The sequence below is a fragment of the Rhodococcus sp. NPDC078407 genome, assembly GCF_044542515.1.
Lineage (GTDB): Bacteria > Actinomycetota > Actinomycetes > Mycobacteriales > Mycobacteriaceae > Rhodococcoides.
The window spans coordinates 1-57,671 of record NZ_JBITUQ010000003.1; the positions used below are offsets into that span (position 1 = coordinate 1).

General features: G+C 64.8%; 53 protein-coding genes and 4 tRNA genes (1 of these 57 running past the window's edge). 41 read left to right on the forward strand and 16 right to left on the reverse strand.

Annotated elements, in window-relative coordinates; all coding sequences use genetic code 11:
* Window positions 1-176 precede the first annotated feature (176 nt).
* Both ACIGGF_RS04315 and ACIGGF_RS04320 read left to right on the forward strand, forming a co-directional pair.
* Window positions 177-890, forward strand: a complete 714-nt coding sequence (locus ACIGGF_RS04315) for an ADP-ribosyltransferase (protein WP_397520430.1) — start codon at window positions 177-179, stop codon at window positions 888-890.
* Entirely contained in the window at window positions 883-1,200 is a 318-nt protein-coding gene (locus tag ACIGGF_RS04320) for a hypothetical protein (RefSeq protein ID WP_397520162.1), read from the forward strand. The genes ACIGGF_RS04315 and ACIGGF_RS04320 overlap by 8 nt, the downstream gene beginning before the upstream one ends.
* Before the next feature lie 775 nt (window positions 1,201-1,975).
* Here the strand turns inward: ACIGGF_RS04320 and ACIGGF_RS04325 are convergent.
* From ACIGGF_RS04325 to ACIGGF_RS04360, 8 genes are all read right to left on the reverse strand, one after another.
* Complete coding sequence (locus ACIGGF_RS04325) at window positions 1,976-2,278, reverse strand: hypothetical protein (protein WP_397520163.1); 303 nt, start codon at window positions 2,276-2,278, stop codon at window positions 1,976-1,978.
* Between the two features lie 80 nt (window positions 2,279-2,358).
* Window positions 2,359-2,523: a helix-turn-helix domain-containing protein gene (locus ACIGGF_RS04330; RefSeq protein WP_397520164.1), complete on the reverse strand. Its 165-nt coding sequence runs from the start codon at window positions 2,521-2,523 to the stop codon at window positions 2,359-2,361.
* A gap of 16 nt (window positions 2,524-2,539) precedes the next feature.
* Window positions 2,540-2,713 carry a helix-turn-helix domain-containing protein gene (locus ACIGGF_RS04335; protein ID WP_397520165.1) on the reverse strand — a complete coding sequence of 58 codons (174 nt, stop codon included), beginning with the start codon at window positions 2,711-2,713 and terminating at the stop codon, window positions 2,540-2,542.
* Between the two features lie 114 nt (window positions 2,714-2,827).
* Window positions 2,828-2,956, reverse strand: a complete 129-nt coding sequence (locus ACIGGF_RS04340; RefSeq protein WP_397520166.1) for a hypothetical protein — start codon at window positions 2,954-2,956, stop codon at window positions 2,828-2,830.
* An 837-nt stretch (window positions 2,957-3,793) separates the two neighbouring features.
* Complete coding sequence (locus ACIGGF_RS04345) at window positions 3,794-4,390, reverse strand: helix-turn-helix domain-containing protein (protein WP_397520167.1); 597 nt, start codon at window positions 4,388-4,390, stop codon at window positions 3,794-3,796.
* A 311-nt stretch (window positions 4,391-4,701) separates the two neighbouring features.
* Window positions 4,702-4,776, reverse strand: a tRNA-Val gene (locus tag ACIGGF_RS04350).
* 37 nt (window positions 4,777-4,813) lie between these two features.
* Window positions 4,814-4,884 (reverse strand) — tRNA-Cys (locus tag ACIGGF_RS04355).
* Between the two features lie 17 nt (window positions 4,885-4,901).
* A tRNA-Gly gene (locus tag ACIGGF_RS04360) sits at window positions 4,902-4,973 on the reverse strand.
* 242 nt (window positions 4,974-5,215) lie between these two features.
* Between ACIGGF_RS04360 and ACIGGF_RS04365 the strand changes: the two genes are divergently transcribed.
* The 9 genes from ACIGGF_RS04365 to pdxS all read left to right on the forward strand — a co-directional run bounded on the left by ACIGGF_RS04365 (window position 5,216) and on the right by pdxS (window position 13,386).
* Window positions 5,216-5,287, forward strand: a tRNA-Val gene (locus ACIGGF_RS04365).
* Window positions 5,288-5,403: 116 nt separating this feature from the next.
* Window positions 5,404-5,805 (forward strand): TIGR02611 family protein, encoded by a 402-nt coding sequence (locus ACIGGF_RS04370; protein WP_397520431.1) that lies wholly within the window; start codon window positions 5,404-5,406, stop codon window positions 5,803-5,805.
* 101 nt (window positions 5,806-5,906) lie between these two features.
* A complete protein-coding gene (thrS, locus tag ACIGGF_RS04375; protein WP_397520432.1) occupies window positions 5,907-7,961 on the forward strand; it encodes a threonine--tRNA ligase in 2,055 nt (684 codons plus the stop codon).
* 1 nt (window position 7,962) lies between these two features.
* Window positions 7,963-8,505 carry an HIT family protein gene (locus ACIGGF_RS04380; protein ID WP_397520168.1) on the forward strand — a complete coding sequence of 181 codons (543 nt, stop codon included), beginning with the start codon at window positions 7,963-7,965 and terminating at the stop codon, window positions 8,503-8,505.
* Window positions 8,506-8,530: 25 nt separating this feature from the next.
* Entirely contained in the window at window positions 8,531-9,214 is a 684-nt protein-coding gene (pgsA, locus tag ACIGGF_RS04385) for a phosphatidylinositol phosphate synthase (RefSeq protein WP_397520169.1), read from the forward strand.
* The gene (locus ACIGGF_RS04390; RefSeq protein ID WP_397520170.1) at window positions 9,211-10,116 is read left to right on the forward strand and encodes a phosphatidylinositol mannoside acyltransferase; all 906 of its coding nucleotides are present in this window, start codon (window positions 9,211-9,213) and stop codon (window positions 10,114-10,116) included. Before pgsA ends, ACIGGF_RS04390 begins: the two co-directional genes overlap by 4 nt.
* Entirely contained in the window at window positions 10,113-11,237 is a 1,125-nt protein-coding gene (locus ACIGGF_RS04395) for a glycosyltransferase family 4 protein (RefSeq protein ID WP_397520171.1), read from the forward strand. The genes ACIGGF_RS04390 and ACIGGF_RS04395 overlap by 4 nt, the downstream gene beginning before the upstream one ends.
* On the forward strand, window positions 11,237-12,262 hold the full coding sequence (locus ACIGGF_RS04400) for an NUDIX domain-containing protein (RefSeq protein WP_397520172.1): 1,026 nt from the start codon (window positions 11,237-11,239) through the stop codon (window positions 12,260-12,262). The genes ACIGGF_RS04395 and ACIGGF_RS04400 overlap by 1 nt, the downstream gene beginning before the upstream one ends.
* A gap of 185 nt (window positions 12,263-12,447) precedes the next feature.
* Complete coding sequence (gene pdxS / locus ACIGGF_RS04405; RefSeq protein ID WP_397520173.1) at window positions 12,448-13,386, forward strand: pyridoxal 5'-phosphate synthase lyase subunit PdxS; 939 nt, start codon at window positions 12,448-12,450, stop codon at window positions 13,384-13,386.
* 7 nt (window positions 13,387-13,393) lie between these two features.
* On the opposite strand, the gene ACIGGF_RS04410 is transcribed toward pdxS, so the two are convergent.
* On the reverse strand, window positions 13,394-14,029 hold the full coding sequence (locus ACIGGF_RS04410) for a hypothetical protein (RefSeq protein WP_397520433.1): 636 nt from the start codon (window positions 14,027-14,029) through the stop codon (window positions 13,394-13,396).
* 49 nt (window positions 14,030-14,078) lie between these two features.
* Here ACIGGF_RS04410 and ACIGGF_RS04415 point away from each other — a divergent pair, with 49 nt between their 5' ends.
* The 12 genes from ACIGGF_RS04415 (at window position 14,079) to ACIGGF_RS04470 (ending at window position 27,296) form a co-directional block, all read left to right on the forward strand.
* The gene (locus ACIGGF_RS04415; protein WP_397520174.1) at window positions 14,079-14,930 is read left to right on the forward strand and encodes an acyl-CoA thioesterase; all 852 of its coding nucleotides are present in this window, start codon (window positions 14,079-14,081) and stop codon (window positions 14,928-14,930) included.
* Complete coding sequence (pdxT, locus tag ACIGGF_RS04420; RefSeq protein ID WP_397520175.1) at window positions 14,927-15,529, forward strand: pyridoxal 5'-phosphate synthase glutaminase subunit PdxT; 603 nt, start codon at window positions 14,927-14,929, stop codon at window positions 15,527-15,529. Before ACIGGF_RS04415 ends, pdxT begins: the two co-directional genes overlap by 4 nt.
* Window positions 15,530-15,616: 87 nt before the next feature.
* Window positions 15,617-16,375 (forward strand): YebC/PmpR family DNA-binding transcriptional regulator, encoded by a 759-nt coding sequence (locus ACIGGF_RS04425; RefSeq protein WP_397520176.1) that lies wholly within the window; start codon window positions 15,617-15,619, stop codon window positions 16,373-16,375.
* Between the two features lie 105 nt (window positions 16,376-16,480).
* Window positions 16,481-17,098: a crossover junction endodeoxyribonuclease RuvC gene (gene ruvC / locus ACIGGF_RS04430; RefSeq protein ID WP_397520177.1), complete on the forward strand. Its 618-nt coding sequence runs from the start codon at window positions 16,481-16,483 to the stop codon at window positions 17,096-17,098.
* On the forward strand, window positions 17,095-17,700 hold the full coding sequence (gene ruvA / locus ACIGGF_RS04435) for a Holliday junction branch migration protein RuvA (protein WP_397520178.1): 606 nt from the start codon (window positions 17,095-17,097) through the stop codon (window positions 17,698-17,700). Before ruvC ends, ruvA begins: the two co-directional genes overlap by 4 nt.
* Before the next feature lie 54 nt (window positions 17,701-17,754).
* Window positions 17,755-18,783, forward strand: coding sequence for a Holliday junction branch migration DNA helicase RuvB (gene ruvB, locus ACIGGF_RS04440; RefSeq protein WP_397520434.1), 1,029 nt, complete (start codon window positions 17,755-17,757; stop codon window positions 18,781-18,783).
* A gap of 138 nt (window positions 18,784-18,921) precedes the next feature.
* Window positions 18,922-19,347: a preprotein translocase subunit YajC gene (gene yajC / locus ACIGGF_RS04445; protein ID WP_397520179.1), complete on the forward strand. Its 426-nt coding sequence runs from the start codon at window positions 18,922-18,924 to the stop codon at window positions 19,345-19,347.
* A 164-nt stretch (window positions 19,348-19,511) separates the two neighbouring features.
* Window positions 19,512-21,278 carry a protein translocase subunit SecD gene (gene secD, locus ACIGGF_RS04450; protein ID WP_397520180.1) on the forward strand — a complete coding sequence of 589 codons (1,767 nt, stop codon included), beginning with the start codon at window positions 19,512-19,514 and terminating at the stop codon, window positions 21,276-21,278.
* Between the two features lies 1 nt (window position 21,279).
* A complete protein-coding gene (secF, locus tag ACIGGF_RS04455; protein ID WP_397520181.1) occupies window positions 21,280-22,461 on the forward strand; it encodes a protein translocase subunit SecF in 1,182 nt (393 codons plus the stop codon).
* A gap of 26 nt (window positions 22,462-22,487) precedes the next feature.
* On the forward strand, window positions 22,488-24,191 hold the full coding sequence (locus ACIGGF_RS04460) for an ABC transporter substrate-binding protein (protein WP_397520182.1): 1,704 nt from the start codon (window positions 22,488-22,490) through the stop codon (window positions 24,189-24,191).
* Entirely contained in the window at window positions 24,188-24,727 is a 540-nt protein-coding gene (locus ACIGGF_RS04465) for an adenine phosphoribosyltransferase (protein ID WP_397520183.1), read from the forward strand. The genes ACIGGF_RS04460 and ACIGGF_RS04465 overlap by 4 nt, the downstream gene beginning before the upstream one ends.
* Window positions 24,728-24,992: 265 nt before the next feature.
* Window positions 24,993-27,296: a RelA/SpoT family protein gene (locus ACIGGF_RS04470; RefSeq protein ID WP_397520435.1), complete on the forward strand. Its 2,304-nt coding sequence runs from the start codon at window positions 24,993-24,995 to the stop codon at window positions 27,294-27,296.
* A gap of 66 nt (window positions 27,297-27,362) precedes the next feature.
* Here the strand turns inward: ACIGGF_RS04470 and ACIGGF_RS04475 are convergent, their stop codons facing one another.
* Together ACIGGF_RS04475 and ACIGGF_RS04480 are read right to left on the reverse strand one after the other, a co-directional pair.
* Window positions 27,363-28,163 carry a peptidylprolyl isomerase gene (locus ACIGGF_RS04475; protein WP_397520184.1) on the reverse strand — a complete coding sequence of 267 codons (801 nt, stop codon included), beginning with the start codon at window positions 28,161-28,163 and terminating at the stop codon, window positions 27,363-27,365.
* The gene (locus ACIGGF_RS04480) at window positions 28,160-29,023 is read right to left on the reverse strand and encodes a peptidylprolyl isomerase (protein ID WP_397520185.1); all 864 of its coding nucleotides are present in this window, start codon (window positions 29,021-29,023) and stop codon (window positions 28,160-28,162) included. Before ACIGGF_RS04480 ends, ACIGGF_RS04475 begins: the two co-directional genes overlap by 4 nt.
* Before the next feature lie 190 nt (window positions 29,024-29,213).
* Between ACIGGF_RS04480 and ACIGGF_RS04485 the strand changes: the two genes are divergently transcribed.
* Genes ACIGGF_RS04485 through ACIGGF_RS04495 form a run of 3 tightly spaced genes read left to right on the forward strand, consistent with a single transcriptional unit; the run spans window position 29,214 to window position 31,808 of the window.
* A complete protein-coding gene (locus ACIGGF_RS04485; protein WP_397520186.1) occupies window positions 29,214-29,906 on the forward strand; it encodes an MBL fold metallo-hydrolase in 693 nt (230 codons plus the stop codon).
* Between the two features lie 2 nt (window positions 29,907-29,908).
* The gene (hisS, locus tag ACIGGF_RS04490) at window positions 29,909-31,180 is read left to right on the forward strand and encodes a histidine--tRNA ligase (RefSeq protein ID WP_397520187.1); all 1,272 of its coding nucleotides are present in this window, start codon (window positions 29,909-29,911) and stop codon (window positions 31,178-31,180) included.
* Window positions 31,170-31,808 (forward strand): hypothetical protein, encoded by a 639-nt coding sequence (locus tag ACIGGF_RS04495; protein ID WP_397520436.1) that lies wholly within the window; start codon window positions 31,170-31,172, stop codon window positions 31,806-31,808. Before hisS ends, ACIGGF_RS04495 begins: the two co-directional genes overlap by 11 nt.
* Window positions 31,809-31,815: 7 nt before the next feature.
* Here the strand turns inward: ACIGGF_RS04495 and ACIGGF_RS04500 are convergent, their stop codons facing one another.
* Entirely contained in the window at window positions 31,816-32,286 is a 471-nt protein-coding gene (locus tag ACIGGF_RS04500; protein ID WP_397520188.1) for a DUF3237 domain-containing protein, read from the reverse strand.
* A gap of 123 nt (window positions 32,287-32,409) precedes the next feature.
* Here ACIGGF_RS04500 and ACIGGF_RS04505 point away from each other — a divergent pair, with 123 nt between their 5' ends.
* Window positions 32,410-33,438, forward strand: coding sequence for an Rv2578c family radical SAM protein (locus ACIGGF_RS04505; RefSeq protein WP_397520189.1), 1,029 nt, complete (start codon window positions 32,410-32,412; stop codon window positions 33,436-33,438).
* A 5-nt stretch (window positions 33,439-33,443) separates the two neighbouring features.
* Here the strand turns inward: ACIGGF_RS04505 and ACIGGF_RS04510 are convergent, their stop codons facing one another.
* Window positions 33,444-34,361: a neutral zinc metallopeptidase gene (locus ACIGGF_RS04510; RefSeq protein ID WP_397520190.1), complete on the reverse strand. Its 918-nt coding sequence runs from the start codon at window positions 34,359-34,361 to the stop codon at window positions 33,444-33,446.
* 169 nt (window positions 34,362-34,530) lie between these two features.
* On the opposite strand from ACIGGF_RS04510, the gene aspS reads away from it, so the two are divergent.
* The gene (gene aspS / locus ACIGGF_RS04515) at window positions 34,531-36,315 is read left to right on the forward strand and encodes an aspartate--tRNA ligase (protein ID WP_397520191.1); all 1,785 of its coding nucleotides are present in this window, start codon (window positions 34,531-34,533) and stop codon (window positions 36,313-36,315) included.
* Window positions 36,316-36,381: 66 nt separating this feature from the next.
* On the opposite strand, the gene ACIGGF_RS04520 is transcribed toward aspS, so the two are convergent.
* The gene (locus tag ACIGGF_RS04520) at window positions 36,382-37,446 is read right to left on the reverse strand and encodes a hypothetical protein (protein ID WP_397520192.1); all 1,065 of its coding nucleotides are present in this window, start codon (window positions 37,444-37,446) and stop codon (window positions 36,382-36,384) included.
* Between the two features lie 120 nt (window positions 37,447-37,566).
* Window positions 37,567-38,187: an RDD family protein gene (locus ACIGGF_RS04525; protein ID WP_397520193.1), complete on the reverse strand. Its 621-nt coding sequence runs from the start codon at window positions 38,185-38,187 to the stop codon at window positions 37,567-37,569.
* Between the two features lie 204 nt (window positions 38,188-38,391).
* Here ACIGGF_RS04525 and ACIGGF_RS04530 point away from each other — a divergent pair, with 204 nt between their 5' ends.
* The 13 genes from ACIGGF_RS04530 (at window position 38,392) to aroB (ending at window position 57,433) form a co-directional block, all read left to right on the forward strand.
* Window positions 38,392-41,781: a DUF2126 domain-containing protein gene (locus tag ACIGGF_RS04530; RefSeq protein ID WP_397520194.1), complete on the forward strand. Its 3,390-nt coding sequence runs from the start codon at window positions 38,392-38,394 to the stop codon at window positions 41,779-41,781.
* 125 nt (window positions 41,782-41,906) lie between these two features.
* A complete protein-coding gene (locus ACIGGF_RS04535; RefSeq protein WP_397520195.1) occupies window positions 41,907-44,660 on the forward strand; it encodes a circularly permuted type 2 ATP-grasp protein in 2,754 nt (917 codons plus the stop codon).
* Window positions 44,660-45,559, forward strand: coding sequence for a transglutaminase N-terminal domain-containing protein (locus ACIGGF_RS04540; protein ID WP_397520196.1), 900 nt, complete (start codon window positions 44,660-44,662; stop codon window positions 45,557-45,559). The genes ACIGGF_RS04535 and ACIGGF_RS04540 overlap by 1 nt, the downstream gene beginning before the upstream one ends.
* A gap of 155 nt (window positions 45,560-45,714) precedes the next feature.
* Window positions 45,715-46,884, forward strand: coding sequence for a kinase (locus ACIGGF_RS04545; RefSeq protein WP_397520197.1), 1,170 nt, complete (start codon window positions 45,715-45,717; stop codon window positions 46,882-46,884).
* Between the two features lie 49 nt (window positions 46,885-46,933).
* Window positions 46,934-48,325, forward strand: coding sequence for a replication-associated recombination protein A (locus ACIGGF_RS04550; RefSeq protein WP_397520198.1), 1,392 nt, complete (start codon window positions 46,934-46,936; stop codon window positions 48,323-48,325).
* A gap of 42 nt (window positions 48,326-48,367) precedes the next feature.
* The gene (gene alaS, locus ACIGGF_RS04555; protein ID WP_397520199.1) at window positions 48,368-51,037 is read left to right on the forward strand and encodes an alanine--tRNA ligase; all 2,670 of its coding nucleotides are present in this window, start codon (window positions 48,368-48,370) and stop codon (window positions 51,035-51,037) included.
* A gap of 5 nt (window positions 51,038-51,042) precedes the next feature.
* Window positions 51,043-51,573 carry a Holliday junction resolvase RuvX gene (ruvX, locus tag ACIGGF_RS04560; RefSeq protein WP_397520200.1) on the forward strand — a complete coding sequence of 177 codons (531 nt, stop codon included), beginning with the start codon at window positions 51,043-51,045 and terminating at the stop codon, window positions 51,571-51,573.
* Entirely contained in the window at window positions 51,570-53,033 is a 1,464-nt protein-coding gene (locus ACIGGF_RS04565; RefSeq protein ID WP_397520201.1) for an endolytic transglycosylase MltG, read from the forward strand. Before ruvX ends, ACIGGF_RS04565 begins: the two co-directional genes overlap by 4 nt.
* Window position 53,034: 1 nt before the next feature.
* Complete coding sequence (locus tag ACIGGF_RS04570; RefSeq protein WP_397520202.1) at window positions 53,035-53,847, forward strand: shikimate dehydrogenase; 813 nt, start codon at window positions 53,035-53,037, stop codon at window positions 53,845-53,847.
* Between the two features lie 139 nt (window positions 53,848-53,986).
* The gene (locus ACIGGF_RS04575) at window positions 53,987-54,559 is read left to right on the forward strand and encodes a prepilin peptidase (protein ID WP_397520203.1); all 573 of its coding nucleotides are present in this window, start codon (window positions 53,987-53,989) and stop codon (window positions 54,557-54,559) included.
* Between the two features lie 12 nt (window positions 54,560-54,571).
* Window positions 54,572-55,759, forward strand: coding sequence for a chorismate synthase (aroC, locus tag ACIGGF_RS04580; protein WP_397520204.1), 1,188 nt, complete (start codon window positions 54,572-54,574; stop codon window positions 55,757-55,759).
* Window positions 55,756-56,310, forward strand: coding sequence for a shikimate kinase (locus ACIGGF_RS04585; protein WP_397520205.1), 555 nt, complete (start codon window positions 55,756-55,758; stop codon window positions 56,308-56,310). Before aroC ends, ACIGGF_RS04585 begins: the two co-directional genes overlap by 4 nt.
* A 10-nt stretch (window positions 56,311-56,320) precedes the next feature.
* Entirely contained in the window at window positions 56,321-57,433 is a 1,113-nt protein-coding gene (gene aroB / locus ACIGGF_RS04590) for a 3-dehydroquinate synthase (RefSeq protein WP_397520206.1), read from the forward strand.
* A gap of 136 nt (window positions 57,434-57,569) precedes the next feature.
* Here the strand turns inward: aroB and ACIGGF_RS04595 are convergent, their stop codons facing one another.
* Window positions 57,570-57,671, reverse strand: the 3' portion of a protein-coding gene (locus ACIGGF_RS04595; RefSeq protein WP_397520207.1) for a B-4DMT family transporter. The gene runs 567 nt beyond the window's last position; 102 of the gene's 669 nt are visible here — the last part of the coding sequence; the start codon falls outside the window, past its right edge — the gene reads right to left on this strand; its stop codon occupies window positions 57,570-57,572.

Consider the following 57,671-nt stretch of genomic DNA (forward strand, 5'->3'; position numbering starts at 1 on the left):
CCATCAGCATCGGAGGAGGCCCGCCCTCATTGGCGGAGCCACACGGGTGAGCACTTTCAGGGATCAGATCTGGGTATTTTCACTGAGCGCCGTCACCACGGCTCCTCCCTGAATCCATCCTGGAAATAGCCGAGTCTCGCGAGGACGCAATCCGCTTGCTCGCCAACAACGGCTTCATGGTCGAGCGTGCAGGCGTTCCCCTCAGCGGTCCAGGTTCCCGCACAGGGCTGGTCCCGAAGGTTGGTAGGCCAGTACGTCCGGTCGCTGATTTGCCTGCGGCACCGGTACCGCCTCGCAGCCTCACCGAGGACGACGGGCGAGCACTCGGGTCGAGGGTGTGGCGTGGGTACGCCGAGTACGTGGACCCCGTTGACCGTCAAGCGGTGCGGACCTACACGGGCGACACGTATGAGCCGATCAACGACTATCTGCGTGGCATCACTACCCGTATATCTGACGACCATCGAGATGCGATCACTCGTGTGGATCGAGTCATCGACAACGCCCCGAGGGTGCCCGAGAACATGACGGTTTCCCGCGCTATCGGTGCAGACGTGTTCGGCCTCACGGAAGGCTCAAACCTCTCAGGGCTGGTCGGGCGCAGCTTTCAGGACAACGGGTACGTCTCGACCGCTCTGCAATCGACACTGAAGTCCGTCAACCGCACCGAGGTGGAACTCAGGCTTGATGTGCCTTCGGGTACCCGCGGCTTGTACGTGTCGTCGCACGGGAAGAATGACGATAACTCTCTCGCTGTGTACGGGCAGATCGAGAACGAGCTGCTCCTCGGACGCGGCATCGACTACGAGATCACGGACGCAGCCATCGAGGATGGACGGCGAATACTATCGGCGAAACTTGTGCGGCAGAGGAGCAGCAACGATGAATAGCCTAAGCGATCCCTCGAACTTCGGTGCGAAACCCATCGATACACAACGCTTCTACGGGAGCGAGCCAGTAGGCGAAGGCCGGTGGGCGATGCTGGACGGCTTGGGTTTGCTGTGGACCGACGACCGGGACGCATTGCAGCTCGACGTTGTGGAGGGAGTGGACGGCAAGGCAGCGAATGCCCTTCGCCGTGAGTTGAACCGTTCTGCCGCAGCCGGCATGTCTGCCACTACAGCCTTCAACACCACGGTTGCCGATCACGGCTCTGCACCCGTAGTTGAGGGCCAACTGGTCAAGAGGTCAGCCCCGTAGAGGACAGGGCCACACCCACCCACAAGTATGGGTAGGGCATCAGGCGACTCTGAGCAGCCCCAGCTCCGCCCCTGGTGAGGTGCACAAACCGGGATTCGGATTCAAAACTTCCGGCAACGCCCTGACCAGGGGCTAACACCTGAGCGTCACTCCGGGCCTCTGCCTTGGGGGAGGCCGACTTTCCTATGTACGTATCAGGGGCATATTTGGCATCAAGGGCGCTCGCCCCACACGCGACGCAGTTCGCGGACGAAGTGGTCAAGTTGGTCCTGGTTGGAGGCACCATCGTTGCTTGATGTCGACAGGACAAGATCCGCCCCGTTGAGTGTCAGAGACCAGTTCGGGACGGTAGTCAGGACGCGTGACACGTATCTCGATGGGTCGGTTATCAATGTAAGCCGCTCTAGCGCTGAGATGGGAGCCAGCCATGCAGCTTTTACGACCGGCTGGAAAGGGCCGGGCGCGTTGTGCTCGGACGCGGCTGTCCAGTCTCGCGCCCCGAACCTTCCGTCATCAAGCGTCGGTGAGTGCGCCTGGACGAATGCGATCTGTTTCGGCAGTAGCCAAAATGCGCGCCAGTTCGTTCGGCCGCTTGCTGTCCAGTGTTCTAGGAACGAAGCAACCGGTGATTCTTCGCCTGCGAGGTCTAGCAACGGACCCTGCAAACCAATGGGAGCTGTGTCCCCGGCTGAAGCAAAGTGGTCGTCTACAGCTTGAATTCGTTCTTCCGTATATTTCATAGCTTCTCCCATATTTAGGTGTAGGAATTTTCGTGTTAGCTATAAGCGTTAGCGATATTCCATGATGCCGCACCGATGCCTGCTCCGAGGAGGCCGCCGATGATCGCACCGGGAACCGCACCGATTACGAAGAAGGGGAGTCCTGCTAGCCCGCCGAGGACGACACCCGCAGCCGCGCCGATGCCACTTCGTATTTCGATGGTGTCACCGGGCGGGAGAGCTACCGGGGTTGTTTCGATTTGGCTTGATCCGGGGGTGTTGACGGGTGCTGCGGAGGCTGCGGTTGCTCCGAAGAGGGCGATGAGTGTGGCGGCGATGATGGCTGCGATGGTTCTCAAGGGGAGTCCTTTACTGTTTGGGGTGCAAAGCATAACCGTCAGTCGGGTTCGACCCCGGTTTTGTCGGTCGTTTGAATGATCTAGCTTGGGTCGTCGCCTTTGAGCCATCGTGTGACTTCGGAGCGTTCGATGATCCAGCGGCCTTTGTGCATGCGTTGGTAGCCGATGAGGTCGCGCGACCAGAGGGCCTTGTAAACGTATTCGAGGTCGCAGCCGGCCAAGGCTGCAATCTCATGGGGTGTCATGTACTGGGAGGAAGTGTCAATTTCCAATGCGTATCCACTTGTCCAATTCGGCGGGGTCGATGAGCCATCGCCCGTTCGGTGGCTTGCGTTGGAACCCTTTGAGTTCGCCAGTCCACAAAGCGTTGTAGATGAACTGTCTGGAGCAGCGAGCTTCTGTGGCTGCTTCAGCGGGCGTCATGTAATTGGTCACGATGGAAATGCTAGATGGTTCTTTTCTGGGCCACCTTGAGTGCTCGTGGCTAGACGCAACAATGTTGTTGGCAACTTCAACACGCGCACAGGACGCAAGCTCGATCCGTTTTGGTCATTCGGTTTCCTCGGGAAGTTCCGCAATACCGCCGAACTCTGCCCATCCACCGGAGTTCCGTCGCGGCTGCAACGACGCCAGACCGCGCTCGGCGACGATTGCGTGACAGTCAGCGAGGCTCGGCATGTGAGCTTCATTCTCTCGGGACCACTTGTTGACTCGGCGGCGTACTTTCAGCGGCGTGAGCAGCCTCCACAGTTCGGGCGGCGTCAGGCCGCAGGTCATCCGCTCGATCGATTCATGGGTGCCACACAGGCTGCATATTGGGACTGACCGACACTTTGTGATGTGTGATCCGGCAGGTTTCCATGTCGGATTCAGTGTGTTTGCGAGAGGACGTGTGCAACGTGGGCATTGTCCTTGTTAGATTCGCTCATCGATCATTTCGATGGCGGATTCTCGGAGCCACTCAGCGGTAATCGACGGGCTTTCGAATTGGTCAGCTACTGACAGTAGGTAGTCGGTGGGCATGAATTGCAGAACGCTCACGTCGTAGGGGTGGGTGCCTGAGAAGGTTTGTATTGGTTGGTTGTCTGTCATTTTCTGACCTCTCGTATTTGTTGGGTTGAGCGTATTCATGGCTGCTCAGTTTTCGCAATGGAACCGGTAATAATTGCCTCGTAATGTAGGCAGATCCCAGGTCAAGTTGCTGGGGGCTAGCAACTTCTGAAATGCCGCGGGTATTGACCCTGCGGGACTGTGCTTCACCGGACGGAGCTTCGCCCTGTGTCTTGATGCCCCAGTGGAGCGCCCCAGTGTTGGCCCGCTGACCGTCTCATCCCACGACCTCTAGCCCTCCACGCTTGAGTGCGTGAAGAGCTGTCGGTTGACCTTGCTGTCAATGATCAGTCGACGGCACGGCTCCACAAGCCTGGTCTTGGGGATTGTCAGCACACGCAACAGGAGGCCGCTGGTTAAGCGTCGGGCAGGCCCAGAAAACGACGTGAAGCGAACTACAGAGGATTACGGTGTGTTCGTTTCGACGTGCGCAGGGAATGCCTCAGCGGCAGCAATAGCGGCAGACAGTTCGTCTCGCAGCAGGCGGGCGCTACTCAGATCCACGGTCACGTTCTCGAAGGCGCGCGCAATGTGGAAAGACGTTTCTGCGATGCCATCGGTGTATTCGATGGTGCTCGCATCGAGGGTCAGCGTGTGTGCTCCGGACGGGATTGCTGCGGTGTGGTGTGTGGTTTCGGCTGCAATGTCGGCATCGAGTTCCACTGGAACGTCCTCAACGGGAGCGTGCCGGCAGTCGGCGCAGGTGACGGGTACGGGCGGCGGGGGAGCGTTCACAGTCACCGCTTCTGAACCGCACTTGTGACAATGGAGGCGGATCGACCCTGTCAGGTCCGCTGTAGCCAAGTCGCTCAGTGCTTCGGAGATGTTGCGGAGGGTGTCACCACTGGCCGCGACTGATTGAGTCTCGATTGCACGGAGGTCGTTGGGGTTGATGCCTGCGACGTTGGCGACCTGTTCGATGGTCAGGTTGTGGGCAGTGCGCACAAGGTTGAGTGTCTGGCCGACAATATCGAGCTTCTCCAGCTCGTTGAGGATGCTCATGCGTGCCACCCGAGGGCTACAACGGCCTGGCAAATGCCGACGAACGCGGGGTAGAGGCTGAGGCCGGCAAGAATGGTGAGGACGTACGCGCGACTCACGGCGTTTCTGTCGGTGGGGTGAGATACGTTCTGCAAACGGTTCACGGCGGAAAATCCCGTCGTCGGGCCGAAGGCCTCGGAATCGGGAGGGAAGCCCGATCCGGGGCCGTTTTATTCGGCTACCGTCTCGCCGCAGAGACCATGAGTTGCATGCTTATTGCATGGAACGCAAATGAGGCCCCCTCGAAAGGGGGCCTCACCTGGTCTTTCTTGTGGTGCGCGATACTGGGATTGAACCAGTGACCTCTTCCGTGTCAGGGAAGCGCTCTCCCGCTGAGCTAATCGCGCATGTCCTCGCACCGGCCTTGCGACCGATGCACTAGCGAGGTGGAGACGGGAATCGAACCCGTGTGCACGGCTTTGCAGGCCGTTGCCTCACCACTCGGCCACTCCACCATGGGTCGAGACCCTCGAGCGGATGACGGGATTCGAACCCGCGACCCTCACCTTGGCAAGGTGATGCGCTACCACTGCGCCACATCCGCGTACCCCGGAGGCGCTCACTGCAGGGCAGTTGTTGTCTCCGTGGTGCGGGGAAAACATTAACCCAACGGGAGTGAAACTCACAAATCTCGTGGTCAGCTGCAGAATTGGCGCGATCCGAGGGTGTGAACGATGTGAAAGCAGAGGCGCGACGGGCGCTGCGCCGGCACGTCGGTGATGTCTGCGGCGACGGGCAGGCGATTCGGTTCGCCGCAGCACCTCGTGTTAATGTTTTGCCTCGTTCGGTCCCGTGGCTCAGTGGGAGAGCGTCCGCTTCACACGCGGAAGGTCGCTGGTTCGATCCCAGCCGGGACCACAAGAAAGAAGGCCCACACCGCTCGTCGGTGTGGGCCTTCTTGCGTTCGATGCCGGTAACCTGAGCCGGTGAGCACCGAACAGTCGAAGCCCCAGGCCGTCGCCGACCAGGGTCCGATCGAGTCAGCGAAAGTGAAGCATCGACGGTTCCGGGCTCGTATCGCCGAGAACAAGTCGCTGGATCTCGGGTACCGCATCACCGTCGGTGTCATCGGGACAGTCGTGTTGGCGCTGGGTGTTCTCGCCATTCCGTACCCGGGGCCCGGCTGGTTGATCGTGTTCGCGGGGCTGGGCATCCTGGCTTCGGAATTCGCGTGGGCCAAGAGTGCGCTGCGGTTCGTTCGGAAGAGATACGACGCATTCATGGACTGGTTCTCCACGCAGTCGATGTTCGTCAAGGGTCTCGGCGTTCTGTTCACCACGATCGTGGTGCTGGCAACGCTGTGGTTGCTGGGCACGTTCGCGTTGGTCGGCGGCTGGTTCGGACTCGACTGGACGTGGCTGAAGAGTCCGATCTGATCGACGCGCCGCGCTGAGGGCCGACGAGGGGCTCGTTGCCGATAGGCTGTCGGAGGCCTTCCTGGCCAGTAGAACCGATCGAGGAGTACACCGCTGTGAGCATGCCCGTTGTCGCCACCGTTCCACCCGCCCGCGTCATGGTGCAGGCAGGAACAACGGCAGGTACGGCGCTCCGCGACACCGGCCTGCCGAACAAGGGACCCGACGCCATCGTCGTCGTACGTGATCCCGACGGCAAGCTGCGCGATCTGTCCTGGTCACCCGAGATCGACATCGAGGTCGAGCCGGTTCCGGCGAACACCGAAGACGGACGCAGCGTCATCCGGCATTCGGCCGCACATGTGCTGGCACAGGCGGTTCAGGAACTCTTTCCCGACGCCAAACTGGGCATCGGACCGTTCATCAAGGACGGCTTCTACTACGACTTCGACGTCGAGCAGCCGTTCACTCCCGAGGATCTGACAGCCCTCGAGAAGAAAATGAAGCAGATCGTCAAGGCCGGGCAGAGGTTTTCACGCCGGGTGTACGAGTCGGTGGAGCAGGCCCGCGAGGAGCTGGCGAACGAGCCGTACAAGCTCGAGCTCATCGATGACAAGTCCGGGATCGACGATCCCGAGGTGATGGAGGTCGGCGCAGGTGAGCTGACCGCCTACGACAACCTCAATCCCCGTACCGGCGAGCGCATCTGGGGCGATCTCTGCCGAGGTCCGCACATCCCCACCACCAAGTACGTGCCGGCCTTCAAGCTCACTCGGAGTTCGGCCGCGTATTGGCGTGGCAACCAGGACAACGCGGACCTGCAGCGGATCTACGGAACCGCCTGGGAGTCCACCGAGGCACTCGATGCGCATCTCGAACTGCGGGCCGAGGCCGAGCGTCGCGATCACCGCAAGCTCGGCTCCGAGCTGGATCTGTTCAGCTTTCCCGACGAGCTCGGCTCAGGTCTACCGGTGTTCCATCCGAAGGGCGGCGTGATCCGCAACGAGCTGGAGAACTACTCCCGGCAGCGGCACATCGAAGAGGGTTACGAGTTCGTCAACACCCCGCACATCACCAAGGGGCATCTCTACGAGGTCTCCGGTCACCTCGACTGGTACCGCGACGGGATGTTCCCGGCGATGCATCTCGATGCCGAACTCGACGAGAACGGTGAGGTGCGCAAGCCCGGCCAGGACTACTACCTCAAGCCGATGAACTGCCCGATGCACAACCTGATCTTCCGTTCTCGTGGCCGTTCGTACCGTGAGTTGCCGTTGCGTTTGTTCGAGTTCGGTTCGGTCTACCGCTACGAGAAGTCCGGCGTCATCCACGGACTGACGCGGGTGCGCGGCATGACGCAGGACGACGCACACATCTTCTGCACCCGCGAGCAGATGCGCGGAGAGCTCACCAGCACACTGGAATTCGTTCTCGGCCTGTTGAAGGATTACGGCCTCGACGATTTCTACCTCGAGCTGTCGACCCGCAACCCCGATAAGTCCGTGGGCAGCGACGAAGTCTGGGAAGAAGCGACCAACACCCTCGCCGAGGTCGCGGCAGCGTCGGGCCTCGATCTGGTGCCCGATCCGGGCGGTGCCGCGTTCTACGGACCGAAGATCTCGGTGCAGGCCAAGGATGCGCTCGGTCGCACCTGGCAGATGTCGACCATCCAGCTCGATTTCAACCTGCCCGAGCGCTTCGAGCTCGAGTACACCGCCTCGGACGGCGTGAAGGAACGACCGGTGATGATTCACCGCGCACTCTTCGGGTCCATCGAGCGGTTCTTCGGCGTCCTCACCGAGCACTACGCGGGCGCATTTCCGGCCTGGCTCGCGCCTGTGCAGGTCGTGGGCATTCCAGTGGCCGAGGTGCACCAGGACCACCTCTTCGCGGTGGTGAAGGAGTTGAAGAAGCACGGCGTCAGGGCCGAGGTGGACGCCAGTGACGATCGGATGCAGAAGAAGATCTTCAACCAGACCGCGCAGAAGGTCCCGTTCATGCTGCTCGCCGGCGAACGCGACGTCGAGGCCGGTGCCGTCAGCTTTCGATTCCGTGACGGAACTCAGGTCAACGGTGTACCGGTCGCGCAGGCAGTGGCGACGATCACCGAGTGGATCTCCCAGCGCAACAACGCATCACCGACCGCCGACCTCGTGCAGACCAGTGGAGTGAGTTGACATGCCCGACCAGGACGAGTCGATTGTCGCAACCGGTGCCGGTGAGCCCGACCGGCTCCAACGATTGTGGACTCCGCACCGGATGTCCTACATCGCCGAAGCCCCGCAGGCGTCGGCGAAGTTCAGCGAGCCGTTCTCCGACATCCCCAAGATGAGCGACGAGGACGGTCTCGTCGTCGCGCGCGGCGAATCGGTGTACGCGGTACTCAACCTGTACCCGTACAACCCAGGGCACGCGATGATCGTCCCGTACCGCCGCGTCGCGGCACTGGAGGATCTCACTCCCGCCGAGAGTGCCGAATTGATGGCATTCACCCAGCAGATGATCCGCGTGATCAAGCGAGTGTCGAGCCCACACGGCTTCAACGTGGGACTCAACCTCGGCGCGGCAGCCGGTGGTTCCTTGGCCGAGCACCTGCACCAGCACATCGTGCCGCGGTGGGGAGGCGATGCGAACTTCATCACGGTGATCGGCGGTGCCAAGGTGATGCCGCAGTTGCTCCGCGATACCAGAACCCTGCTCGCGTCGGCCTGGAACGAATGAACCACAGGCGAGAGGAGCACGCGCCGTGCTGAGCATTTTCGGCCGTGCGCCGGTGTCCAAAGTGACCGCCCCGCTCGGGCGCGCTCTCAACAGCACCGGATTGACCCCCGATTCGGTGACCGTCATCGGCACCGTCGTCACTGTCACCGCTGCGGTCACGATGTTCCCCGCCGGCTACCTGTGGTGGGGTTCGATCGTCATCACGTTGTTCGTCCTCTTCGACATGCTCGACGGAGCCATGGCACGGGCCAGGGGCGGCGGCACCAAGTACGGAGCCGTCCTGGATGCAACGTGTGATCGCGTGGCCGACGGCGCGATCTTCGGTGGGTTGGCCTGGTGGGCAGTGTATTCCGAGCAGGACAAGCCTCTACTCGTCGCCACACTGATCTGCCTGGTCACGTCCCAGGTGATCTCGTACGCCAAGGCGCGCGCGGAAGCCAGCGGACTCTCGGCCGACGGTGGGTGGATCGAGCGTCCGGATCGACTCGTCATCGTTCTCGTGGGAGCTGGATTCACCGGAGTCGGACGCCATTTCGACATTCCGTGGCTGGACAGCCTCATCTACCCGGCGATGTGGATTCTTGCCGCCCTGAGCATCGTGACCGTGTTCCAACGGGTTCTTGCGGTCCGCGGATCCGAGGGGGCTCGCGACATCATCGTGCCTCCGACCACTCCCACCGCCGGCGACGGTGACGTGGCTTCGTCGTGAACCTCTCGGACAGAGCAAGCGACCTCGGGTACGCGGCCGGTTGGCGACTGGTTCGTTCGTTGCCGGAGAGCGTGGCGAGGAGCCTCTTCGACCGCGGCGCGGACGTCGCTTCCTCCCGCAACGGTGGTCCGGATCAGCTGCGCCGCAACCTCGCCCGGGTGCTGGGGACGACGGCGGAGCAGGTACCCGACGAGCTGATTCGCGACAGCGTCCGTTCGTACGCGCGCTACTGGCGCGAGGCATTCCGATTGCCGTCGATGGACCTGGCTGCTCAGGCCGCCGTCATCGACCGATGTGTGTACGGCAAGGAACATCTCGAGTCGGCGCTCGATGCAGGCAGGGGAGTGGTGCTCGCACTACCGCACAGCGGCAACTGGGACATGGCCGGAATGTGGTTGGTGCGCACGCACGGCGGACTGTCCACGGTGGCCGAGCGCCTGAAGCCCGAATCGCTCTACCAGCGCTTCGTGGCGTATCGGGAAAGCCTGGGGTTCGAGATATTTCCGCTCAGCGGCGGTGAGCAACCGCCCCTGCTCGCGCTGTCGGAGAGGTTGCGCGAGAACAAGGTCGTCTGCCTGCTCGGCGAGCGCGACCTTGCGAAACACGGTGTGCCGGTGACGTTCTTCGGCGAACCGACGCGCATGCCTGCTGGTGCCGCGAAACTCGCGATCGACACCGGGGCGACGCTGCTACCGGTGCACGGCTACTTCGACGGCGACGGCTGGGGGTTCGACATCTCGCCCGCGGTCGACGTCTCGCGGGGCATCGGCGCGGCAACACAGTCGGTGGCAGACCACTTCGCCGCCGGCATTCGGGCACATCCGGCCGACTGGCACATGTTGCAGCCCCTGTGGATGAGCGACTGGTCGGCCGAGAGACGCGCCAGAATCGAGGGCACGTGAAGATCGGCATGGTCTGCCCGTACTCGTTCGATGTGCCGGGCGGGGTGCAGGCCCACGTTCAGCAGTTGGCGGAAGTGTTCATCGAACGCGGACATCGCGTCAGCGTGCTGGCACCGGCGTCGGACGACGTGGCGTTGCCGGATTTCGTCGTGTCGGCCGGTGAGGCGCTGGCCATTCCGTACAACGGGTCGGTCGCGCGCCTTCGATTCGGTCCGGTGACGTACTCCCGGATTCGAAAGTGGATCTCGGAGAACGATTTCGACGTGCTGCACATCCACGAACCGAACGCGCCCAGCCTGTCGATGTTGGCGCTGAAGGCCGCGGACGGCCCGATCGTGGCAACGTTCCACACCTCGACGACGAAATCGTTGGTGCTCAGCACCTTCCAAGGGGTGCTGCGTCCGTACCACGAGAAGATCAGCGGCCGCATCGCCGTGTCCGAGCTGGCGCGGCGTTGGCAGGTCGAGGCGCTCGGGTCCGATGCGGTCGAGATTCCCAACGGGGTCGACGTGCCGGCGTTCGCGGATGCGGCTGTGCTGGAGGGTTATCCACGGGCCGGCCGCACGGTTCTCTTCCTCGGCCGATTCGACGAACCGCGCAAGGGAATGGCCGTTCTGCTCGGTGCCCTGCCTGTACTGGTCGAATCCCATCCCGACATCGAGATCCTCGTCGTCGGGCGCGGCGAGGAGGACAAGCTGCGCAAAGAGGCAGGTTCTCTGGCGTCGCATCTGACCTTTCTGGGGCAGGTGGACGACGCGACGAAGGCCTCTGCGATGCGCAGCGCCGATGTCTACTGCGCGCCGAACCTCGGCGGTGAAAGCTTCGGCATCGTGCTCGTAGAGGCGATGGCCGCCGGAACACCGGTCGTGGCAAGCGAACTCGACGCCTTCCGTCGGGTCCTGCGCGACGGGGCGTGCGGTCTGCTGGTGCCGATAGACGATTCCGCGGCGCTCGCCGAGGCCGTGACAACGATCTTGTCCGACGACGCCGTCCGCGACCGCCTGGTCGACGCCGCGTCGGCGGCCGTGTCCACCTACGACTGGCCCGTCGTCGCCGAGCAGATCCTGCGCGTCTACGAGACGGTCACCCTCGGCGGACAGAAAGTGCGAGCAGCGAGCTGATGACTCTGTCTGCCGTCACCGTTCTCGTCCTCGGGCTGATCGCGGTTTTGATCCTCCTGGTCGGTCTGTGGGCGTACGGAACCGCACACCGACTGGACCGTCTCCACGTTCGCACCGATCTCGCCTGGCAAGCCCTCGACGCCGCGCTCGCACGCCGAGCCGTCGTCGCACGAGCCGTGTCGGCAGCCACCCGTGGCTCGGTCTCGTCGAGCAAAGAGCTTGCTGCCCTGGCCGACCGAGCCGAACGCGCCGACCGGTCACAGCGCGAGGAAGCGGAGAACGCGGTGTCCATGGCGCTCGCCGTCGTCGAGCCGACAGCGTTGCCACCGCAACTCGTCGCCGAACTCGCCGACGCGGAGGCGCGCGTGTTGATCGCACGACGGTTCCACAACGATGCCGTGCGCGACACTCTGGCGTTGCGCGTCCGTCGCCCGGTTCGGTGGCTGCATCTGGGCGGCACCGCGGCTCTGCCGTCGTACTTCGAGATCGCGGAGCGGTCGGCCGCTGCCACCTTCGGCAGTGAGAATCGGGCCACGCCGCGCACCTCGGCGCGAGTGGTGTTGCTCGACGAGCGTGGCCGGGTACTGCTGTTGCGCGGGCACGACCCCACGGTGCCCGACATCTTCTTCTGGTTCACGATCGGTGGAGCAGTGGAGAAGGGGGAATCGCTCCGTGATGCCGCTGTCCGAGAAGTCCACGAAGAAACCGGGTTGAACGTTGCCGCAGCCGATCTGCGCGGACCCCTGTGGCGTCGAGTGGCGACCTTCCCGTTCAACGGCACTCTGATCCGTTCCGAGGAACTGTTCTTCGCGATCCGAACGCAGGAGTTCGAGCCGCACAGCGCCGGCTTCACCGACTTCGAGCGCCGCACCGTGACCGGCCACCAGTGGTGCACCGAGTCCGACATCCGTGCGCTGAGCGCGCTCGGCGAGAACGTCTACCCGCAGGATCTGGCGGAACTGCTGGACGAGGTCAACGTGGCCCTCGCTCGGCGCGGCGATCCTGACGTGCGCGCCATCCGCTAGCAATCTGGACCCTTCCGAGCAGGCCAGCAATTGCCAAGTGGTTATGGGATTCGCGCGCGCCGAGGCCTACTGTTCTGGGCGCGACGTCGCGCCGCCGCCTGCAATCGCCATCACGGGACCGGCGGCGAAGTCCGCGCACATCAGTCCGGAGCGCCACGAACGGTGCCCAGAACACAGGAGTTGGCTTGAGTACCCCACACGCATCTGACACGGCTGGATCCACCGAAGGCAGGTCGAGCGAGAACGGAACGGGCACCGCCCGCGTGAAGCGTGGCATGGCCGAGATGCTCAAGGGCGGCGTCATCATGGACGTGGTCACGGCCGATCAGGCCAAGATCGCCGAAGACGCCGGAGCTGTCGCCGTCATGGCCCTCGAGCGTGTTCCCGCCGACATTCGCGCTCAGGGCGGTGTGTCGCGCATGAGTGATCCCGACATGATCGACAGCATCATCGCTTCGGTGAGCATCCCGGTGATGGCCAAGGCCCGCATCGGACACTTCGTCGAGGCGCAGATCCTGCAGAGCCTGGGCGTGGACTACATCGACGAGTCCGAGGTGCTCACCCCGGCCGACTACGCCAATCACATCGACAAGTGGAATTTCACCGCCCCGTTCGTCTGCGGTGCCACCAACCTGGGCGAGGCCTTGCGCCGAATCACCGAGGGCGCGGCCATGATTCGCTCCAAGGGTGAGGCGGGCACCGGCGATGTCTCGAACGCGACGACCCACATGCGCAAGATCCGCGACGAGATTCGTCGACTGACCTCTCTGCCCGAGGACGAGCTGTACGTGGCGGCGAAGGAACTGCAGGCACCGTACGACCTCGTCGTCGAGGTCGCCCGGGCAGGCAAGCTGCCCGTTACTCTGTTCACCGCGGGCGGCATCGCCACTCCCGCAGACGCCGCGATGATGATGCAGCTCGGCGCCGAGGGCGTCTTCGTCGGATCGGGAATCTTCAAGTCCGGGAACCCCAAGGAGCGCGCCGAGGCAATCGTCAAGGCCACCACCTTCTTCGACGACCCCGATGTGCTCGCAAAGGTTTCGCGTGGTCTCGGCGAAGCAATGGTCGGCATCAACGTCGACGACCTGCCGGTCGGACACCGCCTCGCCGAGCGCGGTTGGTGACTCGCATCTAGACCCGGCGTTCCAGGGCCGGGCGGTCCGGATGGTCCCAGCGGACCAGAAAATCCGGCCGCCCGGCCGAGTCGTCGAGCCCGTCGTAGTAGGCAAGCAGCGGGTCGCAGGTCCATTCGTCCGTTGGATCGGTTCTGCGTCGTAGCGCGGTCTCGGACAGACGAAGGTGCACCGACAGATCGATGTCCAGGTCTCGCCCGATCAGCATGGGGCCGGCAATGAGCACGATCTGGTTCGGCGCGGCCGGGACACTGCGAGCGCGAGCGGATCGATCGGTTGCCTCATCCCACAGGCGGGGCAGGAAGTGACCTCGGCCACCGAGTCGCAGTGGCGCGATGACTTCCCTCGACACGGCGTCGTAGTCGAACCACAGTGTGCGATAACTCAACTCGTCGTGGCGTGAATACTCGAAGCGGATCGACGCCGGTCGGACGTAATCGTGCAGATCGACCACGGCTGCCGGACGGCCACGTGTGCGGGCGTGTTCCGCTGCGCGCGAGGCGAACTCGACCGGCCGCGCAGCGTCGGCACCGTCGACCACGACGACCGTGCGGGTATCGGCAGGGCAGGATTCGACGATCGACTCCACGAGGAGATCGGGAAAGATCGGCACCGGTTGACCCACACCGACCATCTTGCCCGGTCGATCCATTGTTAGCCTGAGCACCTCAGAAAGGTGGGCCATGGCCAGCATCGAGGACATTCTCGAATTGGAACGGATCGAGAACGACATCTATCGGGGACGGACCTTCCCGAGTCGTCTGCCCCGGACGTTCGGCGGTCAGGTCGCCGGCCAGGCGCTCGTCGCGGCCGTGCGGACGGTGGCTCCCGAATATCGTGTGCACTCGCTCCACGGCTACTTTCTGCGGCCGGGCAACCCCAACGAGCCGGCCGTCTTCATGGTTGATCGGATCCGAGACGGACGATCGTTCTGTACGCGCCGAGTCACCGGAATCCAGCACGGTAAAGCGATTTTCACGATGTCCGCGTCCTTCCACGGCGAGGACGACGGCATCTCGCACCAGGACACGATGCCCGAGGTCCTGGGACCGGACAGGCTGCCCGATCCCACCACACTCGCCGAGTACGACCACTCGTTCTACAAGGAGTGGTCCGAATGGGACATCCGTCTCGTTCCGGACGACCAGACCGTCAAGCATCCGAATTTCGCTGCGCAGCAACGCGTGTGGTTTCGTTACCGCGACAGACTGCCCGACGATCAGGTCTTCCACGTCTGCGCTTTGGCATACATGAGCGACATGACGCTGCTGGGTTCGGCCAAAGTGCCGCACCCGGATGCCGTCACGCAGACCGCCTCCCTCGATCACGCCCTGTGGTTTCTTCGGCCCTTCCGGGCGGACGAATGGTTGCTCTACGACCAGACGTCGCCGTCGGCCGATTTCGGGCGTGCGCTGACTCAGGGACGGATATTCGACACTTCCGGCCGCATGGTTGCCGCGGTGGTCCAGGAAGGGCTCATGCGTTTCGAGCGTGACCCCGGCAAGACCAACATCGACCCCTTCGGGCGCAAGTGAGCGTTCCGACCATCGGAGTTCTCGCTTTGCAGGGAGATGTCCGCGAGCATCTGGCCGCACTCGAGTCGAGCGGTGCGCGCGGGGTCACAGTGCGGCGTCCGGCCGAGCTCGCGCAGATCGACGGGCTCGTCATCCCCGGTGGCGAATCCACGACCATGAGCAATCTGCTGGGAGTGTTCGAGCTCTTCGACCCGTTGCGCGCCAGCTTGGCAGAGGGCATGCCCGCCTACGGATCATGCGCGGGAATGATCGTGCTGGCCTCGGAGATCCTCGATACCAGGCCCGACGCGCGGCATCTGAACTCCCTCGACATCACCGTGCGCCGCAACGCTTTCGGGCGTCAGGTCGACTCCTTCGAGACCGATCTCGACGTCGCCGGCATCGACGGCGGCCCGGTACGAGCGGTCTTCATCCGGGCACCCTGGGTCGAGCGCGTAGGTGAGCAGGTGGAGGTGCTCGCCACTGTCCCGCACGGTCCGGCTGCCGGTCGTGTGGTGGCCGTGAGGCAGAACTCGGTGTTGGCGACGAGCTTTCATCCCGAAGTCACCGGCGACGATCGCGTACATCGGCTCTTCGTCGACATGGTGCGCCGACGCTAGGACGCGTCGGAGCAGGTCGGTCCCGAGCGCGGCACCGGGCGAGTAAAGTCGACACGACTGATTTCGAGCAGGAAGGGGCGCTATCGCATGAGCGGCCACTCAAAATGGGCCACCACCAAGCACAAGAAGGCGGTGATCGACGCCCGACGCGGCAAGTCTTTCGCCAAACTCATCAAGAACATCGAGGTGGCGGCCCGCACGGGTGGCGGTGACCCCACGGGCAATCCGACTCTCTTCGACGCTATCCAGAAGGCGAAGAAGACGTCGGTTCCGATCGACAACATCGAGCGGGCCCGTAAGCGCGGCGCTGGCGAAGAGACCGGTGGAGCCGACTGGCAGACCATCATGTACGAGGGCTACGGACCCAACGGTGTCGCCATCCTCATCGAATGTCTCACCGACAATCGCAACCGCGCCGCAGGCGAAGTACGCGTGGCGATGACGCGCAACGGCGGCAACATGGCCGATCCGGGTTCGGTGTCGTACCTCTTCTCGCGCAAGGGCGTGGTGACTCTCGAGAAGAACGGGCAGAGCGAGGACGACGTTCTGATGGCCGTTCTCGAAGCCGGTGCCGAGGAAGTCAACGACAACGGCGACACGTTCGAGGTCGTCAGCGAGCCGACCGATCTGGTCGCCGTGCGCACCGCCCTGCAGGAGGCCGGAATCGACTACGACTCGGCCGAGGCGAGCTTCCAGGCATCGGTCAACGTTCCGGTCGACGCGGACGGTGCACGCAAGGTGTTCAAGCTCATCGACGCCCTGGAAGACAGTGACGACGTCCAGAACGTGTGGTCCAACGTCGACCTCTCCGATGAAGTCATTGCCGAGCTCGACGAAGAGGACTGACTGCTTCGATTCGCCGAGGCAACAGGCCGGGTGTCGTATCCCTGATCCGACGGCTCGCTCCGCTACGCTATCGAACAACAGTTCGTAAGCGGAAGGTGTGGTGGCGTGCGGGTGATGGGTGTCGACCCCGGTCTCACCAGGTGTGGACTCAGCTTGATCGAGGGCGGTGTCGGACGCACTGTGGTGGCCCTCGACGTGGACGTGGTCCGGACGCCTGCCGACATGGATCTCGCGCAGCGGTTGCTCCGAATTTCGGAGGCCGCCGAATATTGGCTCGACACCCACAAGCCCTCGGTGGTGGCCATCGAGCGCGTGTTCGCCCAGCACAACGTGCGCACCGCCATGGGTACCGCGCAGGCCGGTGGTGTGATCGCACTGGCTGCGGCTCGGCGCGGCATCGACGTGTGCTTCCACACGCCGAGTGAGGTGAAAGCCGCTGTCACCGGCAACGGGTCGGCCGACAAAGCTCAGGTCACCGCGATGGTCATGCGGATCCTCGGACTGCAGACGGCACCGACTCCCGCCGACGCGGCCGACGCGCTCGCACTCGGCATCTGCCACTGCTGGCGAGCTCCCATGATCGCGCGGATGGCCAAGGCGGAAGCCATGGCCGCCGAACAGAAGCGCAAGTACGACGCCCGTCTGGCCGAGGAGCGCAAGGCTCGGGCCGTCGTCGCCCGCAGGATCGAGAAGATGGCCAAGAAGGAGGCGGGCACACGATGATCGCATCGATCAGAGGCTCGGTGGTCGATATCGCTCTCGATCACGCCGTGCTCGAGGCCGCGGGCGTCGGGTACCGCGTCAACGCCACTCCGGCGACGCTGGCCACGCTGCACCGGGGGAGCGAAGCAACACTTTTGACGACGATGATCGTGCGTGAGGATTCGCAGACGCTCTACGGGTTCCCCGACAAGGAGTCGCGTGAGCTGTTCGAGTTGCTCCTCACCGTCACCGGTGTCGGCCCGCGGATCGCGATGGCGACTCTTGCCGTACACGAGCCCGACTCCCTGCGAACTGCGTTGGCGGACAGCGATATCGGCGCACTGACCCGAGTTCCCGGTATCGGTAAGCGCGGCGCGGAGAGAATGGTCGTCGAGTTGCGTGACAAGGTCGATGCGGTGGTCGGACGCGCTGGAAGCCCGGTCGTGCCGGGGTCCGGTGCGGGCAATTCGATGCGAGACCAGATCGTCGAAGCGCTGATCGGGCTGGGTTTCCCCACCAAGCAGGCCGAAGAAGCGACCGACGCGGTACTGGCTCAGCAGCCCGAGGCCACCACGTCGACCGCCTTGCGGTCGGCACTGGCGTACCTCGGCAAGTCGAGGTAGGTCGGCGTGACCGAGGACGATCAATTCGCCGAATCCCAGGTCGGTGCGGACGCGATGTCCGACGATCTGGATGTCGAGACGAGTCTGCGTCCGAAGAACCTCACCGATTTCATCGGCCAGCCTCGGGTGCGGGAACAACTCCAACTCGTGTTGTCCGGTGCCAAGATGCGCGGCGGCACTCCCGATCACATCCTGATGTCCGGGCCACCGGGGCTGGGCAAGACCAGCATGGCGATGATCATTGCCGCCGAGTTGGGCACCTCGCTTCGGCTCACATCCGGTCCGGCGCTCGAGCGGGCAGGTGACCTGGCGGCGATGCTCAGCAACCTGGTGGAGGGAGATGTGCTGTTCATCGACGAGATCCATCGCATCGCCCGTCCTGCGGAGGAAATGCTGTATCTGGCCATGGAGGACTTTCGCGTCGACGTCATCGTCGGTAAGGGGCCGGGGGCGACGTCCATTCCGCTCGAGGTGGCCCCGTTCACCCTGGTCGGTGCCACCACCAGGTCCGGCGCTCTGACCGGGCCCCTGCGGGACCGCTTCGGATTCGTGGCGCACATGGATTTCTACGAGCCCGCCGAACTCGAACGCATCCTCATGCGGTCGGCCGGAATCCTCGGGGTACCGATCGACCGAGACGGCTGCGCCGAGATCGCCGGGCGCTCGCGCGGTACCCCGCGCATCGCGAACCGGTTGCTCCGACGAGTGCGCGACTACGCGGACGTGCGGGGTGACGGCACGGTCACCCGCGAGACGGCGAAGGCCGCTCTGGTGGTGTACGACGTCGACAAACTCGGGCTCGATCGACTCGACCGAGCGGTTCTCAGCGCACTCATCCGCAGCTTCGGCGGCGGACCGGTGGGGGTATCGACCCTCGCCGTCGCCGTCGGCGAGGAACCGTCGACGGTCGAGGAGGTGTGCGAGCCGTTCCTGGTACGCGCCGGCATGATCGCTCGCACACCGCGAGGTCGCGTTGCGACGGCCACCGCGTGGCAACACCTCGGTCTGACACCACCGCCGGATCTCGCGGTCGGCGGAATTTCGGTCCGATCCTCAGAGGCTGCGCAGGGATTATTCGACTGAATCGGGCACAACAGGACACGAACGGACCGGACCGGTTGCAGGTAATGGCACACTGGGTAGCTGCGAGGCCCGCACCGGCGACGTTCTCGCACGAGACAATGACGTATTTCGACCCCGACTTCGAGGACTGACCTTCCGATGGATTTGCTGTTCCCGCTGCTGATCGTGGCCCTTCTGGTACCGCTGTTTCTCAACGCGCGTCGACAGAAGAAGGTGTTGGCCAAGACCACGGAAATGCAGGACTCGCTGAAGATCGGCGACGAGGTCGTCACCACGGCCGGCCTGTACGCCCGCGTTGTCCTGGTCGAGGACGACACGATCGACCTGGAGATCGCCGACGGCGTCATCACCACCTGGTCGCGCGCGGTGGTACGTGAGGTGCTGCCCGACGATTCCGAGTTCGAGGACACCGAGTTCGACGCCGCCACCGACGCGGACATCGCGGCCCTCGGCTCGACCGACACCGCAGCTCCGTCACTGCGCAAGCCGGACGCGAGCCGTCCGGACGCGAGCCGTCCGGACGAGACCGTCGAGCAGACGTCGAAGCGGCTCGAAAAAGAGTGAACGGCCGTTGACTCGAACCGCTGTCGGACACATCGATCCGGCAGCGGTTTCGTCTGCGGTGACCGAAGTGGTGCACAATCGCACCGCTCGTCGCTGACACAGCGAGCCCACCGACCGCCTGCAGGAACCGATACTTTCCGCCGTCCAGAGGAGAAACACACACCGTGGCACCTTCCAGCGGACCGGTGCGTCCCGCCCGCTATCTCGCCGTTTTCGCGGTGCTGATAGCAGCGGTGTATGCCATGGTCTTCTTCACCGGAGACAAAGACCCCTCGCCGAAGTTGGGCATCGACCTGCAGGGCGGCACACGCGTGACGCTCACCGCGCGGACCCCCGACGGCAATGCGCCGACTCAGGAGAGCTTGAGGCAGGCGCAGCAGATCATCGAGACGCGCGTGAACGGTCTCGGTGTCTCCGGCTCCGAGGTGGTCGTCGACGGTGACAACCTGGTCATCACGGTGCCCGGTGACGACAGTTCTCAGGCGCGCACCCTGGGCCAGACCGCGCGACTGTTCATTCGCCCCGTGCTCGGATCGGTCGCTCCCTCGGCGGGGCAGGATGCAGGATCGCAGCAAGCGCCGGTCGATCCCGCCGCGCCCGCTGATCCCAGCGCTCCGGCAGCGCCCGCGGCTTCCGAAGATCCCGCGACACCGGCCGCACCTCAGAGTCGCGTCTTTCCGGCGCAGGATCCGTCTGCGGTCGATCCGACGCCGACGCCCGCTACGCCGGCCCCCGCTACGGACGCACCCACGACCGACGACCCCGCCGACGATGCTTCGCTGTCGGATGCCGATCGCGCTGCGCAGGAGATCGCCGACGCGAAAGCGCTCCGGCAGAGCGAGGACCCGCAGATTCAGCAGCTGGCGTTGCAGTCCCTCGACTGCAACGCGGCCGATCCACTCGCCGGCAACGACGATCCGGCGCTTCCTCTCGTCGCCTGCTCGACCGACGGAACGGCGGTGTACCTGCTCGGCCCGACGATCATCGACGGCCAGCAGATCGACGATGCGACCTCCGGATTCGACAGCCAGCAGGCTCAGTTCCAGGTGAGCCTGACGTTCGACTCGGACGGGTCGAACACCTGGGCGCAGTTCACCGCGGCCAACCTGCAGAAGCAGGCCGCATTCGTACTGGACTCGAAGGTGATCAGCGCGCCGGTGATCCAGGGGGCCACCCCAGCCGGTAGCGCTACCTCGATCACCGGAAACTTCAACGCCCAGACCGCGTCCGAGCTCGCCAACACCCTCAAGTACGGCTCTCTGCCGCTGTCCTTCGTATCCTCGGAGGCCGAAACGGTCTCGGCGACACTGGGATTGGCCTCGCTCGAAGCCGGCCTGATCGCCGGTGCCATCGGACTGGCGCTGGTACTGGTGTACTGCCTTCTCTACTACCGTGCCCTCGGCCTGCTCACAGCGTTGTCGCTGGTGCTGGCCGGTCTCGTCGTGTACGGGTTGATCGTTCTGTTGGGCAGGTGGATCAGCTTCACTCTCGACCTCGCGGGCATTGCCGGTCTGATCATCGGCATCGGTATGACGGCCGACTCGTTCGTGGTGTTCTTCGAACGCATCAAGGACGAAATCCGTGAAGGACGCAGTTTCCGGTCGGCGGTGCCGCGAGGTTGGGCGCGCGCTCGCAAGACGATTCTGTCCGGCAACGCGGTCAGTTTCATCGCAGCGGCGGTGCTCTACATACTGGCAGTCGGTCAGGTTCGCGGCTTTGCGTTCACTCTCGGACTGACGACGATCCTCGACATCATCGTCGTGGTGCTGGTGACCTGGCCGCTGGTGTACCTGGCCTCGAAGTCCAAATTCTGGTCCAAGCCGTCCGTGAACGGTCTCGGTGCCGTGCAGCAGATTGCTTCGGAGCGTAAACGCGCGGCCAACAAGGCTCTCGCCGTCAAGACCGGCGCTGCGCCGTCGAAGGAGGCATGACATGTCGGACACGACCACGTCGACCCCATCGCCCCTCGACGATTCGGGTGTCGATCAGTCCGCGCAGCCCAAGCGCAGTTTCTTCTCCAGGCTCTACACCGGTACCGGTGCCTTCGACATCATCGGTCGTCGTCGGTTCTACTACATCCTCACCGGCGTCATCGTCCTGGTGTGCCTGCTGAGTTTTCTGGTGCGCGGCTTCACCCTCGGTATCGACTTCGAGGGCGGAACTCGAATCGCATTGCCCGCCGCCGACAACATCTCCACCGAGCAAGTCGAGACCGTCTACGACGACTCGCTCGGTATGCCGCCCGTGTCGGTACAGACGGTCGGCTCCGGTGCCGCGGCAACGGTGCAGATTCGTTCCGAGGCGCTCGATCCCGCCGAAGTGGACGACCTGCGTCAGGCCCTGTTCGAGGCCTTCCAGCCGCAGGACAGTTCCGGTACCGCCAGCCCCAACGCCATCAGCGTGTCGGATGTCAGTGAAACCTGGGGGAGTCAGATCACCCAGAAGGCGCTGATCGCGTTGGCGGTCTTCCTGGTCGTCGTCAGTATCTACATCGCAGTTCGCTACGAACGGGACATGGCTCTGGCGTCACTCGCCGCTCTGGCTTTCGACCTCATCGTCACCGCAGGCGTGTACTCGCTCGTCGGATTCGAGGTGACTCCGGCGACGGTCATCGGCTTGCTGACAATTCTCGGCTTCTCCCTTTACGACTCGGTGGTGGTGTTCGACAAGGTCGAAGAGAACACCCGCGGCATCCTCAATCTGCACCGGAAGACGTTCGCGGAGCAGGCCAACCTGGCGGTCAACCAGACGCTGATGCGTTCGATCAACACGACCGTGATCGGCGTGCTGCCGGTGTTGGCGCTGATGGTCATAGCGGTCTGGCTGCTCGGAGTGGGCACGCTGAAGGATTTGGCGCTGGTGCAGCTGGTCGGAATGATCGTCGGTGCCTACTCGTCCATCTTCTTCGCCACTCCACTACTGGTGACGCTCAAGGAGAAGTGGGGCCCGGTGGCCGTTCACACCCGCAAGGTCCACTCCAAGCGCGCCGAGGCGGCTGCTCGCGCAGCCGGTCTGGCACCGGAACCGGTAGCCGTAGGCGTGGCCGCACCGAAGGGGTCGGCACCGCAGCCGGGCAACCGCCCCACCGGTAAGCGAAACAAGAAGCGCAGGTAGAGAACCACCCTCGACCGGGACGGAGAGTGCACGTGAGACGCAGGTGGAACGCGGCACTGGTGGTGGCAGCGGTCGCGGCGGTGTCCATCACCGCGTGTTCGACACCAGAGGACAAGGTGCCCTCGATCGGCTACTCGTTCGACAACGTGGTGAACACCTACAACGCCAGAACCGTCGAGGGTGCGGCGTCGGGAGCGCGACAGGCATTCACGCGGGTGCAGGTGGGTTTCAGCTACCTCGGTCCCGAGGGAGAGGCGCTGTCGGACAACGACGTCGGCACCACGGCGATCGTTCCCGGTGACACGTTGACGGTGCAGTACTCCATTGCCGCGGCGGCGACGTACTCCGACGGGGTGCCGATGGCGTGCGACGACCTGGTGTTGGCGTGGGCGGCGAACAGCGGCGCATTCGCCACCGACCGGCCCATGTTCGACGCAGCGTCCACAGCCGGGTACGCCGACATCGAACGCATCGACTGCGTCCCCGGGGCCAAGGAGGCCACGGTGGTGTTCGCACCCGGCCGTAGCTACCAGAATTGGCGCGCACTGTTCGGTGCCACCGATCTGTTGCCTGCGCACGTCGCGGCCCGGGCGGCAGGAGTGCCGAACGTCGTCGATCCCATTCTGTCCCGCGACGATGACGTCGTGAGTCGCATCGCCGAGTTCTGGAACACCGGGTGGAACCTGACGCCGGGCTCGATCGACACCTCTCTCCTGCCCTCGGCCGGGCCGTATCGCGTGGACTCCTACACCCCCGAGGACGGTGTGGTGCTCGTGGCCAACGAGGCGTGGTGGGGTATTCCGCCCGAGACCGAGCGGGTCGTCATCTGGCCCAAAGGAAACGAGGTGGCAGCGAAACTGGCCGATGGCTCGCTGGACGTGCTCGACCACGGTGCCGGTGCCGTCGATCTCGGTCCGATCGAGGGATTCGCGACCAGCGAAGAACCGTCACGGGGCGTCGAACAGTTGACGTTCGCAACCGAGGGGGTGCTGGCCGAAGCCAGCGCACGCCGAGCAGTGGCCGCGTGCGTTCCCCGGTCCGATCTCTTCGACACAGTGGGACATCCGGGATCGGAGGCTCCCGCAGCCGGGCTCGGCTCCGGTCTCGTGGACTCTCGACTGGTCCAGCTCGACACGCTCGAGTATCCGGCGGTCGCCACGGTGGTCGGAGATCGCTATCGGCGGTCGAACCTGGATCAGGCAGGTAAGGAACTCGGCACTGCAGGCGACAGTGCCCTCACCGTCCGCGTCGGCTACAGAGCGCCGGACATGCGTCGCGCACAGGAGGTGAGCCGCATGGCTGCGGATTGCGCCGCCGCCGGAATCACCGTCGTCGACGCCGGCTCGCCGGACTTCACGCCCTCTGCCCTGCGCGGCGGTGCCGTCGACGCGGTGCTCGGCACCAGCGGCTCGCTTCCTGGGCCATCGGGGTCGGCCGGCGGAGCTGTCGCACGGTATTCGCTGCGGACGGGCAACGGCCTGAACTTCGGCGGCTACAGCAACGGCAGAATCGATTCGATCGTCGACCAGTTGGCGGTCACCGACGACCCGGAGCGAGTGCTCGCCCTCGCCACCGAAGGCGAAAGAATCCTGTGGAACGACATGCCGTCGCTTCCCCTGTACAACGAACCGCGCACCACTGTCGTCAGTGACGGTATGCAGGACGTGGTCCCCAACCCCACGGCCGCAGGTGCCGGATGGAACATGGATCGGTGGGTTCTTCTTCGATGAACGAGGTAGATGAACGGGCACGTGCAGTCGAAGCCGTGACTCGGCTGACACGGTGGGTCGAGGACTTCCCCGTTCCGGGCGTGCGTTTCGGCGATCTGACACCGGTGTTCGCCGAGGGCAGCGCCTTGCGCAGCGTTGTCTCGGAATTGGCGAAAGGCCACGAAAACGTCGATCTGGTCGCGGGAATCGACGCGCGTGGATTCTTGCTCGGTGCAGGCGTTGCCCTCGAGCTGGGCTGCGGTGTATTGGCGGTGCGTAAGGCAGGCAAGCTCCCGCCGCCGGTGCACTCGCAGTCGTACAAGCTCGAATACGGGACCGCCGAGCTGCAGATTCCGACGGCGATCGAACTGGTCGGACGACGGGTGTTGGTGGTAGACGACGTGCTGGCGACGGGCGGGACCGTCGAGGCGACCGCGCAGCTGTTGGCCGATCAGGGCGCAGTGATCGTCGGTGCCGCTGTCGTCCTGGAAATCGCGGCTCTGCGAGGGCGTGAGAAGTGCAGTGACTACCCGCTCGGCTGCTTGGTTCGAGTATGAGGACTAAAGTCTCTTTCATAAAGCGTTGACCGGATACGTTCGGCCATAGCGCGGAGTGTGGCAGGAGGTGATGAGAGTGACCCGTTACATCGACCAACCCTTGCCTGATGGGCCTGCCGTCCCCGAGCGGTCCGTATCGACCGACCGGACCGCTGTCGACCGGACCGGGGCTGCCGACCCGACCGCTGTCGACGTCGTCACGCCCGACGAGGTCGCGCCCGGTGAATCGCGACCGTCCGCCGAATCCGAGGTTTCACAGCACTCGGTGACGACCGATTCGCAGGCTCCGTCCGCGGCCCGAAACTCGGCACCTGTCCCCACCTCTGCATCTCGACGGGTGCGAGCCCGTCTGGCGCGTCGTATCACCGCCGGACGCAGCGCCGCCGTCAAACCGGTGCTCGAGCCTCTGGTCAGCCTGCACCGCGAGCTCTACCCCAAGGCTGATCTCGCGCTGCTGCAGCGTGCCTACGATGTCGCGGACGAGCTGCATTCGTTGCAGATGCGTAAATCCGGCGATCCCTACATCACGCATCCTCTTGCCGTTGCCAACATCCTCGCCGAGCTGGGAATGGACACCACAACACTGGTAGCGGCGTTGCTGCACGACACGGTCGAGGACACCGGCTATTCGCTTGCCAAGTTGACCGAGGAATTCGGCGACGAGGTCTCCCACTTGGTGGACGGGGTGACCAAACTCGACAAGGTGGTACTCGGGACCGCGGCCGAGGGCGAGACCATTCGCAAGATGATCATTGCGATGGCCCGGGATCCGCGGGTGCTGGTCATCAAGGTCGCCGACCGGTTGCACAATATGCGAACCATGCGCTTCCTTCCGCCGGAGAAGCAGGCCCGCAAGGCGAAAGAGACTCTGGAAGTCATTGCGCCACTTGCCCATCGGCTCGGAATGGCCACAGTCAAGTGGGAACTCGAGGACTTGGCGTTCGCGATACTGCATCCCAAGAAGTACGACGAGATCGTGCGGTTGGTCGCTGATCGTGCGCCGTCTCGCGATACCTATCTCGAGAAGGTCCGTGCCGAGATCAACGCGACCCTGGCCGCGTCGAGAATCAGTGCCGTCGTCGAAGGTCGTCCGAAGCACTATTGGTCGATTTACCAGAAGATGATCGTCAAAGGCCGTGACTTCGACGACATCCACGACCTCGTGGGCGTTCGTATTCTGTGCGACGAGATCCGCGACTGCTACGCAGCGGTCGGCGTGGTGCATTCGCTGTGGCAGCCGATGGCAGGCCGGTTCAAGGACTACATCGCGCAACCGCGCTACGGCGTGTACCAGTCGCTGCACACCACGGTGATCGGACCCGAGGGCAAGCCCCTCGAGGTGCAGATCCGGACACGGGACATGCACCGCACAGCCGAGTTCGGAATCGCCGCACACTGGCGCTACAAGGAAACCAAGGGCAAGCATTCGCAGGACAACGCCGAGGTCGACGACATGGCGTGGATGCGCCAGCTACTCGATTGGCAGCGTGAGGCCGCCGATCCAGGGGAGTTCCTCGAGTCGCTGCGCTACGACCTCGCGGTCAAGGAGATCTTCGTCTTCACCCCCAAGGGCGATGTCGTTACTCTGCCCGCCGGATCGTGTCCGGTCGATTTCGCCTACGCGGTACACACCGAGGTCGGCCACCGATGCATCGGCGCTCGGGTCAACGGTCGACTCGTCGCATTGGAACGCACTCTGGACAACGGCGAAGTGGTCGAGGTGTTCACCTCCAAAGCGGTCACTGCCGGTCCGAGTCGAGACTGGCAGGGGTTCGTCGCGTCACCCCGTGCCAAGACCAAGATTCGCCAGTGGTTCGCCAAGGAGCGCCGTGAGGAAGCACTGGAGGCCGGCAAGGACGCCATAGCGAAGGAAGTGCGTCGGGGCGGTCTGCCGTTGCAGCGGTTGATGAACGCCGAATCGATGTCGGCGATCGCGCACGAGCTGCGCTACGTCGACGTCTCGGCGCTCTACACCGCGGTCGGCGAAAATCACGTGTCTGCCCGGCACGTGGTGCAGCGTTTGGTCGCTCACCTCGGGGGTGTGGGCGACGTCGAGGAAGAACTCGCGGAGCGCTCGACACCATCGACCATCCCGACGCGACCACGCCAGGTCGGCGACGCCGGAGTATTGGTCACCGGTGCGGACGGCGTGGTAGCGAAACTTGCGAAGTGCTGTACCCCGGTGCCCGGAGACGAGATCCTCGGATTCGTCACCCGCGGCGGCTCGGTCAGCGTCCACCGAACCGACTGCACCAACGCTCGTTCGCTGGAAGAGCAGTCCGAGCGATTCATCGAGGTTCAGTGGGCACCGTCCGCGTCCTCGGTGTTCCTGGTCGCGATCCAGATCGAGGCACTCGACCGCCACCGACTGCTCTCCGACGTCACCAAGGCGCTCGCCGACGAGAGGGTCAACATTCTCTCGGCATCGGTCGCGACGTCGGGAGACAGAGTTGCGATCAGCAAATTCACGTTCGAGATGGGTGATCCGAAGCACCTCGGTCATGTGTTGAACGTGGTCCGCAACGTCGAGGGAGTCTACGACGTCTACCGGCTGACGTCCGCGGCCTGACCCGATCGAGAACCACGAGAGGGTGAGCAGAAATTTTCTGCTCACCCTCTCGTGGTTCGTATCGATCTAGACAGTCGCCGTTTCCAGGATCACCGGGTTGGCGGGTGCCCCGTCCTCGGAGCCTCCGGTCACCCCTCCCGCCGCGATGGCGTCGAGGGTGGCCAGTCCGTTCTCGGAGATGGTGCCGAACACCGTGTACTGCGGCGGCAGCACCGAGTCGGCGTACACCAGGAAGAACTGGCTGCCGTTGGTGTCCGGGCCGGCATTGGCCATCGCCAACGTTCCACGGGGATAGACCACCGGGTTCTCGGCCTGCGCGGGATCGTCGGTGTATGCGGTCGTGGGGTACTCGTTGGCGAAGCTGTACCCGGGTCCGCCTCGACCGGATCCCGAAGGATCGCCGCACTGCAGCACCTCGAGGCCCGGCGATGTCGTCAACCGGTGACACGGAGAACCGTCGAAATATCCCTGCTCGACGAGGCTGACGACGCTGTTGACCGTGCACGGTGCCTGCGTTCGATCGAGCGTGATGTCGATCGGGCCCTGACTGGTGGACAAGGCGACGTCGACGGTTCCGAACACGTCGACATCGTCGGCGGGAGGTGGGTTCACTTCTTTCGCGGCCGGCGCCTCCGCCGGATAGGCACAGGTCACCGTATCGGTCGTCGGCTGTGGCACGGCCGGCAGTGCACCGAAACGAGACAGGTCCAGTGTCGGCCGCTGTGTTGTCGTCCCAGCCGAGGTGGACGACGCCGTCGACGAGGTGGACTCAGCAGGCTGAGCTGCCGGCTCGGCCGAACCGGAGCAGCCCGCAAGTACCAGCGCGGCAGCCGAGAGCCCGATGGTGAGCGCGGAGGCGCGCTTCACAGGTCACTCTGCAAGGTCGTGATGTCGACCGGCTCGGCGGGTGCCCCATCGGACGCGCCGCCCTCTACTCCCGTGGCCGCGATGGCGTCCAAAGTCTCCAGTCCGGTCTCGTCGATCGTGCCGAACGCGGTGTAGGCGGGCGGCAATTCCGAATCTCCGTAGACGAGGAAGAACTGGCTGCCGTTGGTTCCCGGCCCGGCGTTGGCCATCGCCAGCGTGCCTCGCGGGTACGCAATCGGTGTCTGGGAAGCGGGGTCGCCCTCGGCGAAGGTGTCGGTGGGGAACTCGTCGGCGAACTGGTATCCGGGCCCGCCGGAGCCGGTGCCGGTGGGATCACCGCACTGCAGCACCTGAAGGCCGGGCCCGGTGGTCAGTCGATGGCACGTGGTGCCGTCGAAGTAGCCCTGATTGGCCAGCGAGACGAAGCTGTTCACCGTGCACGGCGACTCGGGGTTGTTCAGAGTCAAACCGATGTTGCCGGCCGTCGTCTCCATGCTGTAGCTCAGCGGCTCGTCGCTGGTGGGGACATTGTCGGTGCGCGGGGGAGTGTTCTCCTTCGCCGCGGGCTGCTCCGACGCGGGATAGGAGCAGTTCACGGTCTCCGGCAGGGGCTCGGAGCGTCCGGCCGCGATGAGGGAGTCGGCAGGCTGCGACGTCGTCGATTCCTGGGCCGTGCTCGCATCGTCCTCACCTCTGGTCACCACGTACACGACCGACACCACGGCCACGACGGCGACGACACCGAGGACGGAACCCACGATCGTCAACTGCTTACGACGCCGCGCTCGTTCCGCTCGGCGTACGAGTTGGCGCTCGAGCTTTCGTTTGGCAGCCTCGCGCCGTTGCTCGTTGCTGGGCAATTCGTATTCCTCCCGCTCGTCCGAAAATAGACCTCGCCCGCTCACTGCACGGGCCGATCGTGTGGTGACCGGCCGAATAGGCCAACGCGAGTTTGCCATCACTGTCTGAGAGCATGCTGGGCGGACCCGATCGGATCCACGCCACTAAGCTGGTCCGGTACTTCGGCCTCAGCCTTTAGGAGCGATTGGTTTGCTCGTCACCGGATTTCCCGCAGGCATGTTCCAGACGAACTGTTACATCCTCGCCCAGGACGACGCGTCCGAGTGTGTCGTCGTGGATCCCGGCCAGGACGCCGCGGACCCGCTGATCGATTTCCTGACGCGGTCCTCCCTCACTCCCACCGCAGTACTGCTCACCCACGGCCATCTCGACCACACGTGGTCGGTAGAGCCGATCTGCGCAAAGTACGGCATCGCCGCCTACATCGCACCCGAGGATCGCTACATGCTGTCGGATCCCATCAAGGGAACGGGTCCGGCGCTGGCTGCCGTTCTGGGCGATATCGAGTTCCGGGAGCCACCCCACGTGGTCGAGCTCACGGACGGCGAGAAGCTGGACCTGGCGGGAATCGAGTTCACGGTGGTGCACACGCCCGGCCATACTCAAGGCTCCGTGGTGTTTCTTGCCCATGCCGACGGGCCGGACGGTTCGGTTCCGTTGGCGCTGACCGGCGACACCCTGTTCGCGGGCTCGATCGGACGGACGGATCTGCCCGGCGGCGACCACGACCAACTCTTGCGGTCCATTGCGTCCCGGTTGTTGGGGCTCGCCGACGACACCGTCGTGCTGCCGGGTCATGGCGGTCAGAGCTCGATCGGCCAGGAACGCGGGTCCAACCCGTTCCTCGTTGGACTCGGGGACCCCCAGCAAGGGAAGCTGTGATCGTGAGCAAGCCGACCGCGTTTTCTGCGCCCAAGGGCGTTCCCGATTACTTTCCCCCGAACTCGGCCGAGTTCGTCGCTGTGCGGGAGGGGCTGCTCGACGCGGCCCGCAACGCCGGGTACGGCCACATCGAACTCCCGATCTTCGAGGACACCGGGCTGTTCGCCCGCGGGGTCGGGGAGTCCACCGACGTGGTGAGCAAGGAGATGTACACCTTCGCCGATCGCGGCGACCGATCGGTGACGCTACGCCCCGAGGGCACTGCGGGAGTCATGCGAGCAGTGATCGAGCACGGCCTCGATCGTGGCGCGCTTCCGGTGAAACTTGCCTACGCCGGGCCGTTCTTTCGCTACGAACGCCCCCAGGCCGGACGGTACCGGCAGCTGCAGCAGGTCGGCGTCGAAGCGATCGGCATCGACGATCCGGCACTGGACGCCGAGGTCATCGCCGTGGCCGACGCGGGTTTCCGTTCTCTCGGGCTCACCGGGTTCAGGCTCGAGATCACCTCGCTCGGCGACGACACCTGCCGCCCGCAGTATCGAGAACTGTTGCAGCAGTTCCTGTTCGCGCTTCCCCTCGACGAGGACACCCGTCGACGCGCCGAGATCAACCCGCTGCGGGTGCTCGACGACAAGCGACCCGAGGTGCGTGAGATGACGGCGGACGCACCGCTGATGCTCGATCATCTCTCCGATTCGGCGAAGGAACACTTCGACGAGGTGCTGGCGTACCTGGACGTGATGAACGTTCCCTACCTGGTGAACCCACGGATGGTGCGTGGGTTGGACTACTACACGAAGACCACGTTCGAGTTCGTTCACGACGGGCTGGGCGCGCAATCGGGTATCGGCGGCGGCGGACGCTACGACGGTCTGATGGAACAGCTCGGCGGGCAGGCGCTGTCGGGTATCGGATTCGGTCTCGGTGTGGACCGCACCGTGCTGGCGCTGGCCGCCGAGGGCAAGACCGCGGGCGTGACGTCCCGGTGCCAGGTGTTCGGTGTGCCGATGGGTGCCGGTGCCAAACTGGCCGTCGTCGATATCGCTTCGCAACTGCGCGAACGGGGTATCGCGGTGGACATGGCGTACGGAAACCGCGGTATCAAGGGCGCGATGAAGGCAGCGGACCGATCCGGTGCGCGCTTCGCGTTGGTGCTGGGCGATCAGGAACTGGCAGCCGAATCGGTACTGGTGAAGGATCTCTCGAACGGTGATCAGGACACCGTCGCACTGGCCGACGTGGTCGACGCCCTCGGGTCGCGCCTTGCCCGGTGACTCTCGGTCCAACGCGGGGCCGGTAGCCCTGGACCTGGTCTCGGTGGAGTTCCTCGCACCGCGCCTGCGCAAGATCATCGTCGGGTCTGCCGTGATCGGCATCGTTCTCGCCGTCGTGCTGGCGCTGTTCGTGCCGGTATGGGTAGCAGTTCTCGTCGGCGTGGTCGTCGGCGGCCCCGCAGTACTGTCGGGCTGGCTTGGATTGCGCAGACGGGTGTGGCTCGACGGGCCGCAACTGTGCGCGCGAGGGCTGCGCACCCGTCGGCTGAAGATGCCGGAGGTGGTGACGGCCGAAATGACGATTCGAACGGCCGGGATCGATCAGATCTCGCTGCGGCTCTACGACGGACGTACGCACATCGTGGTTCCGCTGGCGCTCTACACCAGGGACAGTGGCCGTGAACTGCCGATTCTCGCGTTGCGCACCCTTGCCGACTCGCTGTGGACCACCGAATTGGTGCCCGCTGCCGCGATCGCCTCGGTCCTGGTGGACCAGCTGCGGGCCGAGGCCCGCGATGCTGCACTGGACCAGCGGCCGCTGTATCGCGCGATCGAACTGGTACGGAGCAAGGGTCGCACTCCGCAGGCGACGCTGACCGACCGCGAGGTCGCTCGGCTGCTCGACTGAGTAGCGGTCAGGTGACCAGGAACGCGTCGAGCACCACTGCTTCGGCCGACCGCGATCCGGACGTGACCACGAGTGCCCTGTTCAGATAGGTGAACTTCGAGACGGCCGTCGAGACACGCAGGGTGCCGCGGAAGTAGTACGTGGCGGGGTCCACCTCACGCTCGGGATCGTTCAGTGCTTCGATGACCTCGGCCGGGCCGAACTGAACCCCGCGATAGTCGAGCGAAAGGTAACCGCCGGTTGCCAATTCGAGAACGAGGTCGCTGCTGAACTCGGTGCATCCGTCGGGCCGCGTCACGCTGACGACGCTCGACCCGGCTGTGAGGGTTCCCTCGATGTCGGGGCCGGGAGCTGCGCCGCCGAGCACAGTGGTGACGACCCTGTCGCCCTCGGGTACCGCACCGATATGGAGTGCAGGTCCTAACGTCAGGCCGAGACGCAGAATGGGCTCGAGGGTCGGTGTGTTCGGGGCGGTCACGGCGGTGCACTCCTAGGATCGACTGGGGGCCTACGCTATCGCCTTCGAGTGGCCACGCCCGAGCGGGGATCGACGGGACGAGCCGGCCTTGACACTACATAGAACAAATGTTCGACTGTGTGCATGCGATGGGCCGGTCAGACTCTCGATGCTGCGGATGACGGGGCGCTGCCGGGGCTCGAACGATCGGGACTGGTGCGCAGCGTGCAGACGCCGGAGTTCGAGGGCATCACCTTTCACGAAGTGCTGTGCAAGAGCGCCCTGAACGAAGTGCCGAGCGAATCTCAGGTGCCTTTCTCGTGGACGGTCAATCCGATGCGCGGGTGCTCCCACGCCTGCAGATATTGTTTCGCCCGCCCGACGCACGAATACCTGGATCTGGACTCCGGCAACGATTTCGACTCGCAGATCGTCGTGAAGACCAACGTTGCTGCGGTACTGCGCAAGGAACTCCTGCGGCGATCGTGGAAGCGTGAGCCGGTGGCGCTCGGTACCAACACCGATCCCTACCAGCGCGCCGAGGGGCGATATCGGTTGATGCCCGGCATCATTCGGGCGTTGACCGAGTCGGGCACGCCGTTCTCGATCCTGACCAAGGGAACGCTGTTGCGACGGGATCTGCCGCTGCTGACGCTGGCCGCCCAGAAGGTCGACGTACACGTGAGCATCAGTCTGGCGATCCACGATGCAGATCTGCAGAAGCAGCTCGAACCCGGAACGCCCAGTCCACGAGCACGATTGGATCTCGTTCGAGCTGTCCGCGATGCCGGCCTGGACTGCGGCGTTCTGGTGGCACCGGTGATTCCGTTCCTCACCGATGGTGCCAAACAACTGGACGGCCTCATCGCTGCCCTGGCCGAGGCCGGTGCCACGACGGTGACGGCGCTGCCGATGCATCTGCGTTCGAGTACCAAGGACTGGTACATGAGCTGGCTGGTGAAGGAACATCCCGCATTGGTGCGTCGATACCGACAGCTCTACGGACACGGGGCGTACGTGACTCCCGAGTACAAGCAGTGGCTGAAAGCGAGAATCGACCCGTTGCTCGACACCTACGGGTTCGCCGCCGAGCAGACCCGCTCGCTGCCGGCCAACGAGCCTGCCGAACCCCGAGATCTGGTGGCCTCGGGGCCGGCTCTCACCCTGTTCTGACGGCGTCAGGGATTGTCGAGGTCACGCGCCGAGAAGGTGTCGCACGCGGAGACCTGTCCGGTCTCGTAGCCCTGGGTGAACCACGCCTGCCGCTGCGCAGAAGAGCCGTGCGTCCAGCCCTCCGGGTTGACGCGGCCCGTGGACGCCTGCTGGATCCGGTCGTCGCCCACCGAGGATGCGGCCGACAAAGCGTCGTCGATGTCGGTCGAGGTGAGCGGCTCGAGGAACGGAACACCGGTGTCCGGATCGACCGTCTCCGCTGCGTAGTGCGCCCAGATGCCCGCGTAGCAGTCGGCCTGCAATTCCACCTTCACGCCGCCGGACTCGGGACCCTGAGGATCGGACTGAGCGCGGCCGATGTCTCCCAACTGGTTCTGCAGGTGGTGGCCGATCTCGTGCGCCACCACGTACTCCTGCGCGAGCGGTCCACCGCTCGAGCCGAATTGGTCGACGAGGACCTGAAAGAAACTCGAGTCGAAGTACGCGGTGGAATCGGCCGGGCAGTAGAACGGACCAACGGCGCTGGTGGCGTTACCGCATCCGGTGTTCGTTGCTCCCGAGAACAGATTCACGCCGGGCTGAACGTAGGCAACGCCGGTCTGAGCTTGTAGCTGAGATTCCCAGACGGTGTCCAGACTTGCCACCGTGAAGTCGATTCGGCAGTCGACATTGCTGTTCGCGTCCGCGACGTCGCAGTCGAGCGTTCCTGCCGATCCGGAGCTGTTCTGCCCGGCAGAGCTATCGCCGCCGCTGATCTGATTGAGAATGGCTCCCGGATCGCCGCCGAACAGCAGCGCGATGACGACGATGATCAGACCACCCGCACCGCCGCCGATGGCCAACTTGCCGCGACCGCCACCCCCGCCGCCGCCACCGACCGACACTCGGCCCGGCTGAGACTGCGAGCCTTCTCTGAACGTCATGCTGGAGTTCCCCTCCGCCGAGCGCGCATCTGTGATGCGAACCGATACCGCCACTGTCGGCCATAGCTTCGCATGCCGGGACAGGATCTCGTTTCCTTCTACGGTCATGTGCTCCGTAGGATCGGTGAGCGAAGAACACGATCAGCGGATTTTTCTCGAAAGGACACCCGTGCTGCGCACCCACCTCGCCGGCTCATTACGCCCCGAGCACGTCGACCGAACCGTGACGCTGACGGGATGGGTGGCCCGCCGACGCGATCACGGCGGCGTCATCTTCATCGATCTGCGCGACGCGTCCGGCGTGTCCCAGGTCGTCTTCCGTGAGGGAGCGGCACTCGAGCAGGCCCACCGCCTGCGCGCCGAGTACGTGGTGAAGGTGACGGGCAAGGTAGAACAGCGTCCCGAGGGCAACGCCAATTACGAGATCCCCACCGGGGCCATCGAAGTGGAAGCATCGGACATCGAGGTGCTGTCCGAGGCGGCACCGCTGCCGTTCCAGCTCGACGACCAGCCGGGCGAAGAGGCGCGGCTGAAGTACCGCTACCTCGATCTTCGTCGTGAGGGACCGGGGCATGCCATTCGCCTGCGTTCGCACGTCAACGCGGCCGCCCGATCGGTGCTCGCGCATCACGAGTTCGTCGAGGTCGAGACTCCGACCCTGACGCGATCCACTCCCGAGGGTGCCCGCGACTTCTTGGTTCCGGCGAGGTTGCAGCCGGGCAGCTTCTACGCTCTGCCGCAGAGCCCGCAGCTCTTCAAGCAGCTGCTGATGGTCGGCGGGATCGAACGGTACTACCAGATCGCCCGGTGCTACCGAGACGAGGATTTCCGCGCCGACCGTCAGCCGGAGTTCACTCAGCTCGACGTCGAGATGAGCTTCGTCACCCAGGACGACGTCATCCTGCTGGCCGAGGAGATCCTGGCCTCACTGTGGAAGCTCGTCGGCCACTACTTCACGGCTCCGATTCCGAGGATCACCTACGCCGAGGCGATGCGTCGCTACGGTTCGGACAAGCCCGATCTCCGCTTCGACATCGAACTGGTCGAATGCGCGGACTTCTTCTCCGACACGACCTTCCGAGTGTTCCAGGCCCCGTACGTCGGTGCGGTCGTCATGCCGGGCGGCGCATCGCAGCCTCGCAAGCAGTTGGACCGCTGGCAGGAATTCGCCAAGCAGCGTGGACACAAGGGCCTCGCGTACGTTCTCGTCGGGGAAGACGGCACTCTCGGTGGCCCGGTTGCCAAGAATCTGACCGACGCCGAGCGCGACGGCCTCGCCGCACACGTCGGCGCGAACAACGGCGATGCGATCTTCTTCTCCGCGGGCCCGGTCAAGGCATCACGTGGATTGCTCGGTGCCGTGCGCGGCGAGATCGCCCGCAAGCTCGACCTGATCGACCCGAAGGCCTGGGCGTTCGTGTGGGTTGTCGACGCACCGCTCTTCGAGCCCACGTCCGACGCCACGGCCAGTGGCGATGTTGCCGTGGGGTCCGGTGCGTGGACGGCAGTGCACCACGCCTTCACTTCGCCGAAGCCGGAGTCGATGGATTCGTTCGACACCGACCCAGGATCTGCGCTGGCCTACGCCTACGACATCGTCTGCAACGGCAACGAGATCGGCGGCGGCAGTATTCGTATCCACCGCAAGGACATCCAGGAACGGGTGTTCGCGATCATGGGTATCGGCAAGGAAGAGGCACAGGAGAAGTTCGGCTTCCTTCTCGATGCCTTCTCCTACGGCGCACCGCCGCACGGCGGTATCGCGTTCGGCTGGGATCGAATCACCGCGCTGCTTGCCGGAGTCGATTCCATCCGAGAGGTCATCGCGTTCCCGAAGTCCGGCGGCGGTATCGACCCGTTGACCGACGCGCCGGCACCGATCACGCCGCAGCAGCGTAAGGAATCGGGCGTCGATTTCAAGCCGGAGAAGAAAGAGGAACCGGCCGAGGCTTGAGAAGGTCGAACACGAATATCCCCGTGGCGCAGTGCGTCACGGGGATATTCGTCTGTCGCGAGCAGATCAGCGTGCCGGGGACAGCGGCTGACCGGTGAGCACGCGGTAGGCGTAGTTGGTGGCGATCACCGAGATCGGGATCGTGAAAAGTAGACCGAGACCGCACAGCAGGGCGCCTGCGATGTTGAACGCGGCCAACAGCAGCAGGAGCAGCAGCACGGGGCCGATGTTCTTCACGGTCAGGTCGACACTGGACTTGATCGATTCGATCGCCGTCTGGTTGCGATCGATCAGGAACGTCAGTGCGAAGTTGGCAAGGAAGCCGATGACGATCAGAAGGACCGTTCCGAGGAACGGAATGAAACTGAACACGACGCTGACGACGGTCCAGATCAACGCCAGAATGGCGATCTGCCCGACGTTGGTGAGTTGAAAGAACCGCCCGAACGACGGCTTCTCGGGGGCCCCGGTCTCGTCCAGTGCGCCGCGAACGTAGGCGGCGTTGACGAAGTACGACGCGAACGTGGCAATGGCCGTCATGACGAGGGCCACCCCGGATGTCGTGGCCGTGAACGTGCTGTCACCGCGATCGGCAGCTGCCATCGCCGCGGTGAACGTCGACGCGAAGATCAGGACGAGACCGACGACGCTGACCGCCCACACGATGGCGGTGATTCCGAGCCATGGTCCGATGTTGGCTTTGAATTTTTTGAACCCGTAGCTCATTGCAGCACCGACGTCGAGGCGTCCGGGATTGGGGGCCAGGGGTTCTCGACCGTAGCCCTGGCTGCCGTAGTTCCCGTAGCCGCCGGGAGGAAGTGGGTACGCGCCACCCTGCGGTGGGTAGCTTCCGGGCGGGGGTGGGTAGCCACCGGGAGGCGGGTAGCCCTGTTGTGGGTAGTTGCCCTGTGGTGGGTAGTTGCCCTGTGGTGGGTAGTTGCCCTGTGGTGGGTAGTTGCCCTGTGGTGGGTAGTTGCCCTGTGGTGGGTAGTTCCCGGGCGACGGTGGGTACTGACCACCTGATGGTGGCGCGTTGTGTTCTGTGTTCGGTGGGGGAGTCTTCGGTGTATCCGAATAGTCGGGGTTCGTTCCCTCGCCGGGTCGCGGTGCGTCCTTCGGATTGTCGCTCACGTCGTTCTCCCGTTCTGTGATGGACGAGTGGGGTGTCTCGGCACGGAGGCACTGGAGCACTCGAACGCAGGAGAGCGGGCCGCCGTGATCAGGCGGCCCGCTCTCGTGCGTGGAGGGTTGTTACGAGACGCTGACGACCTGGGTTCCGCCGGCGATTTCGTCGTGCTTGCCTTGATTGGTGGGGCTCGAGTTGATGGTCACCGCGATGCCGATGTACGCCACGATCACCAGAAAGGTACCCACGAACGGCACGACGTTCAGCAGCATGAAGGCGTTGCGCTTGGCTGCTTCGGCCTGAGTGGGCAGGCCGCCTGCTGCGCCGACGGTGCGCAGGCCGAGGAGCTGCTTACCGAACGTCTGGCCACGAGAGGACTCGAGCAGCGTGAAGTACGCGAAGCCGAGAAGGGCGGATGCGAGACCCATCAGGAACGTTCCGAAGAACCCACTCGGAAGAATCACGAAGAGAATGATTTGGGCGATCGCGAGAATGAGTCCGTCCAGGAAGCGAGCAGCGAAGCGTGATCCGAGGCTGCCGGGCTGCGCTCCGCCCGGTAGCTGCGAGCCCATTCCGAATGCTGCGTTACCGCCTACCGGCGGCGGTGGGTAGCTCCCGGGTGGCGGGTAGTTGCCGGGCGGTGGGTAGTCGCCGGGTGGGGGATACCCGGATGCCGGATTCGTGGGGTACTGGGGTTGGTTGGGATCGGAGCCGTATTGCGGTCCGGTGGATGGATTGTCGCTCACGAGGTTCCCCTTGGTTGCACAGTGTGGCGTGTCGAACGAACAGTCGATTCGAGCTGAGCGAACCGCACCGGGAAGGGGGTGTCAAGCACTACACGCCTGACCAGTTCGTACATTTCGGACACACTTACTCGCCGAGCGCACCGGGCTCGGCCCCACTAGGGTTGGGTGTTCTACCCATACCGGGACTATCACAAGGGGCTCGCCGTGGGCATCAAGGTTGCACTCGAACACCGCACCAGCTACCAGTTCGACCGCACCGTCAAGATTTTTCCGCACGAAATCCGGCTGCGACCGGCACCGCATTCGCGTACTCCCATCGAGGCGTACTCGCTGAAGATCGAACCGGCGGAGCATTTCGTCAACTGGCAGCAGGACGTTTTCGGAAACTTCCTCGCTCGGGTGGTCTTCCCCGAGCGAACCGATCACCTGTCGATCACCGTCGGCCTCGTAGCGGACATGGCGTCGATCAACCCCCTCGACTTCTTCGTCGAGGAATGGGCCGAGCACTTCGGCTTCGCGTACGAAGAGCACGACCTCCCCGATCTCGAGCCCTACCTGCGTCCGGTGGACGAGGGCAAGGCCGGATCCGGACCGGGCCCGGTGGTCTCGGCCTGGGTGGAGAAGCTGCAGGCAGCCGTCGTCGAACGCGGAGCGTCGTTGCGCACCATCGATTTTCTCGTGATGGCCAACCAAGCCGTCATGGGGGACGTCGGGTATTCCGTGCGGATGGAACCCGGAGTACAGACTCCTGATCTGACGCTGACGTCCGCCGTCGGGTCGTGCCGGGACTCGGCTTGGTTGCTGGTGTCGGTCCTGCGTCAGATGGGTCTGGCAGCACGCTTCGTCTCGGGGTACCTGGTCCAGTTGTCGTCCGACGTCAAGTCGTTGGACGGTCCGTCCGGACCGGTGGAGGATTTCACCGATCTCCACGCCTGGACCGAGGTCTATCTTCCCGGCGCGGGCTGGGTCGGTATGGACCCGACCTCGGGCTTGTTCGCCGGCGAAGGCCATATTCCGCTGTCGGCGACGCCGCACCCGTCGACTGCCGCCGCGATCTCCGGTGCGACGAGCAAGTGCAAGGCCGAACTCGATTTCTCGAACACCGTTGTCCGCGTCCACGAGGACCCGCGAACGACGTTGCCCTACACCGCCGAGCAGTGGGAGTCGATCAAAGCCACGGCCGAGAAGATCGACAGGCGGATGCTCGATCAGGACATTCGGTTGACGGTCGGCGGCGAGCCCACGTTCGTCGCGATCGAGAATCAGGAAGCCCCCGAGTGGAACACCACGGCCGACGGTCCGCACAAACGGAAGCTGGCCAGTGTGCTGGCCGAACGGCTTCGCACCATCTACGCACCGGACGGTCTGGTCCAGCGCAGCCAGGGCAAGTGGTACCCGGGCGAGCCACTGCCCCGATGGCAGGTGGGATTGTTCTGGCGTACCGACGGTCGCACCCTCTGGCACGACCCCGATTTGATCGCCGATCCGTGGTTGGCGGAGGACCTACGACCGGAACCGGTGGACAACTCTGCGTCGCAGGAGCTGATCGACGAGTTGGTCAAGGCGCTCGGGCTGCCAGCATCGCAAGCGCGCCCGGCCTACGAGGACCCGTTGGTGAAACTGCTGGACCTGGTCCGTCAGCCCTATGGTGATCCGCCCGCCGACGACGAGGATCTCGAACCGGGAGCGGATTCCGCGGACGCCAGGAAGCAACTGCTCGAACGGCTCGATGCCAGCACCGACGAGCCTGCCGCGTTCGTGCTGCCCATTTCCCGTACCGCGGACGGTTCCGGCTGGGAGAGCTCGGACTGGAAGTTGCGCCGTGGTCGAATCGTGTTGCTGGAGGGCGATTCTCCCGCCGGGCTACGATTGCCGCTGCGCGCCATCTCCTGGGACGGCGGCCCGGTCGAGAATCCCGCCGACCCCACCGCACCCAAGCCGGATCTGCCCACACCGCAGCTGACGCAGCAACCGCCGCGTGCGCTGAGCGCGGCCGAGTCGCGTTATGCGCAGTTGGTGAACGAGACGTCCGGTGTGGGCGGCACCGCCGTCACCGCGTTGGTTGCCGAGGTCCGCGAAGGCATCCTGCACGTGTTCATGCCGCCGATGGATCGGTTGGACGATTTCGTAGACCTGGTCTCACGCGTCGAGCAGGCGGCGTCGACCATCGACACGCCGGTCGTGATCGAGGGTTACGGCCCGCCATCGGATCCGCGCATCCAAACCCTCACCGTCACACCGGATCCCGGCGTGATCGAGGTCAACGTGCAACCGACCTCCTCGTGGGCCGAGCAGAACGAGCTGATGGAGCGTCTCTACCTCGAGGCTCGCCAGTCGCGGTTGAGCACCGAAGGATTCGACAACGACGGCACCACCCGCGGAACCGGTGGCGGCAACCACATCACACTCGGCGGCGTCACACCCGTCGATTCGCCCGTTCTGCGTCGACCGGACCTACTGGTGTCTCTACTGACGCACTGGCAGCGGCACCCGTCGCTGTCCTATCTTTTCTCCGGCCGATTCATCGGAACCACGTCGCAGGCACCGCGCGCCGACGAGGGGCGCGAGGAATCGCTCTACGAACTCGAGGTCGCGTTCAGTGAGATCGAGCGACTGACCGGTGCCGACCGATCCGCATCGCCCTGGGTCGTCGACCGTGCCCTGCGGCACCTATTGACCGATATCACCGGCAACACGCACCGTGCCGAGTTCTGCATCGACAAGCTCTACAGTCCCGATTCCACCCGCGGCAGGCTCGGTCTGCTCGAACTCCGTGGATTCGAGATGCCGCCGCACCACCAGATGGCGATGGTGCAGTCGCTGCTCGTGCGCTCCATGGTCTCGCGATTTTGGGACACGCCGCTCCGAGCGCCGTTGATTCGGCACGGCGCGAACTTGCACGGTCGGTACATGCTGCCGCACTTCGTCATCAACGACATCGGACGCGTCGTCGAGGATCTTCGTGAGCACGGAATCGAGTTCGACACGAGCTGGCTGGATCCGTTCACCGAGTTCCGATTCCCTCGAATCGGCACCACCGTCGTCGGCGATGCCGAGATCGAATTACGTGGCGCGATCGAGCCCTGGAACACTCTCGGCGAAGAGTCGACGTCCTCGGGCACCGCGCGATACGTGGACTCCTCGGTGGAGCGGATCCAGGTTCAGTTCGCCGGAGCAGATGCAGGCCGATACATGGTGACGTGCAACGGGGTGCCGGTGCCGATGTTGCGCACCGATCGGCAGGATGTCCAGGTCGCCGGGTTGCGCTACCGCGCTTGGCAGCCGCCGAGTGCGTTGCACCCGACGATCGAGGTACAGAGTCCACTGCGTTTCGATCTGGTGGAGATGCAGACCGGACGCGCCGTCGGCGGTTGTTCCTACCACGTCGTGCACCCGGGCGGGCGCTCGTACGAGGGTCCACCCGTCAACTCGGTCGAGGCCGAAGCACGCCGCAACGGCCGCTTCGAGGAGGGCGGGTTCACCTCGGGAAAGGTGGACATAGCAAGATTGCTCGAGATGCGCGCTCGTCAAGCGATCGATGTGTCCGCGCCCGGCATGCTCGACCTGCGCCGGACCGGAGTCATCACGTCCTGACGCGTGACTGCACAGGAGAACGAGTCGACCGGTAGCGATCACGATTCGACGCACGGTCGTTCCGGACAGCAGCGGAATGACCCGGTGACGGAGTGCGATCGACCGACGGAAGGAACAGCGGCTCGATGGTGCCCGTGGATACCACCCTGAGTGGAGCCGGCCGGAACGAAGATGTCTCGGGTGGAGCCGGCCGGAACGAACATGAGTTGAGTGGAGCCGGCCGGAACGAAGATGTGTCGGGTGGAGCCGGCCGGAACGAACATGTCTCGGGCGAAGCCGGATCGCCGTGGCTGGAATATCGCGGTCGCCGAGAGGCCGTCAACGGTCGCGTCGGTCGGTTCGACGAGATGCTCGATGCGGACGACGCCGTCCGTCCGCACTGGGCGGACTTGGTCGACGGGATGCGTGAGGCCGGCCCAGGTGCCATGCAGTCGTTGCAGTCGCGGGTGAGCCGTCTGGTCGATGACCACGGCATCACGTACAACCCGATTCCGTCGGGTGGTAGCGACGCGATGCCCAGTGCCGTTCGGTGGGGGTTGGACAGTGTTCCGTTGGTGGTCGCGGCGGACGAGTGGGACCGTTTGGAAGCCGGTTTGGTGCAGCGGTCGATGCTGCTCGACGCGGTGCTCACCGACGTCTACGGTGCCCAGGAGACTGTTCGTCGGGGGGTGATTCCGCCGGAGTTGGTCTTCGGCAACCCGGGTTATCTGCGGACGGCGCACGCGATCACCATTCCGGGATCGCATCAGCTGTTCATGTATGCCGCCGATGTGGGCCGAGGCTCCGACGGTGAGTTCCGAGTCATCGCCGACCGCACCCAGGCCCCGTCGGGAGTGGGGTATGCGCTCGCTGATAGGCGAGTGATGTCGCGCGCGATGCCGGAGTTGTTCCAGGCCGGCAATCCCAGGCCGCTCTCGACGTTCGCGCGCGCGATGCGGTTGGCGCTTCGCGATGCTGCGCCCGCGTCGGCCGAAAATCCGGTCGTGGTGGTGCTCAGTCCCGGTTCGCATTCCGAAACGGCGTTCGATCAGTCCTATCTCGCAACGGTTCTCGGGTTTCCTCTGGTGGAGAATGCCGATCTCGTGGTTCGCGACGGCTGTTTGTGGATGCGATCACTCGGCACGCTGCGCCGGGTGGATGTGGTGCTGCGCCGAGTCGATGCCGAGTTCGCCGACCCACTCGATCTTCGTCCGGACTCGCATCTCGGCGTCGTCGGTCTGGTCGAGGTACTGCGGCGTGGGGCCGTGAGCGTCGTCAACACACTCGGTAGCGGGGTGCTCGAGAACCCGGCACTGCTGCCGTTGCTTCCCGCACTGAGCAAGGCGCTGCTGGACGAGGATCTGATTCTCGGTTCGGTGCAGACCTATTGGGGCGGCGACCCGAATCAGCTCTCGCACATCGGGACACGGCTGCGTTCGTTGGTGCTGAGGTCGACGACGTCGCGGCGCACGGTGGTGGGGCACGATCTCACCGACGCCGCAGCCGGCGAGCTGTGGGATCGCATTCTCGCCGAGCCCTGGAAGTGGACCGGTCAGGAGGTTCCCGAATTCTCGTTGGCTCCGGTCGGTTCGTCGATCGGCGGGGGAGCAGGAGACCCGCTGTCGGTTGCTCCCGCGCAGGTGGCCATGAGGTTGTTCACGGTCGCGCAGCGAGGCGGGTACACCCCGATGCGCGGGGGATTGGGGCAGGTGGTGCTCACCGCTCCCGTCACCGAGCCGCTCATCACGGTCGCGTCGAAGGATGTCTGGGTCAAGTCGGTCGAACGGGTCATGCCGGCCGATTCTGCGCCGCACACCCCGCCTGCGACGGTGGAGGAGCTGCCGCAGTACGCCGCGTCCAATGTCGACGTGGCCAGCTCACCGCGTGTGCTGGGCGATCTGTTCTGGTTCGGCCGCTACACCGAGCGTGCCGAGGACATGACGCGCTTGCTGATCGCCGCGCGCGAACGTCATCAGGACTATCGCTCGATGCCGTGGTTGGAGGGCAGCGAGAGCCTACCGATCCTGCTCGAAGCGGTCACCAGGGTCTCGCGCACCGCACCGGGGTTCCTCGACGAGGAGACGCGGGCCGATGCGATCGTGGAAATGCGGTCACTGATGCTTTCGGTGGCCCGCCTCGGATCGCTGGCGCAGTCGGTCGATCGGATGCAGCAGGCGGCGCGGGCGGTGCGTGACCAGCTGTCGAACGACACTTGGGCAGTGCTCAACCGGATCGATACAGCGCTCGACGAGTTGGCGGAATCTCCCGTCAACAGTGGTGCACAGCTGGCAGCGTCGCAATCGAGCGTGCTCCGGGGTCTGCTCGCCGTGTCCGGGTTGGCGTCGGAGTCGATGGTGCGCGATGCGGGCTGGTTCTTGATGGACGCGGGCAAACGGATCGAACGTGGTCTGCAACTGACCGCACTGCTGTCGGCAACGTTGAGCCACGCACTCACCCCGTCCACGGAGCAGTCGGTCATCGATTCGGTGTTGTCGGCGGCGGAGTCCTCGGTGATCTATCGCCGTCGCAACAGCGGCCGAGCAAGACCGGCTGCGGTGGCGCAGTTGCTGTTGTTCGACGAGGGCAACCCGCGGTCCTTGGTGTATCAGCTCGATCGCCTCCGCGACGACCTCGGATCGCTGCCCGACGCCTCGGGCACCTCGCGGCCCGAACAACTCGTCGAGCAGATGCGGGTGAAGTTGCGGCGCGTGGACCCGGGCGATCTCGAATCGGTAGACGCACACGGTCGCCGAGTCGAGCTGATCGAGCTGGTGGACGGCATCCACGATTCGCTCGAGGAGCTGTCCCGCGTGGTGCTCTCGACGCACATGTCGTTGCCGGGTGGCACGCAGCCGTTGTGGGGTAGCTCGACCATGCGGACCAGGAACGGGGTGCGGTGATGAGCCGTCGATACCGAATCAAGCACATCACGACCTACACCTACTCCGATCGCGTTTCCTCGTCGTACGGGCGGGGATATCTCGCTCCGCGAGACATGGACGGGCAACACTGCATCGAAAAGTCCGTCACCGTGGACCCCGCGCCGACCGACCAGTCCTTCGGCGTCGACGTCTACGGCAACGAAGATGTGTACTTCCACGTGACGCACGACCACGAGAAACTGGTGGTGACCGCGGATTCGCTGGTGGAGGTCTACCCGCGACCCGTGGACGAGACCACGTCCTGGCCCGCGACCGCACCGTGGGAGTCGGCCCGGATGGCGCTGTTCGACCCGACTGTGCCGGTCGACGCGGCCCGCGCCTCTGCCGTCGACTTCGCTCTGGATCTTCCTACTCCGGAGATCACCGACGACGTGCGTGCGTATGCCGCACCCAGCTTCCGGCCCGGTCGCCCGTTGGCCGACGTCATCGTCGACCTGACGCATCGCATCTTCACCGATTTCCGGTACCTGTCCGGATCCACCACCGTCTCGACCACTGTGGTGGACGTACTCGCTGCGCGTTCGGGCGTCTGCCAGGACTTCGCCCGACTGGCCATTGCCTGCTTGCGGTCTCACGGCCTGGCCGCGAGGTATGTGTCGGGTTACCTCGCGACGGAACCGCCGCCCGGCAAGGAGCGGATGATCGGCGTCGACGCAACCCACGCGTGGGCGGCCGTGTGGATGCCGAACGATCGCTGGCTGGCGTTCGACCCCACCAACGATCAATTGGTCGACGAGCGGTATGCGACGGTCGCGTGGGGTCGTGACTACGCCGATGTGGCACCTCTGCGCGGGGTGATCTACACCGAGGCGGACGAGAGCACCATCGCGGTGTCGGTCGACGTTGCACCGCAGTAGCGAACCCGGCATAATCCGGAGGTTCGGGGGGAACCGACCAACTGGTCGAATCTGCGGATGTGTCACGCGATGGGCCGCAAAACGGACAATCGTGTCACATTCGTAGTCGTCGACACAGCACAGTAGAACGTAGCGAACGGGTAGCTTGGACATCGATGACCGCAACACTGGCAGACCCTGTATCAGAGGTAGTAGCAGCAGCGCAGCGCCTCCTCGCCAAGCGCACCGGAGCGCCGGTGACGCTGATCGACCCGGTGAATCTGGGCGGTAGCGGCCAGGCGATGGTGCTGCGAGTCAAGGTCTCCGAGAACCCGTTTCAGCTGCCGCGCACCTTGGTGCTCAAGCAGGTACGCGATGTCGCCGGGGATTCCGAGTTGCACTCCGACCTGACCGACATCGCAGGCTCGAGTGCCTTCCTGCGGGAGGCGGCCTCGTACCAGTTCGCCAACGCACTGGCCACCGACAGCAGGCCGGGGCCCGAACTGCACGCCTACGATCTTCAGGCCCGGTTGCTCATTCTCAGCGACCTCGGCGATGCCAGCCCCATCACGAGTCTGTTGCGCAATTCGGACGAGGCCGCAGTGACGAACTCACTGATGGCCATGGCTCAGGCGCTGGGTCGCATGCACGCAGCAACCGTCGGCCGCGAGGATGATTTTGCAGCGCTGCTCCGGCGCGTCGGGCAACCGGACACCACCGACGGTATTTCTGCACAGATCCCCGGCGCTCTCGCCGAGGTCCCTCGCTTGTTGGCAGGGTTGCCGGGAGTCGGTCCCACTCCGGATGCCCTTCTCGATCGAGTGGCGCGCAGCGGACGACTGTTCGGGCACGGGGCGTTTCGGGCATTCAGTCCGTCGGATCTGTGCCCCGACAACATCATCGTCAACGACGAGGGTGTCCGTTTTCTCGACTACGAGTGGGGCGGATTCCGCGACGCGACCCTCGACATCACGTACGCGTTGGCCTCGTTCCCCGGATGCCTGTGCAGCTTCGAGCTCACACACGAACGCGAGCAGGCGATGATCGATGCCTGGCGTGCGGAGGTCGTCGGGATCTGGCCTGCGTTGGCAGACGACACGGCCCTGGCGAGCAAGATCCTCGACGCCCGACTGATCTGGGTATGGCTGACCACGTACTGGTTCCTCCCGGACGACCACACACGCATCGCCGCGGCGCGGGCACATCACCTGTCGGTTCCGCGGTCGCAGGCACTCGTGTCCCGATGGACGGTGCTGGCCGAGAGTGCAGATCGCCTCGGCGAGAACGGCATCGCCGAGTATGCGGCGTCGGTCGTGACCGCACTGCGTGCGAAGTGGGAACGGTAGCGACGACGTCGTTCGCAGCTTCGACAGCGCGATCGGTAGCGTTCGACCGGTGACTGGCGGCTTCGGAAGTGATATCTCGGACGACGAGTCGGGTGGCGACGGACTGTTCGACGCGCCCGCGACACCCGACCCCATGACGGACGAGTCCCAGCCGACGTCGACATACATCAGGCCCGACGCACCGTTGGCGGTGCGAATGCGTCCGACGACTCTCGACGAGGTGGTCGGACAGTCCCATCTACTGGCTCCCGGTGCACCGTTGCGGCGGCTCGTCGAGGGGTCCGGTGCCTCGTCGGTCATGCTCTACGGCCCGCCGGGTACCGGAAAGACGACGCTCGCGTCGTTGATCTCGGGGGCCACCGGCCGGAAGTTCGAGGCGCTGAGTGCTCTGTCGGTTGGGGTCAAGGAAGTACGCAGCGTCATCGAACTCGCTCGTCGCCGACTGTTGTCCGGCGAGCAAACCGTGCTGTTCATCGACGAAGTACATCGCTTCTCCAAGACCCAGCAGGACGCGTTACTGGCAGCCGTCGAGAATCGAATCGTGTTGCTGGTGGCAGCAACGACGGAAAATCCGTCCTTCTCGGTGGTGTCTCCGCTGTTGTCTCGGTCGTTGGTGTTGCAGCTGCAGCCTCTGGGGACCGCGGACATCGAGTTGCTCCTGACGCGCGCCGCCAACGATCCGCGTGGCCTGGACGGGGCAGTGACCATTGCCGAAGATGCGATGGACCACCTCGTGCGGCTCGCAGCCGGGGACGCTCGGAGAGCATTGACGGCACTGGAGGCAGCGGCGGGCGCGGCGACCGACGGCGTGCTGGACCTGGCGACCGTCGAAGCGAGCGTCGACAAGGCTGCGGTGCGCTACGACCGCGACGGTGACCAGCATTACGACGTCATCAGTGCGTTCATCAAGTCCATCAGAGGTTCCGACGTCGATGCAGCGCTCCACTACCTGGCGCGCATGATCACCGCGGGCGAGGACGCTCGATTCATTGCCCGACGGTTGGTGGTGCATGCGAGCGAGGACATCGGAATGGCCGATCCGACGGCACTGCAGACGGCGACAGCGGCCGCGAACGCCGTACAGATGATCGGCATGCCCGAAGCGCGATTGGCGCTGGCGCAGGCGACTATCCACCTGGCCACCGCTCCGAAGTCGGGTGCGGTGATCGCGGCTCTCGGTGCGGCCATGGCCGATGTGGCGGCCGGCAAATCGGGATCGGTGCCGCCGCATCTACGCGACGGGCACTACAAGGGAGCTCAGGGACTCGGCAACGCCGTCGGATATCGGTATCCGCACAGCAGTCCCGGCGGTGTTCTCGGTCAGCAGTATCCGCCGGACGAACTGGTGGGCGTGAACTACTACGAGCCCACCGAGCACGGTGCCGAGCGCGAAATAGCGACCAGGGTCGGCAAACTGCGGCGCATCGTTCGAGGCCGATAGGCCCTCGAATCGGCACAGTGTCTCGGACGCTAACCTGTATCAGTGCAGACCCATGAGATCCGCAGGCGTTTCCTCGACCATTTCGTCCGGGCGGGACACACCGAAGTACCCAGTGCCTCGTTGATTCTCGATGACCCGAACCTGCTGTTCGTCAATGCAGGAATGGTTCCCTTCGTGCCGTTCTTCCTCGGTCAGCAGACACCGCCGTACAAGACCGCGACGAGCGTCCAGAAATGCGTCCGCACCCTCGACATCGAGAACGTCGGCATCACCACCCGTCACAACACGTTCTTTCAGATGGCCGGCAATTTCTCGTTCGGTGACTACTTCAAGCGCGACGCGATTCGGCACGCCTGGTCTCTTCTGACCGACAGCGTCGAGGACGGTGGGTACGGGTTCGACCCCGAGCGCATCTGGGCCACTGCCTATCTCGACGACGACGAGGCGATCGAGCTGTGGAAGGAAATCGCGGGTCTGCCCGACGAGCGAATCCAACGCCGCGGAATGGCCGACAACTACTGGTCCATGGGCATTCCCGGACCCTGTGGCCCGTGCTCGGAGATCTACTACGACCGGGGACCCGAGTTCGGTGTGGAGGGCGGTCCCGAGGCCGACGAGGATCGGTACATCGAGATCTGGAACCTCGTGTTCATGCAGAACGAGCGGGGTCAGGGAATCAGCAAGGACGACTTCGAGATCCTCGGGCCGCTGCCGAAGCAGAACATCGACACCGGCATGGGCGTCGAGCGCGTCGCGTTCCTGCTGCAGGGCGTGGACAACGTCTACGAGACCGACCTCGTCCGGCCGGTGATCGCCAAGGCAGAAGAACTGTCGGGACGTGCCTACGGTGCGAACCACGAGGACGACGTCCGCTTTCGCGTCATCGCCGATCATGCGCGTACCGCGGCGCTGCTCATCTCCGACGGAGTCAACCCCGGCAACGACGGCCGCGGCTACGTGCTGCGCCGGTTGCTGCGCCGCATCGTGCGCTCGGCCCGCCTGCTCGGTGCGCCGGACGAGACGATGGCGCAGTTCGTCACCGTCGTGCGTAACACGATGGCTGAGTCCTACCCGAACTTGGTCACCGATTTCGATCGCATCCTGACCGTCGCAGTGGGGGAGGAGACGGCGTTCCTCAAGACACTGACATCGGGTTCTCGTCTCTTCGAAGGTGCGGCGGAGGCCGTCAAGGCGTCGGGCGCGAAGAAGATCGGCGGTGCCGAGGCGTTCGCGCTGCACGACACCTACGGTTTCCCGATCGACCTGACGCTCGAGATGGCCGCCGAGGCCGGTCTGTCGGTGGACGAGGACGGATTCCGGTCGTTGATGGCCGAGCAGCGGAACCGCGCCAAGGACGACGCCCGCGCCCGTAAGCATGCACACGCCGACCTCACGGTGTACCGAGACTTCGTCGACGGCGCGCCCACGGAGTTCACCGGATTCGACGAATTGGGTTCGGAGGCAACGGTATTGGCGCTGATCTCGAACGGTGTTCGGGTGCCGACCGCAGTTGCGGGCGAGAGCCTCGAAATAATCCTCGACCGCAGCCCGCTCTATGCGGAGTCCGGTGGCCAGATCGCCGACATCGGCTCCATCACCGCGCCCGGTCTGACCGTCAAGGTCAACGACGTGCAGAAGATCGCCAAGAAGGTCTGGACCCACAAGTCGGTGGTCGAGTCGGGCCAGATCACCGAGGGCGACACAGTCCACGTCGATGTCGACCACGCGTGGCGCAAGGGTGCCACGCAAGGCCACTCGGGCACGCACATGGTGCACGCCGCCCTGCGGCAAGTGCTCGGCCCCAACGCAACTCAGGCCGGTTCGCTCAACAAGCCGGGCTACCTCCGTTTCGATTTCTCGTGGCAGGGCGCACTCTCGGACGCCCAGCGCGACGACATCGAGAACGTCGCCAACGACGCCGTCGGATCGGATTTTGCGGTCAACACCTTGGTCACCGATCTCGACAGTGCCAAGAAGATGGGCGCGATGGCACTGTTCGGTGAGAACTACGGCGACGAAGTGCGCGTTGTCGAGATAGGCGGGCCATTCTCGATGGAACTCTGCGGTGGCACGCACGTGCAGCACTCGTCGCAGATCGGCCCCGTGACCATTCTCGGTGAATCGTCCGTCGGCTCCGGAGTGCGCCGAGTCGAAGCATTCGTCGGCCTCGATTCGTACCGTTATCTGGCCAAGGAACGCGCCTTGCTGGCCGGCGTCGCGTCCTCGCTCAAGGTGCCCTCAGAGGAAGTGCCGGCGCGAATCGAGAATTTGGTCGAGCGACTGCGCGTGGCGGAGAAGGAGCTCGATGCAGTCAAGGCCGCCGCGGTGCTGGCTTCGGCAGGTGAGTTCGTCGGCAAGGCCGAGCGATTCGGTGAGGTGCGTGCGGTCGTCGCGCAGGCACCCGACGGTGTCGGCGGTAACGATCTACGCACTCTGGTAACCGATATTCGTGGACGGTTGGGCAGCGACCCGGCCGTGGTGGTGCTGTTCGGCACCGTGAGCGGCAAGGTCCCGTTCGTGGTCTCGACCAACAAGGCCGCTCAGGACGCGGGCATCGCCGCCGGTGATCTGGTCGCGGCCTTCGGACCGAGTATCGGTGGCCGGGGCGGCGGTAAGCCCGAGCTGGCTCAGGGATCAGGATCGGATGTCGCCGGAATCGGTGCCGGTATCGACGCGGCGCGGGCACGGCTGACCGAACTCACGACCCACTGACCATCGTGGTAGCTCAGGGGCGCGGCCCCGATCGGCCCGGCGTCGACGATCCCGGCCGCGGCCGTCGTATCGGCATCGACGTCGGCAGCGTCCGGATCGGCATTGCCTCGAGCGATCCCGACGGTGTGTTGGCGACGCCGGTGGAGACCGTGCCGCGCTCGAAGATCAAGGGTCCCGATGCCCCGGACGTCGTACGCGTTGCCGAGATCGTGGCCGAATACGACGCCGTCGAGGTCGTGATAGGTCTGCCCCGCACACTGCGTGGTGAGCGAGGCAGCGCAGTCGAGGCCGCCGAGAAATTCGGCCGATCACTGCACAGACGGTTGGGGGACGTGCCGATTCGGATGGCCGACGAGCGACTGACTACCGTGAGTGCGACGCGCGCCCTACGCGAGAGCGGTGTGCGGGCCAAGAACCAACGGTCGGTGATCGATCAGGCTGCGGCGGTGGCGATACTGCAGGGCTGGCTCGACGAGCGCCGGGCCGTGTCGGATCGTGCAGCGAAGAATTCAGCATCGACGGAGGTCGACGAGTGAACTACCAGGGGCCCGATGGGGACCGGCGAGATGCGCGATCGGACGAGGCGCACACCGACCCGATCGGTTATCGGGTGGACGAGGGGAGCGACTTCGATCGCCGCATGCGCGGCGATCCGCAAGCTCGGGTAGACCCGGGCCCGACTCACACCGCAGATCGGGAGCCCGGCCCCGAGGCCGAGACCGGAGCGGTGCCACCGGAGGTAGGGCGCAGCCGCGCTGGGAGTCGCAACAGTTCCGAGAGTCGTCGCCGGGCTGGGAACAGCAGTCGTGCCGGCACCCGCACGGACCGTGCCGCGTCCACGCGCAAGCGTCGCGGTCGGATCGTGGCGTTGGTACTCGGGCTGGTGCTGATCGTTGCGGTGGCGGGCGGAGGGTATTTCGCGGTGAACAAATTCAGCAACCGCACGACCCCGAATGCAGACTTCGCGGCCGGCTCGTCGGGCGACGGCGTGGTGATACAAGTCAATCCCAACGACACTGCCCAACAGATCGGCACCCAAGCAGCGGAGAAGGGCGTCGTCGCCAGCTCGGGTGCATTTCTCGAAGCTGCGATCGCCAACCCCGCCATCACAGCGGTTCAACCGGGTTTCTATCTGCTCACCAGTAATGTGCCCGCGTCCCGAGCAGTGAGCGAACTCGTGGACCCGGCCTCCCGGGTGGGGAACATGGTGATCTCGGAGGGACGTCAACTGCACGACGCTCAGGACGTCAACACCGGTGCGGTCAAGAAGGGCATCTACACGCTGATCTCCGAGGCCAGCTGCGTGGACCGTACGGGAAGCGGCACCCCCGTCTGCGTGACGTACGACGACCTCGACGCGGCAGGAGCGGTCGACGACCCGGCTGCTCTGGGCGTTCCCGAGTGGGCTACCGATCGGGTCGAGCAAGTTCCGGTGCGCGACCGGCAGCTCGAAGGCCTGATCGCTGCAGGGACATGGGACTTCGATCCCAGTGCCGCTCCAGCCGACATCCTGAAGCAACTGGTCTCCGAGAGCGCGGTTCGCTACGAAGACACCGGGATTCTGACTGCGGGCGCCAACTCCGGGCTCACCCCGTACGACACTCTCGTCGCAGCATCGCTCGTCGAGCGGGAGTCACTGCCGCAGGACTTCAGCAAAGTGGCGCGAGTGATCCTCAACCGGCTCGCCGTACCGCAGAAGCTCGAGTTCGACTCCACGGTCAACTACTCGCTCGACACGACGGAGGTGGCAACCACCGATGCCGATCGGGCGCGTGTGACTCCGTGGAACACGTATGCCAGCGAGGGACTGCCGGCAACTCCGATCTCGTCGCCCAGCATCGGTGCGGTACAAGCCGTCGAGGCACCTGCCGAGGGTGACTGGTTGTACTTCGTGACCATCAATCAGGCAGGTGAAACGCTGTTCACTCGTAGCTACGAGGAACACCTCGCCAACATCACGAAGGTCGAGGGGGGCTTCCTCGACAGCGGGCGCTGACGTGCGGGCCGCAATTCTGGGAAGCCCCGTCGGACACTCGAAATCGCCGATATTGCACCGCGCTGCGTATCGCGCACTCGGCCTCGACGACTGGACGTACGACCGGATCGACTGCACCGGCGAGCAATTGCCGGGCATGCTCGACGGATTCGGTCCCGAATGGGTGGGCGTGTCGGTCACGATGCCGGGCAAGGTTGCGGCTCTGGCGTATGCGAGCGAACGCACCGACCGGGCCGTGCTGGCCGGCTCGGCCAACACCCTGGTGCGCACCGCGTCCGGCTGGCGCGCCGACTGCACGGACGTCGACGGCATCGTGGGAGCTCTGCGCGGCGCGGGTGTCGAAGACCTGTCCGGCGACACTGTGACGGTGGTCGGCGCAGGTGGCACGTCGAGGCCGGCGATCGTGGCATTGGCCGGACTGGGAGCGACCGCCGTCACCGTGGTCGCGCGATCGGTCGCCCGCGCCCGGGACACGCTGGACTGCGCCGTCGCGGCGGGGATGCGCGCGGAGTTCGCGAACATGACCGACCCGCGGCTCGCCTCGATCGCAGCGGCGTCGGCGGTGCTGGTCAGTACTGTTCCCGCGGCCGGGGCCGCCGATATCGCGTCGGATCTCGCTCATGCGCCCGTGGTGCTCGACGCCATCTACGATCCCTGGCCGACGCCTCTTGCAACTGCTGTGGACATGGCCGGCGGCACCGTCATCAGCGGGTTGTCGATGCTGCTCGAGCAGGCGTACGGGCAGGTGGAGCAGTTCACCGGAAAACCGGCGCCTCGCGCGATCATGCGGGACGCGTTGCTCGCGGCTTCCTGAGTAGAGATCGTTGGTTGTCCACCGGGGCTGCACTCGTCACAGACCGCAGGTTGTCCACAAGCCGGAGGTTGTCCACAGGGCAAATTGGCACCTGGACTTCTGTCATCGCTGATCGTCGACGCGGTGCGATTGTTCGACCATGGTCGGTGTGTGTGCGGCGGTAGTGGTCGGAGCCGTCATCGGGTTCGCGATGCGCTCGGGTCTTCTTCGATGGAATCCGCGGTGCTTGCCGCTGCTGTCCGCGACGGGTGTCGGATGGGTCTGGTGGCGGTTCGGCGGAACCGGATATCTGATTCCGCTGTGTTTGCTGACGTGTTGGTTCGCGGCGCTCAGTGCCGTCGACCTACGGCACCACAGGCTGCCGAACGAGCTGACCGTGCCCGGTGCCATCGTGGTGACGACGGCGCTCGTGTCGGGGGGATCGGCGAGAGCAGTGCTGGGCGGTGCCCTCCTGTTCGCGATCTACCTCGTCGTGCATCTCGTCCAGCCGGCTGCGTTCGGTGCCGGGGACGTGAAGTTGGCCTGGTCGGTGGGCTCGGTTGCAGCTCTCGGCGGTAGCGAGGGTTGGGTGGTCGCGGCGCTGGCGGCACCACTGGCGACCGGCGTTGTGGGATCGGTCGCCGCGGTACTGGGACACGGTCGAGCGCGCATTGCGCACGGCCCGTCCATGTGCGCGGCCACCCTGCTGGCATCCGCAGCTTGCCTCACGTGAAAAGATGTTCGAGTGCTGCGCTGGATAACTGCCGGAGAATCCCACGGACCTGCTCTCGTCGCCATTCTGGAAGGAATGGTTGCGGGAGTCGAGGTGACCTCGGACGATATTGCCTCTCAACTCGCCCGCCGTCGCCTCGGTTACGGCCGCGGGGCCCGGATGAAGTTCGAGGCGGACAAGGTGACGCTCACCGGGGGTGTTCGACACGGCCGCACCATGGGTGGGCCCGTCGCGATCGAGGTCGGCAACACCGAGTGGCCCAAGTGGGAACAGGTGATGTCGGCCGATCCCGTCGACGAGACGGTACTGGCCGACCTCGCGCGCAACTCCCCGTTGACACGGCCGCGGCCCGGCCACGCGGATTACTCCGGAATGCTCAAGTACGGGTTCGACGACGCTCGTCCAGTGCTCGAACGTGCCAGCGCACGTGAGACAGCGGCCCGGGTCGCCATCGGCACGGTCGCACGATTGTTTCTGAAGCAGGCTTTCGGGGTCGACGTCGTGTCCCATGTGATCTCCATCGGAGCATCCGACCCCTATGTGGGACCGCCCCCCGCAGGCAACGATCTCGACGCTATCGATGCCTCTCCGGTGCGCGCCTTCGACAAGGCCGCCGAAGAATCGATGATCGCCGAGATCGAAGCGGCGAAGAAAGACGGTGACACGCTCGGCGGCATCGTCGAGGTCGTCGTGCACGGCCTTCCCGTCGGTCTCGGGTCCTTCGTGTCCGGCGAGCGCAAGCTCGACGCCAGGCTGGCGGCTGCGCTGATGGGAATTCAAGCCATCAAGGGTGTCGAGATCGGTGACGGTTTCGAGACTGCGCGGCGCCGGGGCAGCGTCGCACACGACGAAATCAAGCCGGGCCCGGACGGAGTGCTGCGCTCGACCAACCGGGCGGGCGGCATCGAGGGCGGGATGACAAACGGTGAGCCACTCCGCGTGCGTGCCGCGATGAAGCCCATCTCGACGGTTCCGCGTGCACTCGCCACGGTCGACATGACGACCGGTGACGAAGCGGTCGCCATTCATCAGCGCTCGGACGTCTGCGCCGTTCCGGCCGCCGGTGTCGTGGCCGAGACCATGGTTGCCCTGGTTGTCGCACAGGCAGCTCTGGAGAAGTTCGGTGGGGATTCGCTGGCGGAAACGACGAGCAACGTCGACCACTATGTGAAGGGCACCGCCGCCCGACCTCCACGATGAGCCCGTATGCGGTCCTCGTCGGACCGCCGGGAGCAGGCAAGTCGACCATCGGCAGGAGGCTTGCGCAGGCGTTGAATCTGGATCTCCTCGATACCGACGTCGCCATCGAGCGAGAAACCGGCCGCACGATCTCCGACATCTTCGCTCGCGACGGTGAACCGACGTTTCGGCAGATCGAGGAGCGGATAGTGGCAGGTGCGCTTGCCTCGCACGACGGCATCGTCTCGCTCGGAGGTGGCGCAGTGCTCTCGGCTGCGACTCGTGCGCTGCTCTCGAAGCACACGGTTGTCTACCTGGAAATCAGTGTGGCCGAGGGCCTTCGGCGGACGGGGGCCAACACGGCGAGGCCGCTGCTTGCCGGTCCCGATCCCCGGGCGAAGTATCAGGCGCTGATGCGTCATCGGCGTCCCCTCTACCGTTCGGTGGCCACGGTGCGGGTGCGAACCGACAGCCGCAGCCCCGCCCGAGTGGTGGGCCAGCTCGTCTCCCGGCTGACTGCGATCGCACCCGTGCCCGCACGCGATGTGAATGACGAAACCCCCAGTAGATGAAGGTGATTCGATGACAGAGCCAGTGCGCGTCCAGGTCGAGACCGCCAATCCCTATCCGGTGATCATCGGTCGAGGTCTGTTGACCGACCTCGTCGACGAGCTCGCCGGAACTGCAACGGTGGCCATTTTTCACCAGCCACCGCTGGCCGAGACGGCAGAGGCTGTGCGAGCAGCCCTGGCGGACAAAGGAATCGACGCACACCGCATCGAGATTCCGGACGCGGAAGACGGCAAAGACCTCGCCGTGGCGGGATTCTGCTGGGAGGTGTTGGGCAGAATCGGCCTCACCCGCAGCGATGCCATCGTCAGCCTGGGTGGCGGGGCCGCAACCGACCTTGCCGGGTTCGTGGCGGCAACGTGGATGCGCGGGGTGCGCATCGTGCATGTCCCGACAACGCTGCTCGCCATGGTCGACGCGGCCGTCGGGGGCAAGACGGGTATCAACACCGATGCGGGCAAGAACCTCGTCGGATCGTTTCACGAACCGGCCGCAGTGCTGGTCGACCTCGCTACGCTCGAGACGGTGCCCAAGAACGAGATCGTCTCGGGCCTGGCCGAGGTCATCAAGACCGGTTTCATCGCCGATCCGAAAATTCTGGACATCATCGAAGCCGATCCTGCGGCAGCGCTCGATCCGACCGGTGACGTCCTGCCGGAGTTGATCAGGCGATCGATCGAGGTCAAGGCGAAGGTCGTGGCGGCAGATCTGCGCGAGTCGAACCTGCGCGAAATTCTGAACTACGGTCACACACTTGCCCACGCGATCGAACGGCGTGAGCAATATCGTTGGCGCCACGGTGCCGCTGTGTCGGTCGGTCTGGTCTTCGCTGCCGAGCTCGGACGACTGGCCGGTCGCTTGGACGATACGACTGCCGATCGTCACCGCTCGATTCTCGAATCGGTCGGGTTGCCGGTCACCTACGACGAGCACGCCTTCTCGGATCTGCTCAAAGGAATGCAGACGGACAAGAAGAACCGTGCGGGTCTGCTCCGGTTCGTGGTTCTGGACGGTCTCGCCAAACCCGGTCGGCTCGAAGGACCTGATCCGGCTCTGCTCATCGCCGCGTTCTCCGCGGTCGGTCGCGAGGCCCCGGCAGCCGGCGGGTCGGCGATCATGTTGTGAGGATCGGTTCCACAGTTCGGTCCGAATGAAGGTTCCACGGTTCGGTCCGAATGAAGGTTCCACAGTTCGGTCCGAATGAAGACGGGCGGTGAGCGACGCGCACTGCGTCACTCACCGCCCGTTTGTCGTGCTGAGGTCAGGAACCGTCGGCGCTGCCATGACGGTTGTCGCGCTTGTCCATTCGCGGCTTGCCGTCGGCGTCGACTGCGGAGAAGACTTCGGTGTCGGCGTCGTCGTG

Excerpts from the sequence above, each read along its gene's own strand:
- ACIGGF_RS04315 (WP_397520430.1), top strand. The coding sequence starts at position 177 with ATGGTCGAGCGTGCAGGCGTTCCCCTCAGCGGTCCAGGTTCCCGCACA.
- ACIGGF_RS04320 (WP_397520162.1), top strand. The coding sequence starts at position 883 with ATGAATAGCCTAAGCGATCCCTCGAACTTCGGTGCGAAACCCATCGAT.
- ACIGGF_RS04330 (WP_397520164.1), bottom strand. The coding sequence starts at position 2,523 with ATGACACCCCATGAGATTGCAGCCTTGGCCGGCTGCGACCTCGAATAC.
- ACIGGF_RS04340 (WP_397520166.1), bottom strand. The coding sequence starts at position 2,956 with ATGCCGAGCCTCGCTGACTGTCACGCAATCGTCGCCGAGCGCGGTCTG.
- ACIGGF_RS04345 (WP_397520167.1), bottom strand. The coding sequence starts at position 4,390 with ATGAGCATCCTCAACGAGCTGGAGAAGCTCGATATTGTCGGCCAGACA.
- thrS (WP_397520432.1), top strand. The coding sequence starts at position 5,907 with ATGCCCGTTGTCGCCACCGTTCCACCCGCCCGCGTCATGGTGCAGGCA.
- ACIGGF_RS04380 (WP_397520168.1), top strand. The coding sequence starts at position 7,963 with ATGCCCGACCAGGACGAGTCGATTGTCGCAACCGGTGCCGGTGAGCCC.
- ACIGGF_RS04400 (WP_397520172.1), top strand. The coding sequence starts at position 11,237 with ATGACTCTGTCTGCCGTCACCGTTCTCGTCCTCGGGCTGATCGCGGTT.
- ACIGGF_RS04410 (WP_397520433.1), bottom strand. The coding sequence starts at position 14,029 with ATGGTCGGTGTGGGTCAACCGGTGCCGATCTTTCCCGATCTCCTCGTG.
- ACIGGF_RS04415 (WP_397520174.1), top strand. The coding sequence starts at position 14,079 with ATGGCCAGCATCGAGGACATTCTCGAATTGGAACGGATCGAGAACGAC.
- ACIGGF_RS04425 (WP_397520176.1), top strand. The coding sequence starts at position 15,617 with ATGAGCGGCCACTCAAAATGGGCCACCACCAAGCACAAGAAGGCGGTG.
- ruvA (WP_397520178.1), top strand. The coding sequence starts at position 17,095 with ATGATCGCATCGATCAGAGGCTCGGTGGTCGATATCGCTCTCGATCAC.
- ruvB (WP_397520434.1), top strand. The coding sequence starts at position 17,755 with ATGTCCGACGATCTGGATGTCGAGACGAGTCTGCGTCCGAAGAACCTC.
- yajC (WP_397520179.1), top strand. The coding sequence starts at position 18,922 with ATGGATTTGCTGTTCCCGCTGCTGATCGTGGCCCTTCTGGTACCGCTG.
- secF (WP_397520181.1), top strand. The coding sequence starts at position 21,280 with ATGTCGGACACGACCACGTCGACCCCATCGCCCCTCGACGATTCGGGT.
- ACIGGF_RS04465 (WP_397520183.1), top strand. The coding sequence starts at position 24,188 with ATGAACGAGGTAGATGAACGGGCACGTGCAGTCGAAGCCGTGACTCGG.
- ACIGGF_RS04505 (WP_397520189.1), top strand. The coding sequence starts at position 32,410 with ATGCGATGGGCCGGTCAGACTCTCGATGCTGCGGATGACGGGGCGCTG.
- ACIGGF_RS04510 (WP_397520190.1), bottom strand. The coding sequence starts at position 34,361 with ATGACGTTCAGAGAAGGCTCGCAGTCTCAGCCGGGCCGAGTGTCGGTC.
- ACIGGF_RS04535 (WP_397520195.1), top strand. The coding sequence starts at position 41,907 with ATGGTGCCCGTGGATACCACCCTGAGTGGAGCCGGCCGGAACGAAGAT.
- ACIGGF_RS04540 (WP_397520196.1), top strand. The coding sequence starts at position 44,660 with ATGAGCCGTCGATACCGAATCAAGCACATCACGACCTACACCTACTCC.
- ACIGGF_RS04545 (WP_397520197.1), top strand. The coding sequence starts at position 45,715 with ATGACCGCAACACTGGCAGACCCTGTATCAGAGGTAGTAGCAGCAGCG.
- ACIGGF_RS04575 (WP_397520203.1), top strand. The coding sequence starts at position 53,987 with ATGGTCGGTGTGTGTGCGGCGGTAGTGGTCGGAGCCGTCATCGGGTTC.
- ACIGGF_RS04585 (WP_397520205.1), top strand. The coding sequence starts at position 55,756 with ATGAGCCCGTATGCGGTCCTCGTCGGACCGCCGGGAGCAGGCAAGTCG.
- aroB (WP_397520206.1), top strand. The coding sequence starts at position 56,321 with ATGACAGAGCCAGTGCGCGTCCAGGTCGAGACCGCCAATCCCTATCCG.